The sequence below is a fragment of the Kitasatospora sp. NPDC057940 genome, from assembly GCF_042887425.1.
In the GTDB taxonomy this organism is placed as follows: Bacteria; Actinomycetota; Actinomycetes; order Streptomycetales; family Streptomycetaceae; genus Kitasatospora.
Window position 1 is genome coordinate 1056 of sequence record NZ_JBHVPH010000022.1, and the last position, 57671, is coordinate 58726.

General features: G+C 73.9%; 42 protein-coding genes (1 of these 42 only partly in view). 30 read left to right on the forward strand and 12 right to left on the reverse strand.

Annotation, left to right across the window (positions count from 1 at the left end; translation table 11 throughout):
• Positions 1-87: 87 nt before the first annotated feature.
• Complete coding sequence (locus ACFVTF_RS27660; RefSeq protein ID WP_371518925.1) at positions 88-651, reverse strand: acetate uptake transporter; 564 nt, start codon at positions 649-651, stop codon at positions 88-90.
• Between the two features lie 304 nt (positions 652-955).
• Positions 956-3511, reverse strand: coding sequence for a SpoIIE family protein phosphatase (locus ACFVTF_RS27665; protein WP_387817148.1), 2556 nt, complete (start codon positions 3509-3511; stop codon positions 956-958).
• Between the two features lie 570 nt (positions 3512-4081).
• On the opposite strand from ACFVTF_RS27665, the gene ACFVTF_RS27670 reads away from it, so the two are divergent.
• From ACFVTF_RS27670 to ACFVTF_RS27710, 9 genes are all read left to right on the forward strand, one after another.
• Positions 4082-8590 carry a HAMP domain-containing protein gene (locus ACFVTF_RS27670; RefSeq protein WP_371522831.1) on the forward strand — a complete coding sequence of 1503 codons (4509 nt, stop codon included), beginning with the start codon at positions 4082-4084 and terminating at the stop codon, positions 8588-8590.
• A gap of 294 nt (positions 8591-8884) precedes the next feature.
• Complete coding sequence (locus tag ACFVTF_RS27675) at positions 8885-9523, forward strand: response regulator (RefSeq protein ID WP_371522833.1); 639 nt, start codon at positions 8885-8887, stop codon at positions 9521-9523.
• 146 nt (positions 9524-9669) lie between these two features.
• Positions 9670-12357, forward strand: a complete 2688-nt coding sequence (locus tag ACFVTF_RS27680) for a DNA translocase FtsK (protein ID WP_387817149.1) — start codon at positions 9670-9672, stop codon at positions 12355-12357.
• Between the two features lie 263 nt (positions 12358-12620).
• A complete protein-coding gene (locus tag ACFVTF_RS27685; protein ID WP_387817150.1) occupies positions 12621-13484 on the forward strand; it encodes a helix-turn-helix domain-containing protein in 864 nt (287 codons plus the stop codon).
• 117 nt (positions 13485-13601) lie between these two features.
• Positions 13602-15095 carry a 30S ribosomal protein S12 methylthiotransferase RimO gene (gene rimO / locus ACFVTF_RS27690; protein ID WP_387817151.1) on the forward strand — a complete coding sequence of 498 codons (1494 nt, stop codon included), beginning with the start codon at positions 13602-13604 and terminating at the stop codon, positions 15093-15095.
• The gene (pgsA, locus tag ACFVTF_RS27695; RefSeq protein WP_350880205.1) at positions 15092-15730 is read left to right on the forward strand and encodes a CDP-diacylglycerol--glycerol-3-phosphate 3-phosphatidyltransferase; all 639 of its coding nucleotides are present in this window, start codon (positions 15092-15094) and stop codon (positions 15728-15730) included. The genes rimO and pgsA overlap by 4 nt, the downstream gene beginning before the upstream one ends.
• A 32-nt stretch (positions 15731-15762) precedes the next feature.
• Positions 15763-16239 (forward strand): CinA family protein, encoded by a 477-nt coding sequence (locus ACFVTF_RS27700; protein ID WP_371522835.1) that lies wholly within the window; start codon positions 15763-15765, stop codon positions 16237-16239.
• 381 nt (positions 16240-16620) lie between these two features.
• On the forward strand, positions 16621-16989 hold the full coding sequence (locus ACFVTF_RS27705) for a helix-turn-helix domain-containing protein (RefSeq protein WP_049660741.1): 369 nt from the start codon (positions 16621-16623) through the stop codon (positions 16987-16989).
• A gap of 55 nt (positions 16990-17044) precedes the next feature.
• Positions 17045-17329, forward strand: a complete 285-nt coding sequence (locus ACFVTF_RS27710; RefSeq protein ID WP_387817152.1) for a hypothetical protein — start codon at positions 17045-17047, stop codon at positions 17327-17329.
• 77 nt (positions 17330-17406) lie between these two features.
• On the opposite strand, the gene ACFVTF_RS27715 is transcribed toward ACFVTF_RS27710, so the two are convergent.
• A complete protein-coding gene (locus ACFVTF_RS27715; protein WP_387817153.1) occupies positions 17407-22140 on the reverse strand; it encodes an ATP-dependent helicase in 4734 nt (1577 codons plus the stop codon).
• A 193-nt stretch (positions 22141-22333) separates the two neighbouring features.
• Here ACFVTF_RS27715 and ACFVTF_RS27720 point away from each other — a divergent pair, with 193 nt between their 5' ends.
• The 7 genes from ACFVTF_RS27720 (at position 22334) to rny (ending at position 30129) form a co-directional block, all read left to right on the forward strand.
• Positions 22334-23935 carry a S8 family serine peptidase gene (locus ACFVTF_RS27720; protein WP_387817154.1) on the forward strand — a complete coding sequence of 534 codons (1602 nt, stop codon included), beginning with the start codon at positions 22334-22336 and terminating at the stop codon, positions 23933-23935.
• A 53-nt stretch (positions 23936-23988) separates the two neighbouring features.
• Positions 23989-24579 carry a GNAT family N-acetyltransferase gene (locus ACFVTF_RS27725; protein WP_387817156.1) on the forward strand — a complete coding sequence of 197 codons (591 nt, stop codon included), beginning with the start codon at positions 23989-23991 and terminating at the stop codon, positions 24577-24579.
• Positions 24576-24770, forward strand: a complete 195-nt coding sequence (locus ACFVTF_RS27730) for a DUF3046 domain-containing protein (protein WP_363584597.1) — start codon at positions 24576-24578, stop codon at positions 24768-24770. The genes ACFVTF_RS27725 and ACFVTF_RS27730 overlap by 4 nt, the downstream gene beginning before the upstream one ends.
• A gap of 84 nt (positions 24771-24854) precedes the next feature.
• Entirely contained in the window at positions 24855-26111 is a 1257-nt protein-coding gene (locus ACFVTF_RS27735; protein ID WP_387817157.1) for an AI-2E family transporter, read from the forward strand.
• 177 nt (positions 26112-26288) lie between these two features.
• Positions 26289-27407 (forward strand): recombinase RecA, encoded by a 1119-nt coding sequence (gene recA, locus ACFVTF_RS27740; RefSeq protein WP_363630360.1) that lies wholly within the window; start codon positions 26289-26291, stop codon positions 27405-27407.
• Between the two features lie 4 nt (positions 27408-27411).
• Positions 27412-28476, forward strand: coding sequence for a recombination regulator RecX (gene recX, locus ACFVTF_RS27745; protein WP_387817158.1), 1065 nt, complete (start codon positions 27412-27414; stop codon positions 28474-28476).
• Between the two features lie 180 nt (positions 28477-28656).
• Positions 28657-30129 carry a ribonuclease Y gene (rny, locus tag ACFVTF_RS27750; RefSeq protein WP_387817159.1) on the forward strand — a complete coding sequence of 491 codons (1473 nt, stop codon included), beginning with the start codon at positions 28657-28659 and terminating at the stop codon, positions 30127-30129.
• Between the two features lie 90 nt (positions 30130-30219).
• On the opposite strand, the gene ACFVTF_RS27755 is transcribed toward rny, so the two are convergent.
• The 5 genes from ACFVTF_RS27755 to ACFVTF_RS27775 form a co-directional block, all read right to left on the reverse strand.
• On the reverse strand, positions 30220-31968 hold the full coding sequence (locus ACFVTF_RS27755) for an FAD-dependent monooxygenase (protein WP_371518954.1): 1749 nt from the start codon (positions 31966-31968) through the stop codon (positions 30220-30222).
• 122 nt (positions 31969-32090) lie between these two features.
• Complete coding sequence (locus tag ACFVTF_RS27760) at positions 32091-32942, reverse strand: amino acid ABC transporter permease (RefSeq protein WP_387817160.1); 852 nt, start codon at positions 32940-32942, stop codon at positions 32091-32093.
• Positions 32939-33589 (reverse strand): amino acid ABC transporter permease, encoded by a 651-nt coding sequence (locus ACFVTF_RS27765; protein WP_387817161.1) that lies wholly within the window; start codon positions 33587-33589, stop codon positions 32939-32941. The genes ACFVTF_RS27760 and ACFVTF_RS27765 overlap by 4 nt, the downstream gene beginning before the upstream one ends.
• A 55-nt stretch (positions 33590-33644) precedes the next feature.
• Positions 33645-34547, reverse strand: a complete 903-nt coding sequence (locus tag ACFVTF_RS27770) for a glutamate ABC transporter substrate-binding protein (protein ID WP_363623184.1) — start codon at positions 34545-34547, stop codon at positions 33645-33647.
• A gap of 120 nt (positions 34548-34667) precedes the next feature.
• Entirely contained in the window at positions 34668-35441 is a 774-nt protein-coding gene (locus ACFVTF_RS27775) for an amino acid ABC transporter ATP-binding protein (protein ID WP_371518963.1), read from the reverse strand.
• A gap of 371 nt (positions 35442-35812) precedes the next feature.
• On the opposite strand from ACFVTF_RS27775, the gene ACFVTF_RS27780 reads away from it, so the two are divergent.
• Both ACFVTF_RS27780 and ACFVTF_RS27785 read left to right on the forward strand, forming a co-directional pair.
• Positions 35813-36568, forward strand: a complete 756-nt coding sequence (locus ACFVTF_RS27780; RefSeq protein ID WP_350880177.1) for a response regulator transcription factor — start codon at positions 35813-35815, stop codon at positions 36566-36568.
• A gap of 6 nt (positions 36569-36574) precedes the next feature.
• Positions 36575-38008: a sensor histidine kinase gene (locus tag ACFVTF_RS27785; protein ID WP_387817162.1), complete on the forward strand. Its 1434-nt coding sequence runs from the start codon at positions 36575-36577 to the stop codon at positions 38006-38008.
• Positions 38009-38095: 87 nt separating this feature from the next.
• Here ACFVTF_RS27785 and ACFVTF_RS27790 read toward each other — a convergent pair whose 3' ends face one another.
• The gene (locus ACFVTF_RS27790) at positions 38096-39115 is read right to left on the reverse strand and encodes a TAXI family TRAP transporter solute-binding subunit (RefSeq protein ID WP_387817163.1); all 1020 of its coding nucleotides are present in this window, start codon (positions 39113-39115) and stop codon (positions 38096-38098) included.
• 85 nt (positions 39116-39200) lie between these two features.
• Between ACFVTF_RS27790 and miaB the strand changes: the two genes are divergently transcribed.
• The gene (gene miaB, locus ACFVTF_RS27795) at positions 39201-40703 is read left to right on the forward strand and encodes a tRNA (N6-isopentenyl adenosine(37)-C2)-methylthiotransferase MiaB (protein ID WP_363584577.1); all 1503 of its coding nucleotides are present in this window, start codon (positions 39201-39203) and stop codon (positions 40701-40703) included.
• A gap of 117 nt (positions 40704-40820) precedes the next feature.
• Positions 40821-41519, forward strand: coding sequence for a class III extradiol dioxygenase subunit B-like domain-containing protein (locus ACFVTF_RS27800; protein WP_387817164.1), 699 nt, complete (start codon positions 40821-40823; stop codon positions 41517-41519).
• A 15-nt stretch (positions 41520-41534) separates the two neighbouring features.
• On the opposite strand, the gene ACFVTF_RS27805 is transcribed toward ACFVTF_RS27800, so the two are convergent.
• Positions 41535-41798, reverse strand: a complete 264-nt coding sequence (locus tag ACFVTF_RS27805) for an antitoxin (RefSeq protein ID WP_371518973.1) — start codon at positions 41796-41798, stop codon at positions 41535-41537.
• Positions 41799-41987: 189 nt separating this feature from the next.
• On the opposite strand from ACFVTF_RS27805, the gene miaA reads away from it, so the two are divergent.
• The 5 genes from miaA (at position 41988) to hflX (ending at position 48833) form a co-directional block, all read left to right on the forward strand.
• Positions 41988-42953, forward strand: coding sequence for a tRNA (adenosine(37)-N6)-dimethylallyltransferase MiaA (gene miaA / locus ACFVTF_RS27810; RefSeq protein ID WP_387817165.1), 966 nt, complete (start codon positions 41988-41990; stop codon positions 42951-42953).
• 226 nt (positions 42954-43179) lie between these two features.
• Positions 43180-43680, forward strand: coding sequence for a hypothetical protein (locus ACFVTF_RS27815; RefSeq protein WP_063349335.1), 501 nt, complete (start codon positions 43180-43182; stop codon positions 43678-43680).
• A 97-nt stretch (positions 43681-43777) separates the two neighbouring features.
• Positions 43778-44689 carry a diaminopimelate epimerase gene (dapF, locus tag ACFVTF_RS27820; protein ID WP_387817166.1) on the forward strand — a complete coding sequence of 304 codons (912 nt, stop codon included), beginning with the start codon at positions 43778-43780 and terminating at the stop codon, positions 44687-44689.
• 197 nt (positions 44690-44886) lie between these two features.
• A complete protein-coding gene (locus ACFVTF_RS27825; RefSeq protein ID WP_387817167.1) occupies positions 44887-47226 on the forward strand; it encodes a RelA/SpoT family protein in 2340 nt (779 codons plus the stop codon).
• Between the two features lie 104 nt (positions 47227-47330).
• Positions 47331-48833: a GTPase HflX gene (gene hflX / locus ACFVTF_RS27830; protein ID WP_371518981.1), complete on the forward strand. Its 1503-nt coding sequence runs from the start codon at positions 47331-47333 to the stop codon at positions 48831-48833.
• A gap of 155 nt (positions 48834-48988) precedes the next feature.
• Here the strand turns inward: hflX and ACFVTF_RS27835 are convergent, their stop codons facing one another.
• Both ACFVTF_RS27835 and ACFVTF_RS27840 read right to left on the reverse strand, forming a co-directional pair.
• Positions 48989-50110, reverse strand: coding sequence for a trypsin-like serine peptidase (locus tag ACFVTF_RS27835; RefSeq protein ID WP_387817168.1), 1122 nt, complete (start codon positions 50108-50110; stop codon positions 48989-48991).
• A gap of 67 nt (positions 50111-50177) precedes the next feature.
• Positions 50178-51350, reverse strand: a complete 1173-nt coding sequence (locus tag ACFVTF_RS27840) for a trypsin-like serine peptidase (protein WP_387817169.1) — start codon at positions 51348-51350, stop codon at positions 50178-50180.
• A 336-nt stretch (positions 51351-51686) separates the two neighbouring features.
• On the opposite strand from ACFVTF_RS27840, the gene ACFVTF_RS27845 reads away from it, so the two are divergent.
• The 5 genes in view from ACFVTF_RS27845 to ACFVTF_RS27865 are tightly spaced (at most 12 nt apart) and all read left to right on the forward strand, a layout consistent with a single transcriptional unit that may run on beyond the window.
• Positions 51687-53483 (forward strand): IucA/IucC family protein, encoded by a 1797-nt coding sequence (locus tag ACFVTF_RS27845; protein WP_387817170.1) that lies wholly within the window; start codon positions 51687-51689, stop codon positions 53481-53483.
• Entirely contained in the window at positions 53375-54049 is a 675-nt protein-coding gene (locus ACFVTF_RS27850; RefSeq protein WP_387817171.1) for a GNAT family N-acetyltransferase, read from the forward strand. Before ACFVTF_RS27845 ends, ACFVTF_RS27850 begins: the two co-directional genes overlap by 109 nt.
• Positions 54050-54058: 9 nt before the next feature.
• Positions 54059-55495, forward strand: coding sequence for a lysine N(6)-hydroxylase/L-ornithine N(5)-oxygenase family protein (locus ACFVTF_RS27855; protein ID WP_387817172.1), 1437 nt, complete (start codon positions 54059-54061; stop codon positions 55493-55495).
• Positions 55473-57296: an IucA/IucC family siderophore biosynthesis protein gene (locus tag ACFVTF_RS27860; protein ID WP_371518994.1), complete on the forward strand. Its 1824-nt coding sequence runs from the start codon at positions 55473-55475 to the stop codon at positions 57294-57296. Before ACFVTF_RS27855 ends, ACFVTF_RS27860 begins: the two co-directional genes overlap by 23 nt.
• A 12-nt stretch (positions 57297-57308) precedes the next feature.
• On the forward strand, positions 57309-57671 hold the beginning of the coding sequence (locus ACFVTF_RS27865) for an ATP-dependent DNA helicase (protein WP_387817173.1). 1803 nt of this gene lie beyond the right edge of the window; 363 of the gene's 2166 nt are visible here — the first part of the coding sequence; the start codon lies at positions 57309-57311; the stop codon falls past the right edge of the window.

Genomic DNA, 57671 nt, shown 5'->3' on the forward strand with positions numbered 1-57671 from the left:
CGGCGTCTGCGCCGGCCGCGGGGCCTGGCCCCTGCGCCCCCCGGCCCCCCCCACCCCGGCGGGCCGCGGCGGATCAGCCGCTGCGGGTCACTTGACCGGCAGGGCGATCCTGCCCCAGGAGCCGTTGCTGAGGGCGGAGGTGGCCCAGTACCAGGCGGTGAGCCCGGAGACGGCCGCGACCCAGCCGGCGAACTTGGCGAGGCCGCTGTAGCCGCCGAAGGCGGCGATGGCGTTCAGCAGCAGGGACAGCGTGAGCAGGCCGTAGACGGCGCGGCTGAACAGGCCCGCGCCCCAGCTGGCGGCGGTCAGGGTGAGGGCGAGCAGGGCCCAGAGCAGGAGGAACAGGCCGGCGGCGTTCTTGCCCGCCCCGCCGGCCGTCGACCAGGTCGCCCAGAAGGCGCCGAGGCTGGTGAAGGCGGTTCCGGTGAAGCCTTCGCCGCCGCGGAGCTGCCACAGGCCCGCGATGAAGAGGGTGACTCCGCCGACCAGGTGGGCGAGGTGTGCCGCGTCCCCGACCCCGGTGCCGCTGAAGACGCCGGTGGAGAGCAGGCCGTAGGCGAGCAGTGTGAGGCCGAGTGCGAGGTAGCCGAGGTTACCCGCGTCGGCTCCGGTGGAGCGGGCGTTCGTTGCCCCGGTAGCTTCGTTGCTCACCGGAGGCTCCTTTCACTTTGGGCGCGCGCAGGGCGCAGTCAACGCAGTGGTGTGGTCCGATGAGGTGGATGCGCGCGACCGCGCCGAGGGCGCACGGCTGGAGCGTGCGCGGGCTGCGGTCAGAAGTGATGGGCCGGCGGGAGAGCCGCCGGTCGTGTCCCCGCCGGGGGATTCCCCGGTGAGATCGGTGTACCCGGCCGCACTCGCTTGTACCCTTGTGAATATAACAATTTGTGACGATGTCAGTTGTGGAACGCTCAGGACCGACCGGGACACCGGGGGCTGACCGAGGGACGGCGTCGGCTCACGAGGAGCGCTGGGTCGGCACCCGCAGGGTCAGGATGGCCATGTCGTCGGACGGCGGTTCCGGGGCGAAGCGCTCGACGGCGCGCTGCACCCGCATCGCGACCGCCCCGGCGGTCAGGCCGGTACAGCCCGTGAGCACCTCGGCGAGGCCGTCGTCGCCCAGCATCCGGCTGCCCTCGCGGCGTTCGGTGACGCCGTCGGTGACGCACAGCAGGACCTCACCGGGGGAGAGCACCAGGCGCTCGGCCACGAGGTCGAGGTCCTCCATGACGCCGAGCAGCGGCTGCGGGGTGGCGGCCCGGTCGACCTGGCCGTCGGTGCGCAGCCGGAGCGGCAGCGGGTGGCCGGCGCAGACCAGGGACAGTTCGGTGCTGCCGTCCGGGCGGGGCGTCAGCTCGCCGTAGAGCAGGGTGAGGAAGCGGCTGCGCGCGCCCTCGTCCAGGATGGCCGCGTTGAGGCGGCGGAGCACCTGCGGTGCGTCCAGGCCCTCGCGGGCGAGCAGGCGCAGCGAGTGCCGGGCGAGGCCGGTGACCGAGGCGGCCTCGGGGCCGGTGCCGCAGACGTCGCCGATCGCGAAGCCGTAGGTGCCCTCGCGGATGGTGAACAGGTCGTAGAAGTCGCCGCCGACCTCGTTGCCCTCGCCGGCGGCCTGGTAGTAGACGTCCACCTCGACGCCCGGGATCTCGGGCAGGTCCGGCGGCAGCAGGCTGCGTTGCAGGGCCTGGCTGGTGGCGGTGCGTTCGGAGTAGAGGCGGGAGTTGTCGAGTGCGAGGGCGGCCCGGCGGGAGAGGTCCTCGGCGAGTTCGAGGATCTCCTGGCGGAACCGGACGCCGGCCGGGACGCCGAGCGTGAGCAGGCCGATGACCCGGTTGCGGGCGGTCAGCGGAAGGACGACGGTCTCGCCGAGGAGTCCGGCGAGTTCGGGGCTGTCGGTGAGACCGCCTGCGGCGGCGGTCTCGGCGGGCGCCGACCAGAAGCGGACGCCGTGGGTCGGGCCGGCGTCGGGGGCCGGGGTCTTGTCGAGCAGGTCGCGCAGCGGGTCGATCCGGTCCTCGTCCTCGTGCAGGACGAAGGCGAGGCCGGCCGCGGCGCCGTGGTCGCCCTTGGTGTAGACGGCGCACCAGGAGGCGAGGGTGGGGACGGCCATCTGGGCCATCAGGGCGAGGGTCTGCTCGTGTTCGAGGGTGCCGGCGAGCAGGTCGGAGGCCTCGACGAGGAAGGACAGCGAGCCCCGGCGGAGCCGTTCGAGCTCGGTCAGCCGGGTGCTCTCGACGGCGAGGGCGACCCGGTCGGCGGCGAACTGGAGCCGCAGGGCGTCCTCGTTGTCGTAGCGGCCGGGCGCGGCGGTGGCGATGCCGAGCGAGCCGATCAGCCGGCCCTCGACCTTGAGCGGGACGGTGACCAGGGAGCGCATGCCGCTGCCGGTGAGCAGGGGCAGGCCGGTCGGGCGGGTGGTGAGGTCCTCGTGGACGGAGGGCAGCCGGGCGGAGTCGTAGCGGCTTCCGGTGTCGACCGGGAAGCGGGTGCGCCGGCGGTGTCCGGAGGTGAAGCCGGTGGCGGCGCGGACCTCGAACTCGGTCTCGTCGTCGGTGGTCAGCAGCAGGTACGCGGCGTCGGCGTCGAGCAGGTCGCGGGCGCGTTCGACGGTGCGCTGGAGCAGGGTGTCGAGGTCGTCGGTGGCGACCGGGCCGGCCAGCAGGTCGAGCCGGGGGCCGGTCGGGTCGGAGCGCTCGCCGGGCAGGGTGCGGGCGGGGGAGCGGAGCACCGCGCGGTCGGGTTCGAGGACGAGCAGGCAGAGGGTGGAGGGGACGCCCTCGGTGTCGCGTACGCGGACCTGGACGCCGTACACCTCGACCTCGTGGCCGTCCGCGCGGCGGACGCCGTAGCCGCCCTCCCAGCGGGCCAGCCGCAGGGTGTCGGCGAGGCCGAGGCCGCGGCCGGCGGACTGCGGCCAGACGGCGAGGTCGGCCCAGGGGCGGCCGAGGACGGTGGCGGCGGGGTACTGGAAGAGCGCCTCGGCGTCCGGGTTCCAGGCGAGGACGCGGCCGTCCTCGTCGAGCTGGACGACGGCGACGTGCACCGGGCCGGGGCCGCTGGGCAGGTCGCTGCCGGGGGTCGCGGGGACGGCGTAGCGGGTGCCGGCCACGGGGGCGGGCAGGGCGAGCCGGAACCAGACGGTCTTGCGCCCGGCCGCGTACTCGACGCCCCAGCGCTCGGCGAGGGCGGAGCACATCAGCAGGCCGCGGCCGCCCTCGCCGTCGGGGTCGGCGTAGCGGTCGGAGACGGGGCCGTCGCCGAGGGAGGGCAGGCCGCGTTCGGGGTGGTGGTCGGTGACTTCGATCCGGACGGTGCCCTCCTCGCGCAGGCAGCACACCTCGGCGGCGGTGCCGGCGTGGACGACGGCGTTGGTGACCAGTTCGCTGACCAGGACGACGGCGTCGTCGACGACCTCGGGCAGACCCCAGCCGAGCAGCGCGTCCCGTACGAAGCCCCGGGCGGCGGCTGCGGACCGGCCGTCGGGGTCGAAGGTGGCGGCTGCGCGCGCGGTGACCACGTTGCCACTTCTCCTCTGCTGCTCTGGCCTTGACTGTCCGGGGCGTGGCGCCGACTCCCGGTGCGTGCCGCCGGGCTGGCGGCGCTGGGTCGGGTCATGGCCCGGTGCAGCGCTCCACCCTACTTTCCGCTTGGTTCCCCGTGGGGGCGGGGCGTTGAAACAGGCACCTGAGAGTGATTCTGCCCACCTGTTTCGGACGGTCGGCTACCAACCGGGCGCAACCGGCCGTATACCCGGCGCCGGTGCTGCCAGACTGGGGGGTCCGCGGCGGCCGGTCGGAGCAGTACGGTCGATGCGGGTGCCGGTGTGCCGCGTGGGGCGCCGGTACGCAGCCCGACCGGGCCGGTGCCCCGGTGCGTGCCGTACCGGCACGGACGGTCACCGGAAAGTTCACGATGTGGGAGGGGCCCGTTGAGTTCGGCCACCAAGGACGCAACCGGTACGACGCCGCCCGTTCCGCGCGGTGGGCGGTCCGGGACCGCGCCGCGGAACGCGGCCGGCCGGCGAGTGAGCCACAACCGGGGGGCGGAGCCGGCCGAACTGCGGAAGCTGTTGGCCGCGCTGACCGCGATGCGGGACGGCAACTTCCGCCGCCGGCTGACGGTTCCGGGGGACGGGCCGCTGGCGGAGATCGCCGCGGTGTTCAACGAGGTCGCCGAGCGCAACCAGCACCTGACCGGCGAACTGGCCCGGGTGCGGCGGGCGGTGGGCCGCGAGGGCCGGCTGAACGAGCGGCTGGAGACCGGCGCGGGCGAGGGCGCCTGGATGGCGGCCGTCGACAACTGCAACGCGCTGATCGACGATCTGGCCCGTCCGATGGCCGAGGTGGGCCGGGTGCTCTCCTCGATCGCCGAGGGCGACCTGGACCAGAAGATGGAGCTGCGCTCGCTGCACAGCAACGGGGTGAGCCACCCGCTGCGCGGCGAATACCTCAAGATCGGCCGGACCGTCAACGGGCTGGTGGACCAGCTCTCGGAGTTCACCGACGAGGTGACCCGGGTGGCCCGCGAGGTGGGCACCGAGGGCAAGCTGGGCGGCCAGGCCAAGGTTCGCAGCGTGTCGGGCAGTTGGAAGGACCTGGCGGACTCGGTCAACACCATGGCCGGCCGGCTGACCGCGCAGGTGCGCAACATCGCCCAGGTGACCACCGCGGTGGCCAAGGGCGACCTGTCCCGCAAGGTCACCGTCGAGGTGGCCGGCGAGATGCTGGAGCTGAAGAACACCGTCAACACGATGGTGGACCAGCTGAACGGGTTCGCCGCCCAGGTCACCGGGGTGGCCAGGGACGTGGGGACCGAGGGCCGGCTCGGCGGCCAGGCGCAGGTGCCGGGCGTGGCCGGGGTCTGGCGGGACCTGACCGACTCGGTGAACTTCATGGCCGACAACCTGACCGGCCAGGTGCGCAACATCGCCCAGGTGACCACGGCGGTGGCGCGCGGGGACCTCTCGCAGAAGATCGAGGTGGACGCGCGCGGCGAGATGCTGGAGCTGAAGAACACCATCAACACGATGGTCGACCAGCTCTCCGGCTTCGCCGAACAGGTGACCAGGGTGGCCCGCCAGGTGGGCACCGAGGGGCGGCTCGGCGGCCAGGCACAGGTGCCCGGGGCGGCCGGGGTGTGGCGCGACCTGACCGACAACGTCAACTTCATGGCGAACAACCTCACCGATCAGGTGCGCAACATCGCCCAGGTGACGACCGCGGTCGCCAAGGGCGACCTGTCGCAGAAGATCCAGGTGGACGCGCGCGGGGAGATCCTGGAGCTGAAGAACACCATCAACACGATGGTGGACCAGCTGGGCGCCTTCGCCGACGAGGTCACCAGGGTGGCCCGTGACGTCGGCACCGAGGGCATCCTCGGCGGCCAGGCGAGCGTGCCCGGGGTGTCCGGGACGTGGAAGGACCTGACCAACAGCGTCAACCTGATGGCCAACAACCTGACCAGCCAGGTCCGCAACATCGCCGAGGTGACCACGGCGGTGGCGCGCGGCGACGTGTCGAAGAAGATCACCGTCGACGCCCGGGGCGAGATCCTGGAGCTGGTGACGACCGTCAACACCATGGTCGACCAGCTGTCGGCGTTCGCCGACGAGGTGACCCGGGTCGCCCGCGAGGTGGGCACCGAGGGGATCCTGGGCGGCCAGGCCCGGGTGCGCGGGGTGTCGGGGATCTGGAAGGACCTGACCGACAACGTCAACTTCATGGCGTCCAACCTGACCGGGCAGGTCCGCAACATCGCCGAGGTCGCCACCGCGGTGGCCCGCGGCGACCTGTCCAAGAAGATCACCATCGAGGCGCAGGGCGAGGTCGCCGCCCTCGCCGGGACCTTGAACACCATGGTCGACCAGCTCTCCTCCTTCGCGGTGGAGGTGACCAGGGTGGCCCGCGAGGTCGGCACCGACGGCACCCTGGGCGGTCAGGCGAGCGTGCCGGGCGTGGCCGGCATCTGGAAGGACCTGACCGACAACGTCAACCTGATGGCCAACAACCTCACCGGCCAGGTCCGCAACATCGCGCTGGTGATCACGGCGGTGGCCCGCGGTGACCTCTCGCAGAAGATCGACGTCGACGCGCGCGGCGAGATCCTCCAGCTCAAGACCAGCATCAACACCATGGTCGACCAGCTGTCGGCGTTCGCCGACGAGGTGACCCGGGTCGCCCGCGAGGTGGGCACCGACGGGCGGCTCGGCGGCCAGGCCCGGGTACCCGGCGTGGACGGCACCTGGCAGGACCTCACCGAGTCGGTGAACGAACTGGCCAACAACCTGACCCGGCAGGTGCGCGCGATCGCCCAGGTCGCCACCGCCGTGACCAGGGGCGACCTGAGCCTGCGGATCGACGTGGACGCCGCGGGGGAGCTCGACGAGCTCAAGGACAACATCAACCAGATGATCGCCAACCTGCGCGAGACCACCCGCACCAACCAGGAGCAGGACTGGCTCAAGACCAACCTGGCCCGGATCTCCGGCCTGCTCCAGGGCCGCCGGGACCTGGAGGCCGTCGCCTCGCTGATCATGACCGAGCTGACCCCGGTGGTCTCCGCCCAGCACGGCGCCTTCTTCCTCGCCCAGCCGGCCGGCCGCACCGCCGAGCTGATCACCGAGGACGACGACGAGAACGACACCGTCCTGCGGCTGATCGGCAGTTACGGCTACCAGCGGCGCGCGATGCCGACCACCTTCCGGCCCGGCGAGTCGCTGATCGGGCAGGCCGCGGTGGAGAAGCGGGCGATCATCCTCAAGGAGGCGCCGCCCGGGTACCTCAAGATCGCCTCGGGCCTCGGCGAGGCCTCGCCGGCCCACATCGTGGTGCTGCCGGTGCTGTTCGAGGGCCGGCTGCTGGGCGTGATCGAGCTGGCCACCTTCAGCTCCTTCACCACCGTCGCGCTGGACTTCCTCAACCAGATCGCCGACCTGATCGGCGTCACCGTCAACACCATCAGCGTCAACACCAAGACCGAGGGCCTGCTGCTGGAGTCCCAGCGGCTCACCGCCGAACTCTCGATGCGATCGGCCGAGTTGGAGGCGCGCCAGGAGGAACTGGAGCGCACCAACGAGGAGTTGCAGGAGAAGGCCGAGCAACTCGCCCAGCAGAACCGCGACATCGAGATCAAGAACAGCGAGATCGAGGAGGCCCGGCAGGTCCTGGAGGAGCGCGCCGAGCAGCTCGCCCTGGCCTCCCGGTACAAGAGCGAGTTCCTCGCCAACATGTCGCACGAGCTGCGCACCCCGCTCAACTCGCTGCTGATCCTGGCCAAGCTGCTCTCCGACAACAACGAGGGCAACCTCTCGCCCAAGCAGGTCGAGTTCGCCGACACCATCCACGGCGCCGGCTCCGACCTGCTCCAGCTGATCAACGACATCCTCGACCTCTCCAAGGTCGAGGCCGGCAAGATGGACGTCCGCCCGGCCCGGATCGCCCTGGTCCAGCTGGTCGACTACGTCGAGGCCACCTTCCAGCCGGTCGCGCTGGACAAGAACCTGGACTTCGCCGTCCGGGTCTCGCCCGCCCTGCCGGTCACCCTGCACACCGACGAGCAGCGGCTCCAGCAGGTGCTGCGCAACCTGATCTCCAACGCCGTCAAGTTCACCGACGCCGGCGCGGTCGACTTCTCGATCTCCCCGGCCGGTGCGGAGGTCCCGCAGCACGTGCGCGAGCGGCTGCTGGAGTCCGGCTCGATCAAGGACCCGGACGACGAGCTGATCGCCTTCGCGGTCTCTGACACCGGCATCGGCATCCCCGGCAACAAGCTGCGGGAGATCTTCGAGGCGTTCAAGCAGGCCGACGGCACCACCAGCCGCAAGTACGGCGGCACCGGGCTCGGCCTGTCGATCAGCCGCGAGATCGCGCGGCTGCTGGGCGGCGAGATCCACGCCGAGAGCGAGCTGGGCAAGGGCTCCACGTTCACGCTCTACCTGCCGCTGCGCACCGAGGCCCCGGACCCGGCCCAGGTCGAGCGCCCGGCCGTGTCGAGCGTCCCGGCGCTGCGCGCCTCCGTCGGCGTGACCCCGATCGGGGTGCCCGTGCCGGTCGGCGAGAACCCGGCCGACCACTGGGCCCAGGAGGTCCGCGAGCTGGCCGAGGAGCGCCGCCGCGGCGCGGTGGAGCGCCGGCGCAGCGCCGCTCTGGACGCCGCCGCCGGGGCCCGCCCGGTGGAGCCCGCGCCGCCCCGCCCCAGCCGCAGCGACGTGCGCTTCGACGGCCAGCAGGTGCTGATCGTGGACGACGACGTCCGCAACGTGTTCGCCCTCACCAGCGTGCTGGAACAGCACGGCCTGACCGTCCTGTACGCCGAGAACGGGCGCGAGGGCATCGAGATGCTGGAGCAGCACGAGAACGTGGCGCTGGTCCTGATGGACATCATGATGCCGGAGATGGACGGCTACGCGACCACCGAGGCGATCCGCCGGATGCCCCAGTTCGCCGGCCTGCCGATCATCGCGCTGACCGCCAAGGCGATGAAGGGCGACCGCGAGAAGTCGCTGGAGGCGGGCGCCACCGACCACATCACCAAGCCGGTCGAGACCGACCACCTGCTGGCGGTGATGCGCGAGTGGTTGCGGGCGGACCGCGCGTAGCGCCAGGGGAGGGCGCGAACTCCGGGGCGGGCTCCGGAGTTCGCGCCGTCCGGTGGGCCGGTTTGCTGGCGGTCGGGCCCGGGAACCCGGTAGGGTCACCGATCGTTGCGAACAGTGACCGGACGGCGACACACTGCTGAGCGTGCGCCGGAGCACTGGGCGCGCGCCGCTCCGGATCGGGTCACGACGGAGCGATGTGCCGGGCGAGGGGGTGCGGCTAGCATGACCGGGGTAGCGGTGGGCAGTACGCGAGTGCCATCACCGGGCGGCAGGCAGGCGACAGGAGGGCGAGCCCTGATGCAGAAGGCGAAGATCCTCCTGGTCGACGACCGACCGGAGAACCTGCTGGCGCTGGAGGCGATCCTCTCCGCGCTGGACCAGACGCTGGTGCGCGCCGTCTCCGGCGAGGAGGCGCTCAAGGCGCTGCTCACCGACGACTTCGCGGTGATCCTGCTGGACGTCCAGATGCCCGGGATGGACGGCTTCGAGACGGCCGCCCACATCAAGCGCCGCGAGCGCACCCGGGACATCCCGATCATCTTCCTGACCGCGATCAACCACGGCCCGCACCACACCTTCCGCGGCTACGCGGCCGGGGCCGTGGACTACATCTCCAAGCCCTTCGACCCGTGGGTGCTGCGCGCCAAGGTCTCGGTCTTCGTCGACCTGTACGTGAAGAACTGCCAGCTGAAGGAGCAGGCCGCGCTGCTGCGGCTGCAACTGGAGGCGGGCGGCGGCGAGCCGCCCCTCGGCGGGGCGCTGCTGGGCGAGCTGTCCGCGCGGCTGGCGGCGGTCGAGGAGCAGGCGGAGGCGCTGGGCAAGCAGCTGGACGGCGTCGAGGACGCCGGGGTGTCGGCCACCGCGGCGCACCTGGAGCGCAAGCTGGCGGGGCTGCGCCGGGCCCTGGACGCGCTCCGGCCGGGAACCGCGTAACCGATCGTCGGGGTTCACTCCTGCGGGTGAATTTCCGACGCGGCCGGGTGAAACCGGGTCAGCGTGACGGTGTGTCTGCGACACGTCCCCGAGCCCCGGCTCGAGCACATGTGCACTGGTGGCCCACCCCGGTAGGCTGCTGACCCATGGCCACTCGTACGCCCGGAAGCGCGGCACGCAACCCGAGTCCGGGACCGTCCAAGAAGGCCGCGGCGAAGGCCCCGGGCAAGCCGCCCGCGAAGAAGGCGGCGGCCAAGAAGGCGGCCCCGGCGAAGAAGGCGGCGGCCAAACCGGCCCCGCCGTCCCCGCCGCCGCCCAAGCCGATACTCTTCCGCGCCGTCCGGGCCGTCTGGCTCGGCGTGGCGAACAGCATCGCCGCGATCTTCCGGGGCTTCGGCGACGGCGCCAAGAACCTCCACCCCGCCCACCGCAAGGACGGGCTGGGCCTGCTGCTGTTCGCACTCGCGCTGGTGACCGCCGCCGGCACCTGGTTCAGCCCGCAGGGCTGGCTGGGCGAGGCGGCCACCGCCGTGGTGTCCGGGCTGTTCGGGCGGCTCGACGTGCTGGTGCCGTTCCTGCTGGCCGGGATCGCGGTCCGGCTGTGGCGCCACCCGGAGCTGCCGGAGGCCAACGGCCGGATCATGATCGGCCTGAGCGCGCTGCTGGTCGGCGTCCTCGGCCTGGTGCACATCGGCTGCGGCGCGCCCATGATGGGCAGCGGCGCCTCGCGGATACGGGCGGCCGGCGGGATCATCGGCTGGGCCGTGTCCACCCCGATGATGGCCGCCGCCGGGCCGGCGCTGGCCGTGCCGCTGCTCCTGCTGCTGTCCTTCTTCGGCCTGCTGGTGGTCACCGCCACCCCGGTCAACCGCATCCCCGAGCGGCTGCGGTCGGCCGGCGTGCGGCTCGGCGTGGTGGAGCCCGGGCCGGAGGACGAGCTGCGCGAGGGGCGTACGCCGGAGCGCGACCTGTCCACCGAGCCGCCCGAGGACGCGGACCCCTCCGCGCTGCCGTTCACCGTGGGCAGCGAGGACCCGGGCGACGAGGTGGCCGCCCGCCGTCGGCGCCGCCGCCGCAAGCCGGTGGACGACGAGGACCAGCCCGACGCCGTCCGGGTGTCCCTGGACAAGGAGCCGCTGGACCCGTACGCCACCCGCGACCTCGCCGCCGGCGCCGCCGCCGACCTGGACGGTGCACTCGTCTACGGGGTGCCCGCCTCCTCGGCGGTGGCGAACATGATGCACCAGGTGCAGGACCGCACCGCCCCGCCGGAGGAGGCCGCCGTCCCGGCCGCCCGCAGCGCGGGCCCGGGCGCGCCCGAGGAGCACGGCCCGGCACCGGTGCGGATGGAGCAGCTCCAGCTGGCCGGCGACGTCACCTACGCGCTGCCCCCGCTCGACCTGCTGGAGCGCGGCGGCCCGGCCAAGGCCCGCAGCGCCCTCAACGACGAGGTGGTGGCCCAGCTCAGCAGCACCTTCACCGAGTTCAAGGTGGACGCCAGGGTCACCGGTTTCACCCGGGGCCCGACGGTGACCCGCTACGAGGTCGAGCTCGGCCCGGCCGTCAAGGTGGAGCGGATCACCGCGCTCGCCAAGAACATCGCGTACGCGGTGGCCAGCGCCGACGTGCGGATCATCAGCCCGATCCCGGGCAAGTCCGCGGTCGGCATCGAGATCCCCAACCGGGACCGCGAGATGGTCAACCTCGGCGACCTGCTGCGCTCGCGCACGGCCGCCGAGGACACCCACCCGATGGTCGTCGGCATGGGCAAGGACGTCGAGGGCCAGACCGTGATGGCCAACCTCGCCAAGATGCCGCACATCCTGGTGGCCGGCGCGACCGGCGCGGGCAAGTCGTCCTGCATCAACTGCCTGATCACCTCGATCCTGGCCCGGGCCACCCCGGACGAGGTACGGATGGTGCTGGTCGACCCCAAGCGGGTCGAACTGACCGCGTACGAGGGCATCCCGCACCTGATCACGCCGATCATCACCAACCCGAAGAAGGCCGCCGAGGCCCTCCAGTGGGTGGTCCGCGAGATGGACCTGCGCTACGACGACCTCGCGGCGTTCGGCTTCCGGCACGTGGACGACTTCAACGCGGCGGTGAAGGCCGGCACGGTCACCCCGCCGCCGGGCAGCGAGCGCGAGCTGACCCCGTACCCGTACCTGCTGGTGATCGTCGACGAGCTGGCCGACCTGATGATGGTGGCGCCGCGCGACGTCGAGGACTCGGTGGTCCGGATCACCCAGCTGGCCCGCGCGGCCGGCATCCACCTGGTGCTGGCCACCCAGCGGCCCTCGGTGGACGTGGTCACCGGCCTGATCAAGGCCAACGTGCCGTCCCGGCTGGCCTTCGCGACCTCCGCGATGGCCGACTCCCGGGTCATCCTGGACCAGCCCGGTGCGGAGAAGCTGATCGGCAAGGGCGACGCGCTGTTCCTGCCGATGGGCGCCGGCAAGCCGATCCGCCTCCAGGGCGCGTTCGTCACCGAGGCGGAGATCGCCGCGGTGGTGCAGCACTGCAAGGATCAGCTGACCGCCGTCTACCGGGACGACGTGACGGTCGGCGGCGGGGCCAAGAAGGAGATCGACGAGGAGATCGGCGACGACCTGGACCTGCTGATCCAGGCGGCCGAGCTGGTGGTCTCCACCCAGTTCGGCTCGACCTCGATGCTCCAGCGCAAGCTCCGGGTCGGCTTCGCCAAGGCGGGGCGGCTGATGGACCTGATGGAGTCGCGCGGGATCGTCGGGCCGAGCGAGGGTTCCAAGGCCCGCGACGTCCTGGTGAAGCCGGACGAGCTGGACGGGGTGCTGGTCGGTCTGCGCGGTTGACGACCCGCGCCCGCGGCGGGTGTTCACTCGTTCGGAGGAGGGTAGGCGCGTGCAGGGGAACCGAACGTCCGTACGTCGCGTCACAGGCCGAAAAGCGAACCCCTCGGGTTCCCCGTGCGGGCCCGCTGACGGCCGTTCAGCGGGGTGCCGGGCCCCCGTCGGGGCGGGCGCGCGCATTCGGGCCTGTTCCGCTTGAGAAACGATCCGCCCGCGCCCCTAGACTGTTCCCCAGCAGGTGGCCATCCGCTCGAAAGGCGTGCCCCGTGACCATCGGCAAGTCCCCCGACCGCGAGAACGCCCCGTCGTCCGTCGAGTCGACCGACGACGCGGTGCAGGCGGCCGATGCCCCGAGCATCGGCCGGGTGCTGTCCACCGCCCGGATCGAGGCCGGGCTCACGGTGGACCAGGTGAGTACGGCGACCCGGGTCCGGGTGCCGATCGTCCACGCCATCGAGGAGGACGACTTCGGCCGCTGCGGCGGCGACTTCTACGCCCGCGGGCACATCCGCGCCATCGCCCACGAGGTCGGCGTCGACGGCGAGGCCCTGATCGCCCGGTACGACGCCGCGCACGGCGGCTCGCCCGCCTCCAAACGACCGACCCAGCTGATCGACAGCGGTCCGATCAAGGTGCCCGCCCGCGGCCGGCCGAACTGGGCGGCGGCCATGGTCGCCGCGATCGTCGTGGTGGTCGTCCTGATCGGCTTCAACCTGGTCAGCGGCAAGAACGGCCACACCGGCACCGGCTCCGCCAGCGCGCCGCTGCCCAGCGGCTCCGGCACCGGCTCGGTCGCCTCCGTGCCCTCGCCCACCGTGCAGCCGCCGGCGCCCGTGCCGAGCGCGGCCGCGATCGCCGCCGTCCCGGCCGACAAGGTCACCGTGAAGCTGGTCGCCGAGGGCAGCACCAGCTGGGTGTCCGCGGTGGACGGCAGCGGGAAGTCGCTGTTCCAGAACAACATCAGCGACGGCCAGGACCAGACCTTCACCGACGCCAAGCAGATCAAGCTGGTGCTCGGGAACGGCGGGGCCGTGCACGCGTACGTCAACGGCAAGGACCTCGGCCTCCTCGGCAAGGACGGCCAGGTGGTGCACGTCACGTACACCCCCGGCGATCCGCAGGCGGGCTGACCACAGGCCTGCGGAGGCCCTGGAGAGCGGCTCCGCGGCCTGGCGAAGATCTGGTAATCCGAGGCGCGCGGCCTCCGGGGCGAACGGCACCGGAGGCCGCGCGTTAATCTTGGCCCTATGCCTGAACGCCGTACTGTCGCCCTTGTCACGCTCGGATGTGCCCGCAACGAGGTGGACTCCGAGGAACTCGCCGGGCGACTGGAAGCCGACGGCTGGTTGCTCGTCGACGACGCCGCCGAAGCGGACGTCGCCGTCGTCAACACCTGCGGCTTCGTCGAGGCCGCCAAGAAGGACTCCGTGGACGCCCTGCTGGAGGCCAACGACCTCAAGGGGCACGGCCGCACCCAGGCCGTCGTCGCGGTCGGCTGCATGGCCGAGCGCTACGGCAAGGAACTCGCCGACGCCCTGCCCGAGGCCGACGGCGTGCTCGGCTTCGACGACTACTCCGACATCTCCGACCGCCTCCAGACCATCCTCTCCGGCGGCCACCACGCCCCGCACCTCCCGCGCGACCGCCGCAAGCTGCTGCCGATCAGCCCGGCCGAGCGGCAGTCCGCCGCCGAGGCCGTCGCGCTGCCCGGCCACGGCGCCGCCGAGACCCCGGCCGAGCCGATCGCCGACCTGCCCGAGGGCCTCGCCCCGGCCTCCGGCCCGCGCACCCTGCGCAAGCGGCTCGACGACAACCCGGTCGCCTCGGTCAAGCTCGCCTCCGGGTGCGACCGCCGGTGCTCCTTCTGCGCCATCCCGGCGTTCCGCGGCTCCTTCATCTCCCGCCGCCCCTCCGACGTGCTGCACGAGGCCCAGTGGCTGGCCGAGCAGGGCGTGCGCGAGGTCGTCCTGGTGAGCGAGAACAACACCTCGTACGGCAAGGACCTCGGCGACATCCGGCTGCTGGAGACGCTGCTCGGCGAGATCTCCGCGATCGAGGGCGTCGAGCGGGTCCGGGTCTCCTACCTGCAGCCCGCCGAGATGCGCCCCGGGCTGATCGACGCGATGACCGGGACCACGGACGTGGTGCCCTACTTCGACCTGTCCTTCCAGCACTCGGCGCCCGCCGTGCTGCGCCGGATGCGCCGCTTCGGATCCACCGACCAGTTCCTGGACCTGCTGAAGACCATCCGCGACCGGGCCCCGGAGGCCGGCGCCCGGTCCAACTTCATCGTCGGCTTCCCCGGCGAGACCGAGGCGGACTTCGCCGAGCTGGAGCGCTTCGTCACGCACGCCGGGCTGGACGCGATCGGCGTCTTCGGCTACTCCAACGAGGACGGCACCGAGGCCGCGACCTACGACGGCAAGCTGTCCGAGGACGTGATCGCCGACCGGCTGAACCGGCTCAGCCGGCTGGCCGAGGAGATGACCGCCCAGCGGGCCGAGCAGCGCGTCGGCACCGAGGTCGAGGTCCTGATCGAGTCCATCGAGGACGGCGTGGTCGAGGGCCGGGCCGCCCACCAGGCCCCCGAGACCGACGGCCTGACCACCCTCACCGGCGTCGAGGACCCGCAGATCGGCCAGTTCCACCGGGCCAAGGTGGTCGCCAGCGAAGGCGTCGACCTGATCGCCGAGGCGCTGGAGCCGGTCCGGGTCCGTCAGGCCCCGGGAGCCGGGGAATGACCAAGGGGCCCGGCGCCCCGGCCGCGGCCCATCCGGGCAGACCGTCGGCCGCGGTGCCGCCGGTGCCGGCTGTCTGGAACATCGCCAACATGCTCACGATGCTCCGGCTGCTGCTGGTGCCGGTCTTCGTGTCGCTGCTGTTCGCCGACGGCGGGCACGACCCCAAGTGGCGCTCGGTCGCCTGGGCGTCGTTCGCCATCGCGATGATCACCGACCTGTTCGACGGCGAGCTGGCCCGGCGCAAGGGCCTGGTCACCGACTTCGGGAAGATCGCCGACCCGATCGCCGACAAGGCGATCATGGGCTCGGCGCTGATCGGCCTCTCGCTGCTCGGCGACCTGCCCTGGTGGGTCACCGCGGTGATCCTGGCCCGCGAACTCGGCATCACCCTGATGCGTTTCTGGGTGATCCGCTACGGCGTCATCCCGGCCAGCCGGGGCGGCAAGATCAAGACGCTGACCCAGGGCATCGCGGTCGGCATGTACGTGCTGGAGCTGACCGGCTGGCTGGCCACCGCCCGGGCCGTGCTGATGGCCCTGGCGGTCCTGCTGACCGTCGGCACCGCGCTGGACTACGTCGGGCAGGCGCTGCGCATGCGCCGCGAGGGACTGGCCGCGGAGCGCGCGGGCCGGTGAGCGACGGGGGAGACCGGGTGACGGACCACGAGCTGGCGGTACGGGCGCACGAGGCGCTGCGCGCCAGGGGCGGCACGCTGGCCGTCGCCGAGTCGCTGACCGGAGGGCTGCTCGCGGCCGCCCTGGTCGACGTCCCCGGGGCGTCCGCGACCTTCCGGGGCTCGGTCACGGCGTACGCCACCGAGCTGAAGGCCTCGGTGCTCGGCGTGGACGAGGGGCTCCTGGCGGTGCACGGGCCGGTCCACCCGGTGGTGGCGGGGCAGATGGCCGAGGGCGTGCGCCGGCTGCTGGGGGCCACGTACGGGATCGCGACGACCGGGGTGGCCGGGCCGGACCCGCAGGACGGGCAGCCGGTGGGCACCGTACACCTGGCGGTCGCCGGTCCGGAGGGAACTCTGGTCAGTTCGCCCCGGCTGTCGGGCGGGCGTGCCAGAATCCGTCACGGGGCGGTGACCGCCGCTCTGGAGCTGTTCGTCGGGCGGCTCCGGGCCGCTACGCCCACGACCTGAACCCCGCGGGGCCCGTACCCGGGCGTCCCGCAGCCCGTGTGGAGGCGCCGCGGAGGCGTGGTGGAGCCCCGATCGCGGCGGTCTCCACCGAACCGAGATCTGCCGATCCGGTCCGCGGGCATGGCACAGCTGGAGGATCGTGTTACATCCAACGGCCTGGTTGGGCAGAAACCAGGTGGCGAACGAGTTGCGTGACGGTGGCCGGGCGGCCCACGGCGGGTACCACGAGGGGCCCGCGGACCCGGGAACGACACCGGAACGAGGAGGGGGACAGCCTTGCAGCCCAGAGTGAACACGACCAGGGTCCCCGCACGCGATGCGGGCAAGGCGGTACGGTGGGGTCGTGACATCTCGATCCGCAGTCCGAGGAGGGAGGCACCGATGATCCTGCTTCGTCGCCTACTGGGCGATGTACTGCGTCGGCAGCGCCAGCGCCAGGGCCGCACACTTCGCGAGGTGTCGGCGGCAGCCAGGGTTTCGCTCGGTTACCTCTCCGAGGTCGAGCGGGGACAGAAGGAGGCCTCCTCGGAGCTGCTCTCCGCCATCTGCGACGCGCTCGACGTCCGGATGTCCGAGGTCATGCGCGAGGTCAGCGACGAACTGTCGCTCGCCGAACTTGCGGCGATGGCCACCCTCTCCGAAGGTGATCTGCTGAGGCCGGTACTCGAACCGGTTCCGCTGCCCGCCCCCGGCACCGACCGGGCGAACATGTCGCCCAAGGCCGCCGCGATGGACGTGGTCGCCGCCTGAACCCGGCCTCGACTCCCGGGCTCCTGGTGCCCGGGGCGAGCGAAGGAGGGCGGTCGTGCGGAGAGCCGCGACGGCGTGCACGGAGGCTCGAATACGGCTGCGGCGACTGATCCCGTGGCCGGCCCGCCGGGTCCTGGTGATCGTGACGGCAGGGCTGGTCTGGTGGCTGCCGGCGATCCGGGGACAGTTGGCCGACGGCGCCGTGCTGGGGCTGCTCGCGGCCGGCGGCTGGGGACTCGGCCTGATCCCGGTCCACGCCGACCGGGACGCCACCGGGCCGCAGCGGCGCCCGTCGGTGGCCGTGGCCCGGGTGGAGGCGCAACCGCCGACGGTCGGCTGAGCCACTCGAACGGGTGATACGAGCGAACGAAGGCCGCGGGGCACCGGATGCCCCGCGGCCTTCGGCGTCGGCGGGCCTCAGGAGGACCGCAGGCGCAGGCCGCGCGGGGTGGCGTGGAAACCGGCCTCCTCCAGCGCGGCGCCCAGCGCCGAGCCGAGGGCCGGCTCGCCGTTCGCCCGCTCGACCGTGACGCTGCCGAGCGCACCCTCGCGGACCGCGGCCGCCAGCGCGCCCACCGCCAGCGCCCGGGTGGCGTCGTCCTCCGGCCAGGCCAGCAGTGACTTGCCGCCCCGCTCGACGTACAGCGCCAGCTCGCTGTCCACCAGGACCACCAGGGCGCCCGCCTTGCGGCCCGGGCGGTGCGCCCGGGTCTCCTTGGCCCCGGGGGCCGTCGGCGGCTCCGGCCAGGGCAGTGCGGAGCCGTAGGCGTTCGCCGGATCGGCGGCGGCCAGCACCAGTACCTGCGGCGGCTCGGTGGCCGGGGCGGCCGGCCACTCGGCGGCCCGGGCCCGCTCCAGCCGGCCGTTCACCGAGCGCAGCCGGTCGGCCGCGCCCTCCATGGCGAACTGGGCGCCGCCCAGCCCCTCCACGAAGTAGCCCCGGCGGGCCCGGCCGCGCTCCTCCATCGCGGCGAGCACCCGGTACACCCCGGCGAAGCCGCCCGGCACCCGCTCGGCGGCCACCGCGCCCCGGGTCACCAGGCCGTGCCGGTCCAGCAGGCTCTGGGCCTGGGTGGTGGCCCGGACCGTCGGGTCGGCGGTGAAGGCGGGCAGCAGCGACCAGCGCCCGGCCACCGTCGGCGGGCCGCTGCGCAGCGCGCCGCCGACCCGGCCGAAGGCGCGGCCGGCGCCGCCGTAGCGGCCGCGCGGGGTCGCCCGGGGCGCGCGGTGGGCGGTGGCACCGGCCGTCCGGCCGGAGCCGAGCAGGGCGCGCAGCGGGGCGAGGGTGTCGTTGGTGACGTACCCGGCCCAGACGAGGTCCCAGAGCGCCTCGACGACCTCCGGCTCCGGGGCCTCCTCCGGCAACTGCTGGACCAGCTGGCGGAAGAACAGGCCGTAGCCGCCGGCCAGCGCCGCCATCAGCGCGCTGTGCACGGGGGTGAGCGCGGGCGGGACGGGCTCGGGCCGCAGCAGGTGGGCGTGCTCGGCCAGGTGCAGGCTGATCCAGCCGTCCTTGCCGGGCAGCGCGCCGGCCCCGCACCAGCCGATCTCGCCGGCCGCCGTCAGCTCGTCCAGCAGGCCGGGGGAGTAGTCGGTGAGCCGGGCCGGGAGGATCAGTTTCTCCAGGGCGGAGGCGGGCAGGGCGGTGCCCTGGAGCTGTTCGACCACCCGGAGCAGGCCGTCCGGGCCGCGCAGCCGGTGGCCGGCCAGGTGCTGCCACTGCGGGAGGAACGCGGCCAGGGCGCGCGGTGGGACGGGTTCGACCTCTTGGCGCAGGGCGGCCAGCGAGCGGCGGCGCAGCCGGCGCAGGACCTCGGCGTCGCACCACTCGGTGGTGGTGTGGTCGGGAGGGGTGGTGTGGAGCGCCTCCGGCGAAGGGTGCAGGCGGGCGGCGGGTGGGCGGAACTGGCCCTGGACCAGGCGGCCGGCGGCGGTGAGCCGGTGCAGGGTGCCGGTGACGACGGCGGTGCCGAGGCCGAAGCGGGCGGCCGCCTCGGCGGCGGCGAACGGACCGTGGGTGCGGGCGTGGCGGGCGAGCAGGTCGCCCAGCGGATCCTTGACCGGCTCGGTGAAGGCCTCGGGGACACCGACCGGCAGCGGGGTGCCGAGCGCGTCGCGCAGCCGCCCGGCGTCCTCGACGGCGGACCAGCGCCGCTCGCCGGCGATCCGGACCTGGATCACCCGGCGGGCCGCCTCCAACTCCAGGGCCCAGAGCGGCTCGGCGCCGCGGGCCGCCAGCTCGGCCTCGGTGAGCGGGCCGAGCAGGCGCAGCGCGTCGGCGACGCCCTCGGCGTCCTTGATCCGGCGCTCGGGGGTGAGGCGCTGGAGCTCGGCCTCCAAGTCGGCGAGGACCTGCGGGTCGAGCAGTTCGCTCAGCTCGGCCTGGCCGAGGAGTTCGGACAGCAGCCGGGAGTCGAGCGAGAGGGCGGCGGCGCGGCGCTCGGCGAGCGGGGAGTCCCCCTCGTAGAGGAACTGGGCGACGTAGCCGAACAGGAGGGAGCGGGCGAAGGGCGAGGGCTCGGGGGTGGTGACCTCGACCAGGCGGACGGCGCGGGATTCGAGGTCGCCCATCAGCTCGACCAGGCCCGGCACGTCGAAGACGTCCTGGAGGCACTCGCGGACGGCCTCCAGGACGATCGGGAACGAGCCGTACTCGGAGGCGACTTCGAGCAGTTGGGCGGCGCGTTGGCGCTGCTGCCAGAGCGGGGTGCGGCGGCCGGGGCTGCGGCGCGGGAGCAGCAGGGCACGTCCGGCGCACTCGCGGAAGCGGGAGGCGAACAGGGCGGAGCCGCCGACCTGGTCGGTGACCAGCTGCTCGATCTCGGCGGCGTCGAACAGGGCGGCGTCGGCGCCGACCGGGGCCTCGTCCGAACCGGACCGCTCCGAGGGGCTGTTGAAGTCGAAGTCGGTGGCGAGGAGGTCGGCGTCCGGCAGGCGCAGCACGATGCCGTCGTCGGCGTGCATGACCTGGGGGTCGAGGCCGTGCTTCTCGCGCAGCCGGGCGCCGAGCGCGAGCGCCCAGGGGGCGTGCACCTGGGCGCCGAAGGGGGAGTGGATGACGATCCGCCAGTCGCCGAGCTCGTCCCGGAAGCGTTCGACGACGATGGTGCGGTCGTCCGGGAGGTGGCCGGTGGCGGCGCGTTGCTGGGCGAGGTAGTCGAGCAGGTTGGCGGCGGCCCAGTCGTCCAGGCCGGCCCGGTGCAGCCGGGCGGTGGCGGCCTCGGGCGCCAGGGCGCCCAGCTCGCGGGTGAACGCGCCGAGGGCGCGGCCGAGTTCGAGCGGGCGGCCGAGGGTGTCGCCCTTCCAGAACGGGAGCCGGCCGGGCACGCCGGGGGCGGGGGTGACCAGCACCTTGTCGTGGGTGATCTCCTGGATCCGCCAGGAGGTGGTGCCGAGGGTGAACACGTCGCCGACGCGGGACTCGTAGACCATCTCCTCGTCGAGCTCCCCGACCCGGCCGCCGCCCTTCTTGGGGTCGACGCCGGCGATGAAGACGCCGAACAGGCCGCGGTCGGGGATGGTGCCGCCGGAGGTGACGGCGAGCCGCTGGGCGCCGGGCCGGCCGGTCACGGTGCCGGCCACCCGGTCCCAGACCACCCGGGGGCGCAACTCGGCGAAGGCGTCGGAGGGGTAGCGGCCGGCCAGCATGTCGAGCACGGCCTCGAAGGCGGACTGCGGGAGGGTGGCGAAGGGCGCGGCGCGGCGGACCACCGTGAGCAGGTCGTCCACCGGCCAGGCGTCCAGTGCCGTCATCGCGACCAGTTGCTGGGCGAGCACGTCCAGCGGGTTGCGCGGGACGCGCAGCGCTTCGATCCGGCCGGCCCGCATCCGTTCGGTGACCACGGCGGACTGCACCAGGTCCCCGCGGTACTTGGGGAAGAAGACGCCGGTGGAGACGGCGCCGACCTGGTGGCCGGCCCGGCCGACCCGCTGCAGGCCGGAGGCGACCGAGGGCGGGGACTCGACCTGGACGACCAGTTCGACGGCGCCCATGTCGATGCCCAGTTCCAGGCTGGAGGTGGCGACCACGGCGGGCAGCCGGCCGGCCTTCAACTCCTCCTCGACCAGCGCCCGCTGCTCCTTGGAGACCGAGCCGTGGTGGGCGCGCGCGATGACCGGCGGGGCGCCCTTGGCGACGCCGGACTCGGCCATCAGCTGGGCGGGGGAGTGCGCCTCGGGCAGCGGCTCACCGGTGGCCCGTTCGAGGGCGATCTCGTTCAGCCGGTTGCACAGGCGCTCGGCGAGGCGGCGGGAGTTGGCGAAGACGATGGTCGAGCGGTGCGCCTGGACCAGGTCGACGATCCGCTCCTCGACGTGCGGCCAGATCGAGGCCTGCCGCTGCGGGTCGGCGTCGGAGGAGGCGCCGGTGGCCGGGGCCGCGGGCAGGTCGTCCAGGTCGGGGACGGGGACGACCACCGACAGGTCGAACTCCTTGGCGGCGGCGGGCTGGACGACGACGGCGCCGCGCTGCGGGCTGAGGTAGCGGGCCACCTCCTCGACCGGGCGGACGGTCGCGGACAGGCCGATCCGGCGGGCCGGGCGCTCCAGCAGTTCGTCCAGCCGCTCCAGGCTGAGCGCGAGGTGGGCGCCGCGCTTGGTGCCGGCGACGGCGTGGACCTCGTCGAGGATCACCGTGTCGACGCCGCGCAGCGCCTCCCGGGAGGCGGAGGTGAGCAGCAGGAACAGCGACTCGGGGGTGGTGATCAGGATGTCCGGCGGGTGGGTGGCGAAGCGGCGGCGGTCGGCGGCGGGGGTGTCGCCGGAGCGGGTGGCGACCTGGACCTCGGGCTCGGGCAGGCCGAGCCGGACGGCGGCCTGGCGCAGGCCGGTCAGCGGGGCGCGCAGGTTGCGCTCGACGTCCACCGCGAGGGCCTTGAGCGGCGACACGTACAGGACCCGGCAGCGGCGCTTGGGGTCGGCCGGGGGCGGGGTGCTGCTCAGCCGGTCCAGGGCGGAGAGGAAGGCGGCGAGCGTCTTGCCGGAGCCGGTGGGGGCGACCACCAGGACGTCGGTGTCCTGCCGGATGGCGCGCCAGGCCTCGGCCTGGGCGGTGGTGGGGGCGGAGAAGGCGCCGGTGAACCAGGCCCGGGTGGTCGGGGCGAATCCGGCCAGGGGGTCGTCGTCCGGCGGGGTCGGGTGCTGGGGCGCCATGCCCCCATGGTGCCGGGTGGCACCGACAACCGGGGCGGGGGAGCGGAGGCCGCACGGGTGTGGTGAGCACGGGTGTAGTTAAAGGAGCAAAAAGGCAAATCCGCTCATATGGTGATGAATCAGGCCAGTGATCCACCCCGGCCCACCCCCGACCGACCCCCGACCCACCGGACCGACGAGCGGAGACCGTGCGATGGCGCAGGTGAACCCGTCCGGCAGTCCCGCCCGTGCCGCCCGCCGCCGCGTCCGCGGACCCGCCCGGGCGCTGCTCGCGATGCTGCTCACCGCACTCGTGGTCGGCGGCGCCGTCCCGTACGTGTCCGGATCCGGCCGGCCCTACCTCAGCTACCTGGTGCTCGCCGCGCAGGAGGACGCCGCCGGGGCCGCCCTGGCCGGGGCCGAGAGCCGGGCGGCGGGCGGACAGGTGGTCCAGGAGTACCCGCAGATCGGGGCCGTCCTGGCGTACGCCACCGGCGGCTTCGCGGGCACCGTGCGGGCCCGGCCCGGGATCGCCGCCGTCGGCACCACCCGGACCGAACCGGTGGTCGCCCCGCCCCGCCTGCTGGACGGCGCCGGGGACTTCACCGCCGGTACCGACCGCGCCGACCGGGCCGGCCGCAGCAGCACCGATCAGGCCCGTCGCGACAGCGATCACGCCCGTCGCAGCAGCACCGACAGCGCCCGTGGCGACGGCACCGACCGGCACGACGGCGGCACCGTCACGGTGCCCGACCCGGGCGAGGGCGACCCGTGGAACCTCACCATGCTCGGCGGCGCCGGCGCCCGGGCCGGCGACGCCTCCACCGGGATCCGCGGTCCCGCCGGAGCGCCGACCGCCGACGCGCTGCACACGGTGCTCGTCGCGGTGCTCGACTCCGGCGTCGACGACACCCACCCGGACCTGCGCGCCGCCGTCGACCCGAAGGCCTCCGTCTCCTGCGCCGACGGCCGGCCCGACGCCCGCTCCGGCTCCTGGCGGCCCGACCCCGGGGTCAGCGAGAGCGGCCACGGCACCCACGTCGCCGGGATCGTCGGCGCCGTCCGGGACGGCCACGGCGTCACCGGGGTCGCGCCGGGCGTGCGGATCGCCGCCGTCCGGCTGCTCGGACCGCTCGGCCAGTACTACGCCGAGAACATCGTCTGCGGCATGCTCTGGGCCGCCGACCACGGCGCCAAGGCGATCAACAACAGCTACTTCGCCGACCCGTGGAAGTACAACTGCCCGGAGGACCAGGACCAGGCCGCGCTGACCGCCGCCGTCGGCCGGGCCTCCGCCTACGCCCAGCGCAAGGGCGCCGTCGTGGTCGCCTCGGCGGGCAACGACGGGCAGGACCTCGGCGCCGCCCGGACGGACGAACGCAGCCCCAACGACCGGGTCTCCGGCCCGGCCCGCTCCCGCTACCTGGGCACCGAGTGCATCCGGCTGCCCGGCGAACTGCCCGGCGTCGTCACCGTCACCGCCGTCAACCGGGACGGCCGCCCGTCCGGCTACTCGAACTACGGCCGCGGCCGGGTCTCGCTGGCCGCCCCCGGCGGCGACCCGGACAGCGGGCCGCAGGGCGCGATCGTCTCCGACTGGCCGGGCGGGCAGTACGCGGCACTGGCCGGGACCTCGATGGCGGCGGCGCACGTCACCGGCGCGGTCGCGGTGGCCGCCGCCCTGCACCCGGACTACGGCTCCGCCCCGCTCGCGGCCCTGCTCGCCGGCACCGCGGCGGCCGCCTGCCCGCCCGGGCCGTACGCCTGCGGGGCCCGGCAGTACTTCGGTGCCGGGCTGCTCGCGCTGCCGCGCTGAGGCGGGCGGAAAACCGGGTGACGCCGTCCGGGCCGACGGGTGAGGATCGGGGCGTGACCGTCTTCCTCACCACCGAGCGGCTGGTGCTGCGCCGCTTCACCGCAGCGGACGTCGACCACCTGGTCGAACTGGACGGCGACCCGGAGGTGATGCGCCACCTCACCGGCGGGCGGCCGACCGCGCGGGAGCGGGTCGAGGGCGAACTGCTGCCGCTGTACCTCGCGCACTACCGGCGGTACGGCGACCTCGGCTGGTGGGCGGCCGAGGAACGGGACGGCGGGGCCTTCCTGGGCTGGTTCGAGTTCCGGCCGACGCGGGACGGCGACCGCTCCGAGGTCGAGCTGGGGTACCGGCTGCGCCGGGCCGCCTGGGGGCTCGGGTACGCGACCGAGGGGGCGCGGGCGCTGGTGCGCCGCGGCTTCACCGAACTGGGCGTGCGGCGGGTGGTGGCGTACACGATGACGGTCAACACGGGCTCGCGGCGGGTCATGGAGAAGACCGGGCTGTCGTTCGTCCGCACCTTCCACGAGGACTACCCGGAGGCGATCCCCGGCAGCGAGCACGGCGAGGTCGAGTACGCGCTGACGGCCGGGCAGTGGCGGGCTCGGGACGGCGCCGAGCGGTCCGGGATACTGGAGCCATGAGGCTGACGGAGTTCTGGCGACGGATGCACGCGCACTTCGGGGAGGCGTACGCGGAGTCCTTCGCCTCCGACCACGTGATGAGCGAACTCGGCGGGCGGACGGTGCGGCAGGCGCTGGAGGCGGGCTGGGAGGCCAAGGACGTCTGGCGGGTGGTCTGCGAGACCCAGGGCGTCTCCGGCGTGCTGCGCTGACCCCCGCCCGCCCGCGGGACCGACCCCGCCCCGGCGGGGTGCCCGGTGCTCGGGCGGCTCCGGGGGATGGGTGAGACTGTCGGAGTGACAAGCAGCGCAGAAGCACAGAATTCGGACAGGGCGGCGCGGGTCGCCGACGAGGCTCCGGGCCCGGCGCCCGAACCGCGGCTGCCGGAGGGCGCGGCCGGCGGCCTCTGGGGAAGCGGGATGCCGCGCTGGCTGCCCCGGGCGATGGTGCTGGCCCTGGTGCTGGTCGGGCTGTTCCAGCTCGCCGACTGGGCCTTCCACCAGCTGATCGACCTCTTCGTGATGCTGCTGGTGGCCTTCTTCCTCTCGCTGGCGCTGGAGCCGGCCGTCGACCGGATGGCGGCGCGCGGGGTGCGTCGCGGGATCGGCACCTTCCTGGTGTTCGTCGCGGTGGGGATCGCGGTGATCGGGTTCCTCGCGGCGCTCGGCACGCTGCTGGTCGATCAGGTCGCGAAGATTGCCGGGGACCTGCCGCACCTGGTCGACAGCCTGATCAACTGGGTGAACCGGACGTTCCATCAGGACGTGTCGCTGGGCGAGCTGCAGAAGAAGCTGCTCAAGGACTCCGGCGCGATCGAGAGCTACGCCCAGCAGGCCGCCGACAACGTCTGGGGCCTCTCCTCCACCGTGATCGGCGGGCTCTTCCAGGCCTTCACGGTCGGACTGTTCACCTTCTACTTCACCGCCGAGGGCCCGCGGGTCCGCCGGACGGTCTGCTCGATGCTGCCGCCCGCCAAGCAGGGCGAGGTGCTGCGGGCCTGGGAGATCGCACTCGCCAAGACCGGCGGCTACCTGTACTCCCGGGCGCTGCTCGCGGTGGTCTCCGCGATCGGGCACTGGGTGATGTTCGCGCTGCTCGACCTGCCGTACGCGGCCGCGCTGGCGGTCTGGGTCGGCGTCATGTCGCAGTTCGTGCCGACCATCGGGACGTACCTGGCCGGCGCGCTGCCGGTGCTGGTGGCGCTCACCGTGCAGCCGGTGGACGCGCTCTGGGTGCTGATCTTCGTGGTGGTCTACCAGCAGGTCGAGAACTACCTGCTGCACCCGAGGATCACCGCGCGGACGGTGGACGTGCACCCGGCGGTCGCGTTCGGGGCGGTGATCGCGGGCGCGGCGCTGCTCGGCGCGGTGGGCGCGCTGATCGCCATCCCGGCGGCGGCCACCCTGCAGGGCTTCGTCGGGACGTACGTGCGGCGGTACGAGGTGGCCACCGACCCGCGGATCGACCGGGGCGAGCAGCGGCGGGCCCGGCGGGAGCTGCGCCGGGAGGCGGCGCGGCGGCTGCGGCGGATGGTCGGCGGCGACGGGAGGTGACCCGGCCGGTGGCGGCGGCACCGTTCGGACGTGCGAAGCTTGAATCGAACATTTGTTCTCTGTACTCTCCGGCGAGGAGTTTTCCACAGGCGGAGCCGGGTCGGGCTCGTTTGTCAGTGGGACGCGCTAGCGTCGAGGACGATGAAGCGCACAGCACAGAACCCGAGGGTGGAAGCCATGGCAGGTACGGACCGCGAGAAGGCCCTTGAGAACGCCCTCGCTCAGATCGAGCGGCAGTTCGGCAAGGGCTCGGTGATGCGCCTGGGCGAGAAGGCCAACGAGCCGATCGACGTGATCCCCACCGGGTCCACCGCCCTGGACGTGGCCCTCGGTGTCGGCGGTATCCCGCGCGGCCGGGTGGTCGAGATCTACGGCCCCGAGTCCTCCGGCAAGACCACCCTGACCCTGCACCTGGCGGCCAACGCCCAGCGGGCCGGCGGCACGGTCGCCTTCGTCGACGCGGAGCACGCGCTCGATCCCGAGTACGCCAAGAAGCTCGGCGTGGACACCGATGCCCTGCTGGTCAGCCAGCCGGACACCGGTGAGCAGGCGCTGGAGATCACCGACATGCTGATCCGCTCCGGCGCGGTCGACCTGATCATCATCGACTCGGTCGCGGCGCTCGTCCCGCGTGCGGAGATCGAGGGCGAGATGGGCGACTCGCACGTCGGTCTGCAGGCCCGGCTGATGAGCCAGGCGCTGCGCAAGATCGCCGGTGCGCTGAACCAGTCGGGCACCACGGCGGTGTTCATCAACCAGCTGCGCGAGAAGATCGGCGTCATGTTCGGCTCGCCGGAGACCACGACCGGTGGCCGGGCGCTGAAGTTCTACGCCTCGGTCCGGCTGGACATCCGCCGGATCGAGACCCTGAAGGACGGCACCGAGGCGGTCGGCAACCGCACCCGCGTCAAGGTGGTCAAGAACAAGGTCGCCGCTCCGTTCAAGCAGGCCGAGTTCGACATCCTCTACGGCGTCGGCATCAGCCGCGAGGGCGGCCTGATCGACATGGGCGTCGAGCACGGCTTCATCCGCAAGTCCGGCGCCTGGTACACCTACGAGGGCGACCAGCTCGGCCAGGGCAAGGAGAACGCCCGCAACTTCCTGCGGGACAACCCGCAGCTCGCCGACGAGATCGAGCGGAAGATCAAGGGCAAGCTCGGCATCGGCCCGAAGACCGAGGAGCCGGCCGAGGGCGAGGCGGCGGCCGCTGCCGCCGACGGCGCCGCGAAGCCGATCACCGCGACCGCCGCCAAGACGGCCGCGGCGAAGAAGACGGCGGCGGCCGCCAAGGCCTGAACCGTTGACGCAGCACGACGCAGTGGGTGAGGGCGGACCTTCGGATCCGGACGGCGACGACTACGGGCCGCCGGACTGGTTCGCCGCCGTGGCGGGGGAGCCGGAGCCGCCGTTCGAGGCGACGCCCAGGGCGCGGTCGCAGTCCCGGAAGGGGCGGCGGCGGGAGCGGTCCTCCGCCGCACAGTGGGCATCCGGTCCGGAACCGGAGTTCGACCGGGCGCCGGCCCGGGCGGTGCGCGGCGCGGCGCCCGGGCCGGCTCCGGCGGAGCCGACGGTGGACGAGCTCGGGCTCGTCTCCGCCTCCGAACTGCCCACCGGCCGCCGCAGGCGGCGCTCGGCGCTGGCGGCCGAGGAGTTCGACGAGGCTGGCGCCGCGACGGCGGGCGACGGCCGGGGCGAGGCCGGGGCGGTCGGTCACGGGGGTGTGACCGCCCCGGCCCCGCGCACCGGTGCCGGCGCACGTCGTGGGCGGCGCGCTGCGGCCGGGCGCTCCGCCGGGCACGCCTCGGAGGAGGCGGGCGCTCCGGGTGACGAGCACGACCCCTCCGCCCGTACCGGCCGGACCGCGCGGAAGCGGGCCGCGGCCGAGGAGACGGCCGATCCCGAGACCCGCGCCCGCGACATCTGCCTGCGGCTGCTCACCGGCGCCGCCAAGAGCCGGAAACAGCTCGCCGACGCCCTGCGCAAGCGGGAGATCCCGGACGACGTCGCCGACGAGGTGCTCACCCGGCTCGAAGAGGTCGGGCTGATCGACGACGCGGCCTTCGCCGCGGCCTGGGTGGAGTCCCGGCACGCCGTCCGGGGGCTGTCCCGGCGGGCGCTGGCCCAGGAACTGCGTACCAAGGGCGTGGCCGCGGACCTGGTCGAACAGGCCGTCGCCCAGCTCGACCACGACGACGAGACCGAGGCCGCCCGGGCACTGGTGGACCGCAAGCTGCGGTCCACCCGGGGGCTGGACCCGCAGGTCCGGATGCGGCGGCTGGTCGGCGTGCTGGCCCGGCGCGGCTACTCCGAGGGGCTGGCGTTCCGGGTGGTGCGGAGCGCGCTGGACGAGGAGGAGCCGGGCTGACCGTCGGGAACCGGGAGGGAATGGTGGCCGTCAGGTAGCCATTGCGTACGGTTCTTGGTCCAGTCCAGGTCGAGTCTTGACCGTTTCGTGACCCGCACCTAGCCTCGCACTCAGTGCGGGGGCGCTTCCGGACGGCGGTCCACGCCGGGCGCCGGACAGCGGTGACGGGGAGTGGGCGGCATGAGGATCTCTGCGGGCACCGGACCGGACGCCTCCCTGCTGCCACTCGCCGGGTCGGCCGGCGCCGTCCTGCTGCTCCTCGCCGTCCTGGTCGGGCTGCTGGCCAAGCGGCTCCGGGCCGCCCAGCGGCGCGCCGGCGTCGAGGCCGAGCGGGTCCGCGGCTGGGCCGAGCAGCAGACCTCCCGGCAGCGGGACGAACTCGCCCGGCGCGAGGAGCAGTTGGCCGAGGAGCTGCGCCGGGTCCGGGCCAGGGAGGACGCACTCGCCGCGCGCTCCGCCGAGCTGGAGCGCGCCCGGGGCGAGGCCGAGGCGCTGGTGACCCGCCGGGTGGCGGTACTGGAACGGGCCGGCGGACTGTCCGCCGAGCAGGCCCGCGCCGAACTCCTGCGCGAGGCCGCGACCACGGCCCGGCGGGAGGCCGCGGTCACGGTCCGGGAGATCGAGCGCGAGGCCAGGGAGGAGGGCGAGCGCCGGGCCCGGGGCATCCTCGCCGGGGCGATCCAGCGGCTGGCGACGGTGCAGACCGCCGAGACGGCGGTCACCGTCTTCCGGCTGCCGAGCGAGGACATGAAGGGCCGGATCATCGGCCGCGAAGGCCGCAACATCCGCGCCTTCGAGGCGGTCACCGGCGTCAATCTGATCATCGATGACACCCCCGCGACGGTGCAGCTCTCCTGCTTCGACCCGGTCCGCCGGGAGACCGCCCGGCTCACCCTGGAACAACTGGTCGAGGACGGCCGGATCCACCCGACCCGGATCGAGCACGTCCACGAGCGCAGCCGCGAGGAGGTCGAGCAGTGCTGCGTCCGGGCCGGTGAGGACGCCCTGCTGGACGCCCGGGTCGGCGGCGGGATGCACCCCGAACTCGTCCGCACCCTGGGCAGTCTGCGCTACCGGGTCTCGTACGGGCAGAACGTGCTCGGGCACCTGCTGGAGTCCGCGCACCTGGCCGGGATGATGGCCGCCGAGCTCGGGGTGGCCCCGGAGCCGGTGCGGCGGTCGGCGCTGCTGCACGACATCGGCAAGGCGCTCACCCACGAGGTCGAGGGCAGCCACGCGGCGGTCGGCGCGGACTTCGCCCGCCGGCACGGGGAGTCCCCGGAGGTGGTGCACGCGATCGCCGCGCACCACGGCGAGGTGGAGCCGCGCACCGTGGAGGCCGTGCTCACGCAGGCCGCGGACGCCTGTTCGGGCGGGCGGCCCGGGGCGCGCAAGGAGTCGCTGGAGGTGTACGTGCGGCGGCTGGCGCGGCTGGAGGAGATCGCCCGCGCGCACGAGGGCGTGGCCGAGGTGTACGCGATGCAGGCGGGGCGCGAGGTGCGGGTGATGGTGCGGCCGGAGGAGGTGGACGACCTCGGGGCGCAGCTGATCGCCCGGGAGGTCGCGCGGCAGGTCTCCGAGGAGCTGACCTATCCGGGCCAGATCCGGGTGACGGTGGTCCGGGAGAGCCGGGCCATCGCGGTGGCGAGTTAGGCCCTGCCCAGCCCAGCCCTGCCCTGCCCTGCCTTGTCCAGCGCTGTCCTGCCCAGCCCTGTCCGGTGCACGCCCGGGGCGCGCCAGGCCCTAGGCGCGGGGTGAGTCCACCTGCTGGGGCGCCTGGCGGGCGGCGGGCTCCGGCGCGGGGTCCTGGTCGGGCTCGGGCTCGGGTGCGCCGGCGAGCGGGGCCGGCCCGCCCCGGGCGCGGTCGGCGAGCGCCAGCAGGTCCTCGGCGGCGGCGCCCTGGGTGGCGCCGACCAGGTGCCCGTCCGGCCGGATCAGCAGCACGGTGTGCGGCCCGGCCTCCGGGTACTCCTCGGTGACCAGCACTTCGGCGGGCACCGGCAGCGCGGCGGCGACCTCGGCGAGCCGGGGCATCAGGCCCGCGCCCAGCCAGTGCTCGGCGGACCAGACGGCGGTGCCGGGGGCGACCAGCAGCAGCAGGAAGGTGACGCCGAGCCGGGCGTGCAGGTGGTCCGGGGTGCCGTCGGCGGCGAGCACCGGCAGGTCCGGGACGAGCACGCCGGGGGCGGTGGCCGGCAGCAGTTCGCTGAGCGAGGTGGTGCCGCGGGCGCCGCGCTGGACCGGCACCCGGCCGGGGACGCCCGAGGGCGCGGCCGGGTAGGCGGGCGCGCCACCGAAGCGGCCGGTGCCGAGCTGTCCGTCGGCGAGCAGCGGCGCGTGCTTGCGGAAGCCGCCGACCAGCAGCGAGCGCCGGGTCTGCTGCCAGCCGCGCAGCGGGCGCAGCAGCGGCATGGACTGGTCGACGGCGCGCAGCCGGGCGCCGACCGCGCCGCGCCGTTCGGCCTCGTAGCCGTCCAGCAGGGAGCCTCCGGGTTGCGGGCCGCCGGAGTGGAGGTGCCAGGCGAGGGAGAGCCGCCAGGCGAGGTTGTCGGCGTCGCGCAGCCCGTCGGCCAGGTTCTGCATGCCGAGCGCGCCGTGCAGGTGGGCGGCGTCGCCGGCGAGGAAGCAGCGGCCGCTGCGGAACCGGGCGGCGAGGCGCTGCTGGGCGGTGTGGTCGGCGGCGGCGAGCAGGTCGAAGCGGGGGAGTTCGCCGCACCAGCCGGTGAGGGTGGCGGTGACCCGGGTGAGCAGGGTGTCGCCGGTGACGACGCCGGGCCAGGTGGCGTGCGGGTCGACGGTTTCGGTGGGGGCGGGCCGCCCGGGGGGCAGCCGCCAGTCGAGCCGCCAGACGCCGTCCGGGAGCGGGCGGGCGGAGGCCTCGCGGTCGCCGCGCCACGGGGGCTCGCGGTGCAGCCGGGCCTCGTGGAAGGGCAGGTCGACCCGGACGGTGGCGATGGCGTTGCGGTCGACGGCGGGGCGGCCGGGGAAGCGGATCTTCAGGAGCTTGCGGACGGCGGATCTGGCGCCGTCGCAGCCGACCAGGTGGCTGCCGCGCCACCAGGTGCTGGAGCCGTCCTGGGTGCCGTGGGTGCGGACGCTGACGCCGTCGCGGTCCTGTTCGAGTTCGACGACCCGGCTCAGCGGGACCAGCCGGACCAGCGGGGTGCCGGTGAGGGCGTCGCGCAGGCCGCGCTGGAGGCGGTGCTGGGGCAGGTGGAAGGCGGGGGAGTCGGCGAGGTCGATCCGCAGCACCTCCTGGCGGCGGCGCCAGACGGTGAAGGAGTCCCAGAGGGCGGAGTCGGAGACGGCCCGCGGGTAGCCGATCCGGGTGAGGAAGGCGGCGGTGTCGGCCCCGAGGACGACGCTGCGCGGGCCCTCGGGGCAGAGCCCGGAGCCCTCGTCCAGGACGATGGTCGGCACCTCGTGCCGGGCGAGGGCGAGGGCCAGGGCCAGACCGACCGGTCCGGCCCCGACCACGATCACCGGGTCCATGTGGTGACCTCCGGGCACGAACCGGCCGATGGGCCGGCGTCAGTTACCGCTGCCGCATATGCCGCGTGGATGCTCCCGGGAGGTGTCACGAAGAGCAATGCAACAGTTCACCTGCGTGTGCGTCAAGCAGCAGCTGAAGTGCGCCGGTTCGCGCCGCGACGGCCGCGCGCTTCGATCCACCGGGCGAGGGCGGTCAACAGCAGGCACATGGCGATGTAGATCGGACCGATCACGAGCACCACGGGGATGTAGGGGAAGCCCGCGGCGTTGATCGGCTGGCTGGCGATCGCCTTGCCGACGAACAGCAGTTCCTGGTACGTGATGATCAAGCCGAGCGAGGTGTCCTTCAGGGTGACGACCAGCTGGCCGATCATCGTGGGGAGCATCGAACGGACGGCCTGCGGCACCAGGATGGAGGCCATCACCTGGGTCTTGCGCATGCCGAGCGCGTAGGCCGCCTCGCCCTGGCCGCGCGGGACGGCGTTGACGCCGCTGCGGATGATCTCGGCCTGCACCGAGCCGTTGTAGAGGGTGAGGCCGAGCACCAGCGCCCACATCGGCTCCTTCGCGAAGAACGCGTAGTAGAGCGCGACGATCAGGATCAGCAGCGGCATCGCCCGGAAGAACTGGACGAAGCCGACGGCCGCCCAGCGGACCGGCTTGTGGTCGGAGAGCTGCCCGGCGGCGAGCAGGCCGCCCAGGGTGAGCGAGAACAGCGCGGCCAGGCCGAAGGCCTTCAGGGTGGAGAGCAGGCCGTCCACGATGCGCTGCTGGACGGTGTTGTACTGGAACGCGTCCCACATCTGCGGGTCGAACTGGCCGTTGTCGGAGAGCGCGGTGAAGACGTACCAGAGCAGGGCGGCGACGCCGATCAGCGCCAGCGCCCCGAACAGCCGGTACCGGAAGCGGGCCCGCGGGCCGGGGGCGTCGTAGAGGACGCTGGCCGTGGGGGTGCGGGTGAAGAGGTTGCTCATCGGGCCACCGCCAGTCGGGATTCCAGGACGCGGAACAGCGTGGCGACCGTGGCACTGATCACCAGGTAGGCGCAGGCCACCCAGAAGAAGATCCCGAAGATCGCGTAGCCGCGCTCGGAGAGGGTCTGCTGCACGCTGTACAGCTCGCTGACGCTGAACGCGCCGGCGATCGCCGAGTTCCTCGGCAGCGCGATGAACACGCTGCTCAGCGGGGCCATGACGGTCCGGGTGGCCTGCGGCAGGATGACCAGGGTGAGGGTCTGACCGAAGCTCATGCCGAGGCTGCGGGCCGCCTCGGCCTGCCCGAGCGGCACGGTGTTGATGCCCGAGCGGATCACCTCGCAGACGAACGAGGCGGTGTAGCCGCCGAGTGCCAGCACCGCGAAGGTGAGGTGGCTGAAGTGCACCCCGAGCGGCGGCAGGCCGAAGGTGACGGCGAAGAACAGCAGGGTCAGCGGGGTGTTGCGGAACAGCGTGACCCAGGCGGTGCCGAAGGCACGCAGGACCGGCACCGGGGAGACCCGGAAGGCCGCCAGCAGGGTGCCCAGCAGCAGGGCGAGCAGGGCGCTGAGCGCGCTCAGCTCGATCGTCTGCAGGAAGCCGTCGCGGAACAACGCGAAGTTGTCCTGCTCGAACAGGAACCCCATCCGGCGGCCCTCCTCTCATCAGATGGTCAGGACGGATGGTCGGGCGTGGACCGGATCAGTAGCGCTCGAGGGCCGGCACGGCCGGCGCGGCGGAGCCGGACGCGCCCAGGGTCGCGTCGTAGGCCTTCTTCCAGTCGCCGTTGTCCTCGTGGGCCTTGAGCGCGTCGCTGATGGCGTTGCGCAGGACCGCGTCGTCCTTGTTGAGACCGACGCCGTAGTTCTCCTTGGTGAACGGCTTGCCGACCACCTTGAGCTTGGGGGCGTACTTGGAGGCGTAGCCCTTGAGGATCGCGTCGTCGGTGGTGACCGCGTCGACCTCGCCGGAGAGCAGCTTCTCGACGCAGGCCGAGTAGGTGTCGAACTGCGTGATCTTCGGGTTGTACTGCTGGATGTTCTTGATCGAGGTGGAGCCGGTGGCGGTGCAGATGTTCTTGCCGCCGACGCTCTCCGGGCCGGTGATCGAGGTGTTGTCGGCCTTCACCAGGAAGTCCTGGCCGGCGATGTAGTACGGGCCGGCGAAGGAGACCGTCTTCTTGCGCTCGTCGTTGATGCTGTAGGTGCCGACGTAGAAGTCGATCTGGCCCTTGGCGATGGCCGGCTCGCGCTGCGAGGAGACCAGCGTCTGCCACTTGATCTGCTGCGGGCTGAAGCCGAGGTCGGCGGCGATCATCTTGGCGATCTCGATGTCGAAGCCGCTGCGGTCGCCGCTGGCGACGTCCTCGAAGCCCAGGAACGGCTGGTCGGCCTTGGCGCCGATGATCAGCTGGCCGCGCTTCTTCGCCTCGGCGAGGATCGCCGAGTCGATCTTGACGTCGGTCTTGACCGTGTAGGTGGGCAGCGCCGGGGCGTTGCCGCTGCTCGCGGCGGTGGCGCCGGGGGTGCCGTCCTTGCCGCAGGCGGCGGTGGCGGTGAGCGCGACGGCACAGAGCGCGACGGCGAGGGTGCGACGAGTCCTCATGAGGGTTGTTCTCCTGGGAGCTGGGCCACGGCTAACCGGGCTCTGGCGTCTGGAAGGTGCGTGCACGGGCAGGGCCGCCCGGCGTCCTTGCCGGTGGCGGCCCCGCGTGGTCTCGAAGCGTCAGTGGTGGAGGATCTTCGAGAGGAAGTCCTTGGCACGGTCGGAACGCGGCGCGGTGAAGAAGGCGTCCGGGGTGTTCTGCTCGACGATCCGGCCGTCGGCCATGAACAGCACGCGGTTGGCGGCGGAGCGGGCGAAACCCATCTCGTGGGTGACCACGACCATCGTCATGCCGTCGGCGGCCAGCTGGCGCATGACCTCCAGCACCTCGTTGACCATCTCCGGGTCGAGGGCCGAGGTGGGCTCGTCGAAGAGCATCACCTTGGGCTTCATCGCCAGCGCCCGGGCGATCGCCACGCGCTGCTGCTGGCCGCCGGAGAGCTGGGCGGGGACTTTGTCGGCCTGCGCGCCGACGCCGACCCGCTCCAGCAGCTCGCGGGCGGTCTTCTCGGCCTGCGCCCGGGCGATCCCGCGCACCTTGACCTGGCCGATGACGACGTTCTCCAGTACCGTCTTGTGCGCGAACAGGTTGAAGCTCTGGAACACCATGCCGACCTCGGCGCGCAGCCGGGCCAGCTCCTTGCCCTCGGCGGGCAGCGGGCGGCCGTCGATGGTGATCGTGCCGGAGTCGATGGTCTCCAGCCGGTTGATCGTCCGGCAGAGCGTCGACTTGCCGGAGCCGGACGGCCCGATCAGGACCACGACCTCGCCCTGGACGATCTTCAGGTCGATGTCCTGGAGGACGTGCAGCGCTCCGTAGTGCTTGTTCACGCTGCTCAGCACGACCAGGGGGGCGGCTGCAGGGGTGGAGTCCTCGACCGGATTCTCGGCCATCGCGCCTGCTCCCTCGTGTCGGCCCGTGAAAGTCTGAACTCCCTTGGGCGGCAATGGTGGTACGAAATCCGGGAGCCGCGACCGGCGGAGCCGCAGCCCCCGGTGGGCCGACCATAGGAGTGATGACGACGTGCCGTCAGCCGATCTGAGCGGAACTTGAGGATCACGAAACGGCCACACGCTGCTCGCGGGCTGTTCGCCGGGGCGCCAACGGGGCATGTGAAAGCGGGCGTCCGCGCCGGCGCGCCCCGCCCCGCGGCAGCCGTCGGGCGACCGAGCCTGGCGCCGGGCCGCCCACTGGCTCATACTGCGCAGGACCGGGGCCCGACCGGGCGGTCCCGGTGATCAGGTGGGGGAAGGAGGAGAACAGGATGCGACTGCTGCTCGTCGAGGACGACGAACGCGTGGCCGCCGCGCTGGTCGCGGTACTGGGCCGGCACGGCTTCCAGGTCCGGCACGCCCGCAGCGGGCACGAGGCGCTGGACGCCCTGGTGCCGGACGGGAACGACCCGTACCGGGTGGTGCTGCTCGACCTCGGGCTGCCCGACCGCGACGGCTTCGAGGTGTGCAGCCGGATCAGGGCCGGCAGCGGCGTCCCGGTGATCATGGTCACCGCCCGCGCCGACATCCGCTCCCGGATCCACGGCCTCAACCTGGGCGCCGACGACTACGTCACCAAGCCCTACGACATGGGCGAGCTGCTCGCCCGCATCCACGCGGTGGCCCGCCGCGGCGCCGCCCCCGCCTCGGTGGCGGTGCCCGCGCCCGACGCCGTCCCGCAGCAGCGCGGCCCGCTGGAGTCCCGCGGCATCCGGATCGACCGGGAGCGCCGCCGGGTCAGCGTGGACGGCCGGGACGTGCCGCTCACCCGCAAGGAGTTCGACCTGCTCGCCCTGCTCGCCCAGAGCCCCGGCGTGGTCTACCGGCGCGAGCAGATCTTCAGCGAGGTCTGGCGCAGCGGCTGGGAGGGCAACGGGCGCACCCTGGAGGTGCACATCGGCTCGCTGCGCAACAAGCTCGCGCTGCCCGGCCTGGTCGAGGCCGTCCGCGGCGTCGGCTACCGCCTGATCCCGGAGTCCCCGGCACCCGCCGCGGACCCGGCCCCGCCCGCCCCCGCGGAGCGCTGACCGCACGTGCGCACCCGCCTGCTCGGCATCCTGATCGCCCTCATGCTCTGCGTCCTGGCCGCCCTGGGGCTGCCGCTCGCGGCGGCGGTCGCGGCGGCCGAGCAGAGCAAGGTGGTCGTCGACCGGCTCGACGACGCCGCCCGCTTCGCCCAGGACCTGCCCACCTCCGGCCCCTCGGCGGTGGACTCCGCGCTCAAGGGCGACCCGGAGCCCGCCCCCGGCGACGTCAGCCGCCGGCACGCGATCGACGCCGAGGTCCGCCGCTACCACGACCTGTACGGCGTGCGGCTGGGCATCTTCCAGCGCGACGGCGTGCCGATCGCCGCCGCCCCCGCCGACTGGCGGGTGCCCCCCGGCGGCTGGGGCGCGCAGGCCTTCCAGGAGGCGCTGGACGGGCGGCGCAGCCACAACCCGCCCCAGGTCTGGCCGTGGACCGACGACCGCACCCTGACCGTCGCCACCCCGGTGGTGCGCGACGGCGACGTGGTCGCGGTGGTGCTCAGCGAGTCCCCCACCGGGGCGCTGCGCACCCGGATCCTGCACAGCTGGCTGGTGATCGGCGCCGGCGAGGCCGCCGCGATGATCGTCGCGGTGCTGCTGGCCGGCCGGCTCACCGAGTGGGTGCTGCGCCCGGTCCGCACCCTCGACCGGGCCACCCACGACATCGCCACCGGCCGGATGGCCGCCCGGGTCGCGCCCGGCGGCGGCCCGCCCGAGCTGCAGCGGCTGGCCCGCTCGTTCAACGAGATGGCCGACCACGTGGTGCTCGCCATGGACCAGCAGAAGGCCTTCGTCGCGGACGCCTCGCACCAGCTGCGCAACCCGCTGGCGGCCCTGCTGCTGCGGGTCGAGGTGCTCGGCCTGGAACTGCCCGAGGGGCACGAGGAGGAGCTCGGCGGCGTCCGGGAGGAGGGCGTCCGGCTGGCCCGGGTGCTGGACGACCTGCTGGGCCTGGCCACCGCCGAGCACGCCCGCCCCGGACCCGAGCAGACCGACCTGGCCGCGCTCACCCTGGCCCGGGTCGACGCCTGGCGGCCGGTCGCCGAGCAGCGCGGGATCGAGCTGCGCTGGGAGGGCCCGGCGCTCGCCGTCGGCATGGCGGACCCGATCGGCTTCGGCTCCGCCCTGGACGCCGTGCTGGACAACGCGCTCAAGTTCGGCCCGGCCGGTAGCGAGGTGCGGTTGAAGGTCTCGGTGCGCCGGGACGAGGTCGCGGTGACCGTCGCGGACGCCGGGCCCGGCCTCGCCGAGGACGAGCTGCCCCGCGCCGGGGACCGTTTCTGGCGCAGCCCGCGGCACCAGAACGTGGACGGCTCCGGGCTCGGCCTGTCGATCGCCCGCACCCTGCTGGCGGCGGGCGGCGGTTCGCTCGCCTTCGCCCCGGTCCAGCCGACCGGGCTCGCGGTGACGCTGACGGTGCCGCGGCCGGAGAAGCGGTAGCCCGTACGGGCCCACGGCGCTCGTACGGCGCCCGCACGGCGTCAGGGCTTCCGGGCTTCCGGGCTTCCGGGCTTTCGGGCCTCACCTTCAGGGCTTCACCGAGCGGTAGTAGCGGGCCGCGCCCTCGTGCAGCGGGAGCGGGTCGGTGTAGACGGCGGTGCGCAGGTCGACCAGCTGGGCGGCGTGCACCTGGGCGCCGATCTGGTCGCGGCTGTCGATCACCGCCCGGGTCATGCCCTCGACCAGGCCCGGGTCCACGTCGTCCCGGGTGACCAGCAGGTTGGGCACGGCCACGGTGGCGACGGCGTCCTTGGGGTCGGCGTTCGGGTAGGTGCCCTTGGGCATGGTGGCCGCCCGGTAGGCGTCGGTGCCGCCGCCCTCCATCTTGTGGATGGCCCCGGCGAGGTCCCCCAGCGGCACGACCCGCATCCGCATGTGGTCGGACAGGTCGGTGAGGGCGCTGGTCGGCAGCCCGCCGGACCAGAAGAAGGCGTCGAGCTTGTTCTCCCGCAGCTGGTCGGCGGCGTCGCCGACGCCCGCCGACACCGGGACGATGTCGTGGTCCGGGTCCAGGCCGGCCGCGGCCAGCAGCCGCCTGGTCACCAGGTTCACCCCGGACTGCGGCAGGCCCACGCCGACCCGCAGCCCCTTGAGGTCGGCCGTGCGGTGCACCGTCGAGGAGGACGGGACGATCAGCTGGAGGTAGTCGTCGTACAGCCGTGCGATCGCCCGCAGCCGGTCCTTGCCCGTGCCCTGGTAGTCGGCGACGGCGTCGGCGGTGGCGATCGCGAAGTCGTCCTGGCCGCTGGTCACCCGGGCCAGGTTGTCGACCGAGCCCTCGGTGTTGTCCAGGGCCAGCCGCACCCCCGGCATGGCCTTGGCGACGTGGGCCTCCAGCAACTGCCCGTACCGGTCGTAGACGCCGCGCTGCACGCCGGTCGCGAAGCGCGTCTCGCCGCGCGGGTAGCCGGGCGAGCGGCCCGCCGACAGCCACCAGCCGCCCAGCCCAGCGACCAGCAGCACCAGCACCAGCACCGTCCGCCACAGCGGGCTGCGGGCCGCGGTGCGGACGGCGGCGCCGAGACGGGACGGGGTGGTGGGGGTCATGCAGGGATACTGCCAGGCGCTCCGCCGGAACGGGAGGGGAAACGGTGGGGGAAAAGCGCTTCGCGGCTGCCCGTACCCTGGTCTGGTGAGCGGTGAGAGCGGATTGAAGAGCTACAAGGTCGTCACGTACGGCTGCCAGATGAACGTCCACGACTCCGAGCGGCTGTCCGGCCTGCTGGAGGACGCGGGTTACGTCAAGGCCGGGCAGGACGGCGACCCGGACCTGGTCGTGTTCAACACCTGCGCGGTGCGGGAGAACGCCGACAACAAGCTGTACGGCAACCTCGGGCAGCTGGCGCCGGTCAAGAGCCGCCACAAGGGCATGCAGATCGCCGTCGGCGGCTGCCTCGCCCAGAAGGACCGCGACACCATCGTCCGCAAGGCCCCCTGGGTCGACGTGGTGTTCGGCACCCACAACATCGGCCACCTGCCGGCGCTGCTGGAGCGGGCCGCGGTCGAGCGCAAGGCCCAGGTCGAGATCCTGGAGTCGCTGGAGACCTTCCCCTCCACCCTGCCGACCCGCCGCGAGTCCGCGTACGCCGCGTGGGTCGCCATCTCCGTCGGCTGCAACAACACCTGCACCTTCTGCATCGTCCCCGCGCTGCGCGGCAAGGAGGAGGACCGCCGCCCCGGCGACGTCCTCGCCGAGATCGAGGCGCTGGTGGACGAGGGCGTCATCGAGGTGACCCTGCTCGGCCAGAACGTCAACGCCTACGGCTCCGACCTGGGCGACCGCGAGGCCTTCTCCAAGCTGCTGCGCGCCGCCGGCCAGATCGAGGGCCTGGAGCGGATCCGCTTCACCTCGCCGCACCCGCGCGACTTCACCGACGACGTGATCGCCGCGATGGCCGAGACGCCGAACGTGATGCACCAGCTGCACATGCCGCTGCAGTCCGGCTCGGACACCGTCCTCAAGGCGATGCGCCGCTCCTACCGCCAGGAGCGCTTCCTCGGGATCATCCGGAAGGTCCGCGAGGCCATGCCGGACGCGGCCATCTCCACCGACATCATCGTGGGCTTCCCCGGCGAGACCGAGGAGGACTTCGAGCAGACGATGCACACCGTCCGCGAGGCCCGCTTCACCAACGCCTTCACCTTCCAGTACTCCAAGCGCCCCGGCACCCCGGCCGCCGAGATGGCGGACCAGGTGCCGAAGGCCGTCGTGCAGGCCCGCTACGACCGGCTGATCGCCCTCCAGGAGGAGATCTCCTGGGAGGAGAACAAGAAGCAGGTCGGCCGCACCCTGGAGATCCTGGTCGCCGAGGGCGAGGGCAAGAAGGACGACAAGACCGACCGGCTCTCCGGCCGCGCCCCCGACAACCGGCTGGTGCACTTCACCAGGCCGACGGAGCCGGTGCGCCCGGGCGACCTGGTGACCGTCGAGATCACCTACGCCGCCCCGCACCACCTGCTCGCCGAGGGCCCGTCGCTCGCGGTGCGCCGCACCCGGGCCGGCGACGCCTGGGAGAAGCGCCAGGCCAAGCCCGCGGCCAAGCCGGCCGGGGTGATGCTCGGCCTGCCGGGCATCGGTGCCCCGGCCGCGCTGCCCCTGGCCGCTCCGGCGGGCGGGGCCTGCTGCGGCGACTGACGGCCCGCTGCTCGAACGGGGTCCGTTCCTCGAACGGCGACCCGCTCCTCCACCGGCGGCCCGGCGGGACTTCGAGTCCGGCCGGGCCGCCGTCGCCGTTTGGCTAGAGTGATCCGCATGCTGGTAGCCGCCGCCGTGTGCCCCTGTCCGCCGCTGCTCGTCCCCGAGGTCGCCGCCGGGGCGGCCGCCGAACTGGACCCGCTGCGGGCCGCCTGTGACGAGGCCCTGGCGGCCCTGGTCGCGGCCGGACCGCAGCTGGTCGTGGTGGTCGGCGCCGGGCCGGAGGCCGAGGTGTGGACCGAGGGCGGGGCCGGCTCCTTCCACCGCTACGGGGTGCCGCTGGTCGCCAAGCTGCCCGGCGGCCGGGTCGAGGGGCCGGAGCTGGCGCCCTCGCTGACGGTCGGCGCCTGGCTGCTGGAGCGCGCCGGGGTGACGCTGCCGACGCACGCCTGCGCGGTGCCCGCCGACGCGCCCGCCGACCGGATGCTCGGGCTCGGCCAGGGCCTGGCCCAGCTGGCCGACCGGGTCGGCCTGCTGGTGGTGGGCGACGGCAGCGCCTGCCGCTCGGTGAAGGCGCCCGGCTACCTGGACGAGCGCGCCGAGGGCTTCGACGCCGCCCTGGCGGCCGCGCTGGGCTCCGCCGACCTGCCCGCGCTCGCCGCCCTGGACACCGGTCTGGCCGCCGAGCTCAAGGCCGAGGGCCGGGCGCCCTGGCAGGTGCTGGCCGGCGCCGCGGAGGGCGCCGGCCTCACCGCGCGGCTCGGCTACCAGGACGCCCCGTACGGCGTCGGCTACGTCGTGGCGTCCTGGAGCTGACCGGAGCGCGGGGCGTCAGGCCCGCGGCCCCTGGCCGTTGCCGCCGGCCGGCCCCTCCTCGCCCGGCTTCGGCTTGTGGGCGAAGTCGTCCACCGCGCCCTTGGCCTTGCTGGCGCCGTGCTCGATCTTCTCGCTGTACTTGCCCTTGGTCGCCTTGTCGATCGCGCCGCCGGCCTTGTCCACCACGTGCTCGATCTGCTCGCTGTGCTTGCCGGCGAGCTCACTGGCCTTGCCCTTGAGCTCCTCGGCCTTGCCCTTGAGGTTGTCCATCAGACCCATGGCGATCTCACCCTTTCGTCCCTGTCTCCTGCCCAACGTCCGTCACCGCCGAACCGTTCGCAAACCGGCTCAACTGCGGAAACGGCCGGAGACGGCCGGAGTCGGCTGGACACGGTCACATCGTCGCGCAGTCGGGGCCGACGGGCAGCCCGGTCACCGGGGCGGCGGCGGTTTTGCGAGACTGGAGCGGTGAGCAGCTCCCGTACCGACCAGTCCCGCGCCGCCCAGCCCCGAGTGGTCTGCATCGTCGGCGCGACCGCCGCCGGCAAGTCCGACCTGGCCGTCGCCATCGCCCGCAGCCTCGGCGGCGAGGTGATCAACACCGACTCGATGCAGCTGTACCGGGGCATGGACATCGGCACCGCCAAGCTCACCCCCGCCGAGCGCGGCGGCGTGCCGCACCACCTGCTGGACGTCTGGGACGTCACCGAGGCCGCCAGCGTCGCCGAGTACCAGCGGCTGGCCCGGGCCGAGATCGACCGGCTGCTCGCCGCCGGGCGCACGCCCGTCCTGGTCGGCGGCTCCGGGCTGTACGTCCGGGCGGCGATCGACGAGATGGAGTTCCCCGGCACCGACCCGGCGGTCCGGGCCCGGCTGGAGGCCGAGCTGGAGGAGGCCGGCCCGCTCGCGCTGCACCGGCGGCTGGCCGAGCTGGACCCGGCGGCCGCGGAGGCGATCCTGACCGGCAACGGGCGGCGGATCGTCCGCGCGCTGGAGGTCATCGAGATCACCGGGCAGCCGTTCACCGCGAACCTGCCCGGCAACACCGCCGTCTACGACGCGGTGCAGATCGGGGTCGCGGTGCCGCGCCCCGAACTGGACGAGCGGATCACGCTGCGGGTCGACCTGATGTGGCGGGCCGGCCTGCTGGACGAGGTGCGCGCGCTGGAGCGGGTCGGGCTGCGGGAGGGCCGGACGGCCTCCCGGGCGCTCGGCTACCAGCAGGTGCTGGACCACTTCGCCGGCGAGTGCACCGAGGAGGAGGCACGGGCCGAGACCGTCCGGGCCACCAAGCGCTTCGCCCGCCGTCAGGAGTCCTGGTTCCGCCGCGACGGCCGGATCCACTGGCTGTCCCGGCCGGCCGGCACCGACCCCGTCGAGCTGCTGGAACGCTCCCTGGAGCTGATCGACCGTCAGGAGAGTCCGGCCGGGTAGGCGGGTTCCGGCCAATCCGGCGGTGCACCTGCGCGCGCAGGTGGCCGTGCAGGACGAACCGGCGGTCACGGCCCGATCACGTGATGGCCACGGATCACCCGTCGACGCCGGTCAGGCCCGGAACGCCCGTCTGGACATGCCATCATCGAAGGCGTAGGGGTCGGCCGCGCGGGCCGACCGTGCCCGACCGCGAGTCCGCTCGTGTCGAACTGTCAGGGGAGGCCGCGTGTCGACGGGTACCGGCCCCGAACCCGGCCAGAGCGGGAGTGTCACCGCACCGGCCGACGAGTCGACGAGGGGTGACCTCCCCGTGCTGACCGGCCTGGAGGCACCCACCTCCTACGCGGTCGCACTGCCCGCCCTGGACAACCGCACCCCGGCGGGCGCGGTGCACGAGCGGGAGATCCGACCGCTGCGCCGGCTCCGCTGGTGGCAGACCCTGCCGATCGCCCTGCTGGGCATCCTCGGCTCGCTGATGTTCGCCTTCCCGCTCGCCTTCGGCTCGGCCGGGGCGCGCGCCACCATGGTCGGCATGCTCGGGCTGCTGCTCACCGCCGCCTCGGTCGGCTGGGGGGCGATGGCCGCCCGGCACGCCGGGTACAAGTGGCCGGGCCTGCCGCGCCGCGGCTCCGGGCAGCGGGCCGGCTGGAAGGCGATCGCGCTCTACACCCTGATCGCGCTGGTGGCCTGTGCTCTCGCCGTCTGGCGGGTCGCCTACCTGCGCTGATCCGTCGGCTGCCCCTGCCGGCCCCCCGGCTGCCCGCGCCCATCCACCGGTCGGACCGCCCGGGTGGCCGGTGCGCCCGTTCAGTACCATCGGGAGGGTGAGCGCATCCTCCCCGCAGCCGGTCGGCGTCCCCTTCTTCAAGGGACACGGCACCCAGAACGACTTCGTCATCGTCCCGGACCCGGACGGCGTGCTGGAGATCGGCCCCGCGGCCGTCGCCGCGCTGTGCGACCGGCGGGCCGGCATCGGCGGGGACGGGCTGCTGCGCGTGGTGCGCTCCGCCGCCGATCCGGTCGCCGCGGACCAGGCCGACCGGGCCGAGTGGTTCATGGACTACCGCAACTCCGACGGCAGCATCGCCGAGATGTGCGGCAACGGCGTGCGGGTCTTCGCCCGCTACCTGGTCGAAGCCGGCCTGGCCGAGCCCGGCGAGTTCGCGGTCGCCACCCGCGCCGGGGTGCGGACGGTGCGGGTCGCCGAGGACGCCGGGGACGGGACGCCCGGCGAGGTCACCGTCGACATGGGCCGGGCCCGGCTGCCGGGGCCGGACGGCGTCGAGGTCGCGGTCGGCGCGCGGCGCTGGCCCGCACTGAACGTCAACATGGGCAACCCGCACGCGGTGGCCTTCGTGGACAGCCTCGACCACGCCGGGGACCTGCTGTCCGCGCCGCTGACCAGCCCCGAAGGGGCCTACCCGGAGGGCGTGAACGTCGAGTTCGTGGTGGACGTCGGGCCGCGGCACGTCGCCATGCGGGTGTACGAGCGCGGCTCCGGCGAGACCCGCTCCTGCGGGACCGGCACCTGCGCCGTCGCGGTGGCCGCCATCCGCCGGGACGGCGTCGACCCGGCGGTCACCGGCGAGCCGGCCACCTACACCGTGGACGTGCCGGGCGGCCGACTGGTCATCACCGAGCACCCGGACGGCCGGATCGAGAAGACCGGCCCGGCGGTCATCGTGGCCGCCGGTGAGATCGACGCCCGCTGGTGGGCCGAACTGGGGCGGGTCTGACACGTCTGGGGCGAGGCTCGAACAGCTGACGGCCCGGTTTGCCCATTTCGCGCGGCGGTGAATCCGCCCGTTCGAGTGACGCGTGTCGCGGACGGGAAGCAAGGCATCGCGGAACGTGCTCTGCTCGGTAGCATGGACCACCGGGAAGGCGCCCCTCGGCGGGGTGGCGGCCGGTGATCGCTGCCGGAGGTGCGCCGATGACCATCGAAGCCGGGCAGTCCCTGACGGGGCAGCCGACGTCCGCACGGCAAGCCGGGGCCAGGCGGCCCCTGGGGGAGCTCGGCCGGGCCGCGCTCGGCCGGGCCGGGCGGGCCGCCCTGCTGGCCACCGGCCGGCCGCCCGTCCCGGACGCCCTCGAACCGCTCGTCCGGGTCCACCGAGAGCACCATCCGCAGGCCGACCTCGGCCTGCTCGCCCGGGCCTACCGGCTCGCCGAGGCCAGCCACCGGGGCCAGAAGCGCAAGAGCGGCGGGCCCTACATCACCCACCCGCTCGCCGTCACCATGATCCTGGCCCAACTCGGCGCCGGGACGACCACCTTGGTCGCCTCGCTGCTCCACGACACCGTCGAGGACACCGAGTTGACTCTCGACCAGGTGAGCGCCGGCTTCGGACCCGAAGTCGCCTACCTGGTCGACGGGGTGACGAAACTGGAGAAGGTCGACTTCGGCGCCGCCGCCGAGGCCGAGACCTTCCGCAAGATGCTGGTCGCCACCGGCGACGACGTCCGGGTGATGGTGATCAAGCTCGCCGACCGGCTGCACAACATGCGCACCATCCGGCACATGAAACCGGCCAGCCAGGTGCGGATCGCCAAGGTCACCCGGGACGTGCTGATCCCGCTGGCCGAACGGCTCGGCATCCAGGTGCTCAAGGCGGAGCTGGAGGACATCGTCTTCGCCACCCTGCACCCCGAGGAGCACGCCCGCACCCGGGCCCTGATGGCCGGTCACGAGGGCCGGCCGGACACCCTGCTGGCCCCCTTCGCCCGGCTGCTGGCCCGCCAGCTGTCCGAGACCGGGGTGGCCGCCGAGGTCACCGTCCGCCCCCGGCACTGCGTGTCGCTGCACCGGGTGCTGCTCAAGCGGGCCGCCGCGCCCGGCCCGGACGGGCGGCCGCAGGGGCCGCAGCCCGCCGACTTCGGGCGGCTGCTGGTGGTCGTCGAGGAGAACGCCGACTGCTACGCCGTGCTCGGCGAGCTGCACACCTGCTGGACGCCGCTGCCCGGCGAGTTCAAGGACTTCGTCGCCGCCCCCAAGTTCAACCTCTACCAGTCGCTGCACACCGCCGTGGCGCTCAGCGGCGGCACGGTCGTCGAGGTGCTGGTGCGCACCCGGCGGATGCACGAGGTCGCCGAGACCGGGGTGGTCGCGCTCGGCGACCCGGAGCCGGCCGGCGCCGTCCAGGACGCCGACGAACTCGACCGCACCGACCCGGCCCGGCCCGGCTGGCTCAGCCGGCTGCTGGAGTGGCAGCAGGAGACGCCCGACCCGGACGCCTTCTGGTCCGCGCTCACCGCCGACCTGGCCGGCGACCGCGAGATCACCGTCGTGACGGAGAGCGGCGAAACGCTTCAGCTGAGGGCCGGCGCCACCTGCGTGGACGCCGCCTACCTGCTCGGCGAGGAGACCGGCCACCGGTGCATCGGGGCCCGGGTCAACGGCCGGCTCACCGCGCTCTCCACCGTCCTGCAGGACGGCGACCTGCTCGCCGTGCTCACCGAGGCCGTGCCCACCGGGACGGTGCTCACCGAGGACGGGCCGCGCCCCGCCGAACCCTCCGGGCCCGCGCCCGAGTGGCTCGCGCACGCCCGGACCCCGGCCGCCCGGCTGGCCATCGAACGCTGGCTCGCCGACCACCCGGCCCGGCTCCCGGCGGTGCGCACCGGCCCCTCCAGCGGCCAGCCCGCCCCGCCCGCCCACCGCGCCACCGAGCGCCGGCCGGCCCCGGTCGCGGTGGCCGGCCGGCCCGGGGCACCGGTCCGGCTGGCCCGCTGCTGCACGCCCGTGCCGCCGGACGAGGTGGTCGGCTACCCGATCCGGGGCGGAGCCGTCGCCGTGCACCGCACCGGCTGCCCGGCCGGGGAGCGGATGCGCGCGGACGGGCGCGCCGAGCTGGAGGTCCGCTGGCGGCCGGAGGGCACCCCGGCGGCCGGCCACCGGGCCACCCTGCGGGCCGAGGCGCTCAACCGGCCCCGGCTGCTCGCCGACCTCACGGCGGCCATCTCCGCCGAGGACGTCGGCATCGTCTCGGCCGAGGTCGAACCGCCGCAGGAGCTGCGGGTCCGGCACACCTACACCGTCGAACTGCCCGAGCCGGCCGCGCTGCCCGCGCTGATGCGGGCGATGCTCAAGGTCTCCGGGGTGTATGACGTCAGCCGGCCGCAGGCCCCGGACACCGGCGGGGCCCGCCACCCCGGGGAAAATGGGGATGACCGGTCCGCGCCGGGCGTGGGACCATCATGGGGAATTCACGGCCGGTCCACGGCGTTCTCAGGGCACAGGAGCCCCGACGGCACCCGAGGACCTGAGGGGTAGCTCACCTCGCCCGGCGGTAACCGGGGCGGCAGCTGGGCAGACTCCGGGTGGGACCGCACAGAGCGGTCCCCACAGGCCATCCGCACCAGCGACCAAAGGACAGAATGACCTCCACGTCCGACACCCGCGACCACGCCGACGCCCCGCGCCGCCTGAACGGTCTGCGGGCGGAAGCCCTCATGGACGAGGACCTCGCGGCCATCGACGAGGACCGCGGCCACCACTACGACGGCGACCAGTACGACCGCAGCGAGCGTGCCGCCCTGCGCCGCGTCGCCGGCCTCTCCACCGAACTCGAAGACGTCACCGAGGTCGAGTACCGCCAGCTCCGCCTGGAGCGCGTGGTGCTCGTCGGCGTCTGGACGGACGGCACCCTGGAGGAGGCGGAGAACTCGATGGCCGAGCTCGCCGCCCTCGCCGAGACGGCCGGCTCCCAGGTGCTGGACGGCGTGATCCAGCGCCGCGACAAGCCCGACGCGGCCACCTACATCGGCTCCGGCAAGGCGAAGGAACTGCGCGACATCGTGGCGGCCACCGGCGCCGACACCGTGGTCTGCGACGGTGAGCTCACCCCCGGCCAGCTGATCCACCTGGAGGACGTGGTCAAGGTCAAGGTCGTCGACCGGACGGCCCTGATCCTGGACATCTTCGCCCAGCACGCCAAGTCCCGGGAGGGCAAGGCGCAGGTCTCGCTCGCGCAGATGCAGTACATGCTGCCGCGCCTGCGCGGCTGGGGTCAGTCGCTGTCCCGGCAGATGGGTGGTGGCGGCGCCGGCTCGTCCGGCGGCGGCATGGCGACCCGTGGTCCCGGTGAGACCAAGATCGAGACGGACCGGCGCCGGATCCGCGAGAAGATGGCGAAGCTCCGCCGCGAGATCGCCGAGATGAAGAAGGGCCGCGACACCAAGCGCCAGGAGCGCAAGCGCCACCAGGTGCCGTCGGTGGCCATCGCCGGGTACACCAACGCCGGCAAGTCCTCCCTGCTCAACCGGCTCACCGGGGCGGGCGTCCTGGTGGAGAACTCCCTGTTCGCCACCCTGGACCCGACCGTGCGCCGCGCCCAGACCCCGAGCGGGCGGCTCTACACCCTGGCCGACACCGTCGGCTTCGTCCGGCACCTGCCGCACCACCTGGTCGAGGCCTTCCGCTCGACGATGGAGGAGGTCGCCGACGCGGACCTCATCCTGCACGTGGTCGACGGCTCGCACCCCGAGCCGGAGACGCAGCTGGCCGCCGTCCGCGAGGTCATCGTCTCGGTCGACGCGCAGAACGTGCCGGAGATCGTGGTGATCAACAAGGCGGACGCCGCCGACCCGCACGTGCTGCAGCGCCTGCTGCGCCGCGAGCCGCACGCCATCGTGGTGTCGGCCCGCAGCGGCGAGGGCATCGAGGAGCTGCTGAAGCTCATCGACGACGAGCTGCCGCGCCCGGCGATCGAGGTGCGGGCCCTGGTGCCCTACACCCAGGGCGGGCTGGTCTCCCGGGTGCACGCCGAGGGCGAGCTGCTCGGCACCGAGCACACCGGCGAGGGCACGCTGCTGCACGCCAAGGTGCCGGCCGAGTTGGCCGCCGAGCTGGAGCGCTACGCGGTGGCGCTGCAGGTCTGAGGCGACGGGCCGACGAAGGGCCCCCGGACGTGACCGTGCTGCCCTCGGGCATCGCGCGAGCGTCCGGGGGCCCTTCGCGTGCGGGGCCGGGCGGGGGCTGGTCCGGGTGTGCGGGCGAGCGGGCGTGCGGGCGTGAGGGCGTGAGGGCGTGCGGGCTACTTCACGTTCTTGGCGAAGTAGTCGAAGGCCTGCTTCGCCTGGTCCTGGAGCGAGGGGCCGGCCAGGTACCCGGGCGGGTTGCGGCTGCCGATCGCGGTGACGCTGATCAGGTTGGGCTTGCCGTCCTTGGTGATGAACCAGCCGCCGCCGCTGGAGCCGCCGGTCAGGGTGCAGCCGGTGACGTACATCGGCGGGCGGCTCCGGTCGGGGGAGAGCCTGGCCGGCGGGACCGGGGACTCGCAGCGGGAGAGCTCCAGGCCGTCGGACGGCCGATCGGTCGGGTAGCCGTACGCGGCCGCCGAGCCGATCTGCTCGCGCGGGGCGTTGAACCAGACCGGGACCGAGGCGCCGACCGCCTCCTCCAGCGACGCGCCGGAGCCGCCCTCGCCGCGTACCCGGATGATCCCGTAGTCGTACTGGTGGTGGGCGCCGACGCCGCCCTCCCCGAGCCAGGTCGGCGACACCAGCGCGCGCACCGCCGCCCACCGGCCGTACGGGGCCGCCTGCTGCTCGGTGAGCGGTTTGCCGCGGGCCGCCTGGCCGTCCCGGTTGAAACCGGGCACGAAGGTGATGTTCCGCAGCCAGCCGCCGCCCTTGCCGTCGTGCAGGCAGTGCGCGGCGGTGTAGACGAGGTTGCTGCGGCCCGGGTTGGCCGGGTCGGAGACCACCGTCGCGGAGCAGGCCGCGTCGCCCTGGGGCGTGGTGACGAAGAGCCGGCCGACCACGGCGGTGGCCGGGCCGTACGGGTGCGGCTGCGGCGTGGCCGCAACGGCCGCGGGCGGGGCGTCCGGCCGGTCGCCGTCCGGTGCGGCGGTGAGCGGGTACTCCGGGGTGGGCCGGCCCTTGGCGGCGGCCATCCGGGTGGTCGACCAGAAGCCCGGGGCCACCTCGTTGGCGAAGCCGCTGCCGGAGACGAACCGGGCCCAGTCCTCCACCTTCCAGCCCGTCAGGTCGCCCAGGCTGGTGGGCGCCGAGGTGGGGAGGGCGGGCGGCGGCGCGGCCGCCGCGGCGCCGGAGTCGTCCGGCCCGCAGGCGGTCGCGGCGAGCGCGAGCACGGCGAGCACCGCGGCGCCGGGTCCGGATCGGCGCCGCGGTCCGCGGCCGGTGTGCTTCGGCATGCTGCATCGTCCCCCGGGGGCGGCCTCCGCCGCCCGTACGGCTTGGTCCGGTCCGACCGGAGAGGGCCTACGGCTTCTTGGAGATCCAGTCCAGCGCCTGCTTGGCGACCGTCTCCAGGTACGGGCCGCTCAGCGAGGTGTGGTCCTCGGTGCCGATGGACGTGTTGCTGACCAGGGCGGTCTTCCCGTCCGGCATGGTGGCGAACCAGCCGCCGCCGCTGGAGCCCTGGGTCATGTTGCAGCCGATGGTGAGCATCGACGGGCGCTTGGCGTCGAACGACAGCCGGGTCGGCTTGCCGCCGTCGCACTTGTACAGCTCCTGGCCGTCGAACGGCTTGTAGAGCGGGTAGCCGACCGCCGCGACGGACACCTTGTCGCGCGGGGCGTCGAACCAGACCGGGACGGCCGAACCGACCGTCTCCTCCAGCGACTTGCCGGAGTCGTTCTGGTTGTGCACCCGCATGACGGCGAAGTCGTACTGGTTCGCGGCGTCACCGGTGCCGCCGCCCTCGACCATCCACTGCGGCGAGGTGGTGACCAGGTCGGCCCACCAGGTGCCCAGCGGGGCCAGTTCGGACAGCGGGGCCTTCTTGCCGCCGCTGGAGGCGCCCGAGTTGTTGTAGGCGGGCACGAAGACCAGGTCCTTGAAGAAGTCGCCGCCCTTGCCCGCGTGCACGCAGTGGCCGGCCGTCCAGACCAGGTTGCTCCTGCCCGGGTGCTGCGGGTCGGTGATCACCGTCGCCGAGCAGTTGCCCCGGCCGCCCTGGGCGCTGAAGAACACCTTCCCGGACGGCTGCTTGGTGTACGGGCGGGGCACCGGCACGGCCTTGACCACCGGCGGGTCCGGGTCCGTCACGCCGTTGTCGGCGGCTGGCTTGGCGGTGGGCGGGGCCGGATCGGCGGGCTTGGAGTCGCCCATCTTGTCCGGGTTCCAGAAGTCCTTCACCACCGGGTTGTTGAAGACGTGCTTGGACGCCCACGAGTCCCAGTCCTCGAACTTCCACTTCTTCAGGTCGTCCCAGGACTTCGGCAGGCCCTCCAGCAGGCTGGTCGGGATGCCCGACGGGAGGGTGATCCCGCCGATCACGCCGCCCCCCGGGGCGGCGGCGCTGGACGCGGGCGGCGGCGCGGCGCTGGCGCCCCCGTCGCCCGCCGGGCCGTCCGGCCCGCAGGCGCTCGCCGCGAGCAGCGTCCCCGTGACGAGGGCGACGGCCATGGCTGACCGGTGGATCGATGGCATGTGTGCGCTTCCCCCTGTGCTCGATCGGGCTGTCGTGCGGCGACTCGCCGCTGTGGAGTCTTCCACCGGTCACCAGGACGGCGGCGGCCGCCCCCCGGGTTGCGTCCCTGACCGGAGGTCACCGATCCGTGACGTGGCCGCGGCCGGTCCGTCGGCCCAGCAGGGCCCCGCGCGCCGGATGCGGACAATCCCCGATCTTCACCCGGACGAGTGAGCAGACCTTGTGATCACCCGTCAGGGATAGGTAACCCTTACCTGACGCGACGGTGCGAGCGCCCGCCGATCCTCTCCACCACCCGCGCGCGTCCGCACCCCCACGCGCCCCAAGGAGCAGCCTTGAGCACCGCCCTCACCGGAGCCCCGCCCGCCCCGCTGCTGCACGCGGACCGGCCGGCCGAGCCCGATCCGCTGCTGCACCCGGACCCCGCCGTCGCCGCCGAACAGGCCGCACTGGAAGCCCTGCTGCGCTGCTGGACGCGCGAGACCGGCGCCCGCCCCGGCCCCGACGGCCGGCTGCGGATCGCCGTCCTCGGCGGCGCCGCCCGGCTCTCCGCCCCCGTCCGCTACTGGTCGCCCGGCGGTTGGCACCGGTTCGGCCCCGCCGTCCTCTCCGCCGGGGAGGGCACCGCCGACGCCCCCGTGGACGCCGTCACCACCGCCGCGCTGCTCGCCGCCGCGGCCGCCGACCGCCCCGACCCCGGGCAGGTCGCCGACCTCGCCGCCCGGGTCGCCGACTCGGTCGTCCGCACCGCCGACATCCTCGCCCACCGTCGCACCGCTGCCCCCGTCGGCGGCCCGGAACGCTCGCACTTCCTCGCCGCCGAACAGTCCCTGCTGCTCGGCCACCCGCTGCACCCCACCCCGAAGAGCCGCGACGGCCTCGGCCCGGCCCAGAGCGTCGCCTACTCGCCCGAACTGCACGGCTCCTTCCAACTCCACTGGTACGCGGTCCACCGCGACCTGCTCGCCGCCGGCTCCGCCCTCACCGAGAGCGCCGACCGGATCACCGCGGACCTGCTCGCCGGCCACGCCACCCTGCCGCCCGGCACCGCCGCCCTGCCGCTGCACCCCTGGCAGGCCCGCGAACTCGCCCACCGCCCGGCCGTCGCCGCCCTGCTCGCCGACGGGCTGCTGCACGACCTCGGCCCGGCCGGCGAACCCTGGTACCCCACCTCCTCGGTGCGCACCGTCTACCGCCCCGGCACCCCCTGGATGCTCAAGCTCTCGCTCGGCCTGCGGATCACCAACTCCCGCCGGGAGAACCTGCGCAAGGAACTCCACCGCGGCCTGGAGGTGCACCGGCTGCTGGAGAGCGGCCTGGCCGCCGAATGGCACCGCGCCCACCCCGACTTCGACATCGTCCGCGACCCGGCCTGGATCGGCGTCGACCACCCCGCCCTCGGCGACCCGGGCGGCCTGGACACCGTGCTGCGCGCCCAGCCCTTCGCCCCCGCCGATCGCGCGCTGTGCGTCGCCGGGCTGGTCGCCGAACAGCCGCTCGGCACCGGCGACACCGTGCCGTCCCGGCTCGGCGACACCCTGCGGGCGCTCGCCGTCCGCTGCGGCCGCCCGCTGCGGACCGTCGCCGCCGAATGGTTCCTGCGCTACCTGGACGCCGTCGTGCTGCCCGTCCTCTGGCTGGACGGCACGGCCGGCATCGCCCTGGAGGCGCACCAGCAGAACAGCCTCGTCCTGCTCGACGCCGACGGCTGGCCCAGCGGCGGCCGCTACCGCGACAACCAGGGCTACTACTACCGGGAGAGCGCCGCCGACCGGCTCACCGCGCGGCTGCCCGGGCTCGGCGAGCACAGCGACACCTTCCTGCCCGACGAGGTGATCGACCACCACTTCGCCTACTACCTCGGCATCAACCACGTCCTCGGCCTGGTCGGCGCCTTCGGCAGCCAGGGGCTCGCCGACGAGACCGTGCTGCTGGCCGGGCTGCGCCGCTTCCTGGCCGGCCCGCGGGCCGCCGCCACCGGCTCGGCGCTGCCCGGGATGCTGCTCGACGCGCCCACCCTGCCGTGCAAGGCCAACCTGCTCACCCGGATCAACGGCCTGGACGAACTCGTCGGCCCGGTCGCCACCCAGTCCGTCTACGTGGACGTCCCCAACCCGCTGGCGGGCGCATGAGCCTGCTCGACGACCCGCCGGGATGGGGCGCGATCCCCACCCCGGCCGGCGAGTTCCGGCTCAGCCCGGTCCGGCTCCCCGCCGACCTGGACCTGCTCGCCGGGTGGATGAACGACCCCGAGATCGCCGCGTTCTGGCAGCTCGCCGGGCCGCCCGACGCCACCGAACGGCACCTCCGGGCCCAACTCGACGGCGACGGCCGCAGCGTGCCCTGCCTCGGCCTGCTCGACGGCGCCCCGACGAGCTACTGGGAGGTCTACCGCGCCGACCTCGACCCGCTCGCCCGGCACTACCCGGCCCGGCCGCACGACACCGGCGTGCACCTCCTGCTCGGCCCCGCCGAGAGCCGCGGCCGGGGCCTCGGCGCCGTCCTGCTGGCCGCCCTCGCCGAGCGGATCCTGCGGCGACGGCCCCGCTGCGAACGGGTCGTCGCCGAACCGGACGTCCGCAACCGGCGCTCCGTCCGGGCCTTCGAACGGGCCGGATTCCGGCTGCAAACCGAACTCGACCTGCCCGACAAGCGCGCCGCCCTGATGGTCCGCGCCCGCGTCCCCTTCGTCGTCTAGGACACCCCCGTGGACACCCCAGCACTACAGCCGCCGTACGACCTGCTCGGCGTCGGCATCGGCCCCTTCAACCTCTCGCTCGCCGCGCTCGCCGCGCCCGTCCCCGGCCTGCGCACGCTCTTCTGCGACCAGCGCCCGGAGTTCCGCTGGCACCCCGGCATGCTGGTGGACGGGGCCCGGATGCAGGTGCCGTTCCTCGCCGACCTGGTCTCCCTCGTCGACCCGACCAACCCGTGGTCCTTCCTCAACTACCTGCGCGACCAGGACCGGCTGTTCCCGTTCTACTTCGCCGAGCGCTTCCAACTGCCCCGCCGCGAGTACGACCACTACTGCCGCTGGGCCGCCGAACGCCTCGCCAACTGCCGCTTCGGCACCGAGGTCACCGCCCTGCACTGGGAAGCCCCGCACTTCCGGGCCGAGCTGACCGACACCGCGACCGGGCGGCGGACCGAGGTGCACGCCCGCAACCTCGCCCTCGGCGTCGGCACCCGACCCGTCCTGCCCGAGGCCTTCACCGCCCTCGACGGCCACCCGCGCGCCTTCCACTCCGCCGACTACCTGGACCGCCGCGACGACCTCGCCGCCGCCCGGGACATCACCGTGGTCGGCAGCGGGCAGTCCGGCGCCGAGGTCTTCCTCGACCTGCTCCGCCGCCACGACGGCGACGGCGTCCGGCTGCGCTGGCTCACCCGGACCAGGGCGCTCGCACCGATGGAGTACTCCAAACTCGGCCTGGAGCACTTCACCCCCGACTACACCCGCTACTTCCACAGCCTGCCCGAACCCGTCCGGGACGCGCTGGTCGCCGCCCAGTGGCAACTCCACAAGGCCGCCAGCGCCGAAACCCTCGCCGAGATCCACGACCACCTCTACGAACGCACCATCGGCCGCCCGATCGACGCCGCCCCGGTCGACATCACCCCCGGCACCGCCGTCACCGAAGCCCGCCCCGGCCCCTGCGGCGGCCTCGAACTGCACTGCCGGCACGGCGACTCCGGTGCCGAACACGTCCTGCGCACCGACGCCGTGGTGCTCGCCACCGGCTACCGGGCCGCCCGGCCGGCCGCGCTCGAACCACTCGCCCGGCTGATCGACTGGGACCGGGACGGGCGCTACCGGGTCGACCTCGACCACCGGGTCGCCACCCGGCCCGAACTCACCGGCGGCCTCTACGTCCAGAATGCCGAACTGCATACCCACGGCGTAGGTGTGCCCGACCTGGGGCTCGGCGCCCACCGGGCCGCCGTGATCCTCAACGCCGTCACCGGCCGGACCGTCCACCGGCTGCCCGCCCGCACCGCCTGGACCGGCTTCGCGCCGCCCGGGGCCGCCCCCGCCGCGGGCGCCGCCGCTGTCGCCGCTGCCGCCGAGGGCACCCCCACCGAGAGCACCCCCACCGTCCCCCGTCCCCAGGAGCTGACCCGTGCCGCAACCGTCGGCCGCTGAACCGCCGTTGTACCTGCCCCCGCACCTGACCGCCGGGCACTGGCGGCGGGCCGGGCGCGCCCTGCTGGCCAAGATGCTCGGCGAGTTCGCCTACGAGGAACTGCTCACGCCCGTCCGCGCCGCCACCGACGGCGAGTACCTGCTCTGGCTGCCCGAGGCTGAGTACCGCTTCACCGCCAGCCGCGGCGCGTACGGGAGCTGGCGGGTCGACCCGGAGTCGGTCCACTGCTCCGACCCGGACGGCCTCGACCCGCTGCGCTTCCTCCCGCACGCCCGGCACGCCCTCGGCCTGCGCGGCGAGACCACCGGCCACCTGATCCGCGAACTCACCGCCACCCTGACCGCCGACGCGCACCAGCTCGCCACCGCGCTCACCGCCGCCGAACTCGCCGACCTCGACCACCCCGCCCTGGAGGGCCGCCAGGACGGCCACCCCTGGATCGTCCCCAACAAGGGCCGGATCGGCTTCTCCGCCACCGACGCCGCCCGCTGGGCCCCGGAGGCCCGCACCCCGCGCCCGCTGCCCTGGATCGCCGTCCACCGCCGGCTCGCCGAGTACCGCGGCGTGCCCGGCCTGGAGCGGCCCGAGCAGCTGTACGCCCGCGAACTCGACGACCCGGACGCGCTGCGCGCCGCCCTCGGCCCGGCCGCCGACGACTACCTGCTGCTGCCCGTCCACCCCTGGCAGTGGGACGAGACGATCGTCCCGCTGTTCGCACCCTGGATCGCCTCCGGCGAGATCGTCCCGCTGCCCTCCGACGGCGACCCACGGCTGCCCCAGCAGTCCATCCGCTCCTTCTTCAACACCGCCCACCCCGAGCGCTGCACCGTCAAACTGCCGCTGTCCGTCCTCAACACCCTGGTCTGGCGCGGCCTGCCCACCGAACGCACCCTCGCCGCGCCCGCCGTCACCGCCTGGATCCACGGCCTGCGCGACGCCGACCCGTACCTGCGCGACGAGTGCCGGGTGATCCTGCTCGGCGAGATCGCCTCCGTCACCGTCGACCACCCGCTCTACCGCGAGCTGCCCGAGGCGCCCTACCAGTACAAGGAACTCCTCGGCGCGATCTGGCGCGAACCCCTCGGCCCCTTCCTGGCCGGCGGCGAACGCGCCCGCACCCTGGCCGCCCTGCTGCAGACCGGCTCCGACGGCCGGGCGCTCGCCGCCGAACTGATCGCCCGCTCCGGGCTCACCCCCGCCGCCTGGACCGGCCGGCTGTTCGGCGCGGTGCTGCCGCCGCTGCTGCACTTCCTCTACCGGTACGGGCTGGTCTTCTCCCCGCACGGCGAGAACGCCATCGTCGTCTTCGACGAGCACGACGCGCCGACCAGGCTCGCGGTCAAGGACTTCGTCGACGACGTCAACCTCAGCGACCAGGACCTGCCCGAACTGCGCGACCTGCCCGCCGAGGTCGACGACGTCCTGCTGCGGGACGGCCCGCAGGGGCTCTGCCAGTTCCTCCACTCCGGGCTGTTCATCGGCGTCCTGCGCTACCTCGCCCCGCTGCTGGAGGCGCAGACCGGGCTGCCCGAGGCCGAGTTCTGGGCCCTGCTGCGGGCCGAGATCCGCCGCTACCAGGACCGCTTCCCCGGCCTGGGCGAGCGCTTCGAGCTGTTCGACCTGTTCCGGCCGCGGATCGACCGGCTCTGCCTCAACCGCAACCGGCTGCTGCTCGACGGCTACCAGGACCGCCCGCACCGCCCGCACGCCGCCCGGTACGGGACCGTCCCCAACGCCCTGGTGACCCTGGAGGCGGATCTTCCCGGGCGACGGAGCCGGATTGTCACCCCCGCCCCGTAGGCTGGGAGGGTCATGACGAACGACTCCGAAACCCAGCTCCCCGGCGAGACCGAGCTCCCTGGCGAGGACGGCGGCGCCGCCGCCGACGTCGAGGAAGCCGTCGCCGTTCCGCGCTCCCGCATCCCCGACCTGCTGCACGCCGCGGTGGCGGCCGTCGGCGGCGTCGAGCGCCCCGGTCAGGTCCGGATGGCCGAGGCCGTCGCCGACGCCGTCGACAACGCCGAGCACCTGCTCGTCCAGGCCGGCACCGGCACCGGGAAGTCCCTCGCCTACCTGGTGCCCGCGCTCGCCCACGGGGACCGCGTGGTGGTCGCCACCGCCACCCTGGCGCTGCAACGCCAGCTCGTCGAACGGGACTTGCCGCGCACGGTCGAG

What these genes read in the sequence shown, in the direction of transcription:
- ACFVTF_RS27670 (WP_371522831.1), top strand. Translation starts at nt 4,082, where the DNA reads ATGCGGGACGGCAACTTCCGCCGCCGGCTGACGGTTCCGGGGGACGGG.
- ACFVTF_RS27680 (WP_387817149.1), top strand. Translation starts at nt 9,670, where the DNA reads ATGGCCACTCGTACGCCCGGAAGCGCGGCACGCAACCCGAGTCCGGGA.
- rimO (WP_387817151.1), top strand. Translation starts at nt 13,602, where the DNA reads ATGCCTGAACGCCGTACTGTCGCCCTTGTCACGCTCGGATGTGCCCGC.
- pgsA (WP_350880205.1), top strand. Translation starts at nt 15,092, where the DNA reads ATGACCAAGGGGCCCGGCGCCCCGGCCGCGGCCCATCCGGGCAGACCG.
- ACFVTF_RS27705 (WP_049660741.1), top strand. Translation starts at nt 16,621, where the DNA reads ATGATCCTGCTTCGTCGCCTACTGGGCGATGTACTGCGTCGGCAGCGC.
- ACFVTF_RS27715 (WP_387817153.1), bottom strand. Translation starts at nt 22,140, where the DNA reads ATGGCGCCCCAGCACCCGACCCCGCCGGACGACGACCCCCTGGCCGGA.
- ACFVTF_RS27720 (WP_387817154.1), top strand. Translation starts at nt 22,334, where the DNA reads ATGGCGCAGGTGAACCCGTCCGGCAGTCCCGCCCGTGCCGCCCGCCGC.
- ACFVTF_RS27730 (WP_363584597.1), top strand. Translation starts at nt 24,576, where the DNA reads ATGAGGCTGACGGAGTTCTGGCGACGGATGCACGCGCACTTCGGGGAG.
- recA (WP_363630360.1), top strand. Translation starts at nt 26,289, where the DNA reads ATGGCAGGTACGGACCGCGAGAAGGCCCTTGAGAACGCCCTCGCTCAG.
- rny (WP_387817159.1), top strand. Translation starts at nt 28,657, where the DNA reads ATGAGGATCTCTGCGGGCACCGGACCGGACGCCTCCCTGCTGCCACTC.
- ACFVTF_RS27755 (WP_371518954.1), bottom strand. Translation starts at nt 31,968, where the DNA reads ATGGACCCGGTGATCGTGGTCGGGGCCGGACCGGTCGGTCTGGCCCTG.
- ACFVTF_RS27760 (WP_387817160.1), bottom strand. Translation starts at nt 32,942, where the DNA reads ATGAGCAACCTCTTCACCCGCACCCCCACGGCCAGCGTCCTCTACGAC.
- ACFVTF_RS27765 (WP_387817161.1), bottom strand. Translation starts at nt 33,589, where the DNA reads ATGGGGTTCCTGTTCGAGCAGGACAACTTCGCGTTGTTCCGCGACGGC.
- ACFVTF_RS27770 (WP_363623184.1), bottom strand. Translation starts at nt 34,547, where the DNA reads ATGAGGACTCGTCGCACCCTCGCCGTCGCGCTCTGTGCCGTCGCGCTC.
- ACFVTF_RS27775 (WP_371518963.1), bottom strand. Translation starts at nt 35,441, where the DNA reads ATGGCCGAGAATCCGGTCGAGGACTCCACCCCTGCAGCCGCCCCCCTG.
- ACFVTF_RS27780 (WP_350880177.1), top strand. Translation starts at nt 35,813, where the DNA reads ATGCGACTGCTGCTCGTCGAGGACGACGAACGCGTGGCCGCCGCGCTG.
- ACFVTF_RS27790 (WP_387817163.1), bottom strand. Translation starts at nt 39,115, where the DNA reads ATGACCCCCACCACCCCGTCCCGTCTCGGCGCCGCCGTCCGCACCGCG.
- ACFVTF_RS27800 (WP_387817164.1), top strand. Translation starts at nt 40,821, where the DNA reads ATGCTGGTAGCCGCCGCCGTGTGCCCCTGTCCGCCGCTGCTCGTCCCC.
- ACFVTF_RS27805 (WP_371518973.1), bottom strand. Translation starts at nt 41,798, where the DNA reads ATGGGTCTGATGGACAACCTCAAGGGCAAGGCCGAGGAGCTCAAGGGC.
- ACFVTF_RS27825 (WP_387817167.1), top strand. Translation starts at nt 44,887, where the DNA reads ATGACCATCGAAGCCGGGCAGTCCCTGACGGGGCAGCCGACGTCCGCA.
- hflX (WP_371518981.1), top strand. Translation starts at nt 47,331, where the DNA reads ATGACCTCCACGTCCGACACCCGCGACCACGCCGACGCCCCGCGCCGC.
- ACFVTF_RS27835 (WP_387817168.1), bottom strand. Translation starts at nt 50,110, where the DNA reads ATGCCGAAGCACACCGGCCGCGGACCGCGGCGCCGATCCGGACCCGGC.
- ACFVTF_RS27840 (WP_387817169.1), bottom strand. Translation starts at nt 51,350, where the DNA reads ATGCCATCGATCCACCGGTCAGCCATGGCCGTCGCCCTCGTCACGGGG.